The sequence below is a fragment of the Bacillus sp. FSL L8-0152 genome, assembly GCF_038006365.1.
Classification (GTDB): domain Bacteria; phylum Bacillota; class Bacilli; order Bacillales; family Bacillaceae_G; genus Bacillus_A; species Bacillus_A cereus.
In genome coordinates this window covers 1-57,671 of the sequence record NZ_JBBOVB010000003.1, presented here as the reverse complement: position 1 = coordinate 57,671, position 57,671 = coordinate 1, and the positions used below count along the sequence as shown (strand labels likewise).

Genomic DNA, 57,671 nt, shown 5'->3' with positions numbered 1-57,671 from the left:
GTAGCGATTTGTTGATTTAACCATACACACAAAGATAAGAAATGGTGCCCGTGGCACTTGCGTTTTCGTTTCATTCCGCCTGCTTTTATAGCTAATTGATTAAGTGTAGCGGGAGACATATATCGATATAGCTCTTCGGCAAATAAAGATAACTCTTGTTTTTGATGCATATTCATAAAAAGCACGTCACCCTTTCTCATTAACATAAGAAAATAGTAACGTGCTTTTAACTTCAAAAATAGTCTAAATCCTTAAGTTGATGGATGTGGGGGACTTTCACATGCCCATCAAATTAAGGCTTGAAACAAAATGAACTTTTGTTCATTTAAACTAAAATTTCCTTTACTGGGTACAAATGATTAAAAATAAACATACAAAATAAACCCTGTAGGCCAGAGCCATCAATTCTTTCTTAACTTGATGGCTCTATGGGTCCTCAGGGCTAAGTAGAGTACCAGTGGCTGTATGAAGTCTACTACATAATCGTTACTAAGGGATATCGCTTGCCACTCGTTGACCAATCCAAATACAAATCATAGCTAAATCTAATTCGGAAAACTTACGTTTTCGTTTTATAAATTCAATGTTTCTTGCCAGTTCTTCTAAAATGCAGGTGTGATGTATCGTTGTAATTCATCTTGAATTGAGAGAATCATAAAAAACGTCATTTTTTCTCATCTAGCTTGTTAAGAAAGAATAACGTTTTTTTGTAGGGTATGAAAATTCTTGATTTGATGTGCATGTATGGTGCCCCCTAGTTAACTTTTTAGGGTTCTGTTGCAAAGTTTCTTTACAGATAAAAAGTTGGTATGATTGCAGATAGATTTTATGCGATCGTTAGAAATTGTTGTAATTCATTGTACGTCGAAAAAGCGAAGTTTGGTTGTTGCAAACTTCGTTTTCGTTTATATATAGCATGAATTGTTTCGATTCCTTTCAAGGTGCGTGAAGCATGGCGAAGACTTTGAAATCCTGCGGATCTGGAAAAACGTCGCTTGATATGTCTATGATCCTGTTCAATGAGATTATTCAAATGCTTGATTGTACAATGAGTGGTATGCTTATAAAAGCCTTGTTCTCTCAATTTATTGAACGCACAAAGTAGCGCGGGCGCTTTGTCTGTTGTGAGATCCGTTGGTTCTCCAAATGTTTTCACTAGTCTTTTCATAAAGGCATATGCAGCTTGATGATCTCGTTTTTTGCGAAGTTGAATATCCAATGTATGTCCATCTTTATCGATTGCTCGATAGAGATAACACCATTCGCCTTTCACTTTGATATAGGTTTCATCCAGGTGCCAAGATAGCTGTGCGGATTTGTTTTTCTTTTTCCAAATTTGATACATCTGATTTCCATATTCATGTACCCAACGCATAATCGTTGTCGGATGAACAGAGATGCCACGTTCCCTCAAAATTTCAGATACATCACGATAACTTAAAGAAAAACGACAGTAATAGCCAACGGCTACCAAAATAATATCTTTCTTGAATTGTTTTCCTTTAAAATATCTCATGTATCATGCCCCTCGAGTCATTTTCTTTAAATTTTAACTTTGCTTAGACATCTTTGCAACAGAACCGTTTTTCTTCTATGGTAGCGAGCGCATATTTATTTTGAAAACGCAAAAAAATCCACGTGTTTGGCATTCTTTTTTTTAGAGCATCTTTAAATCTGTACTACTAATATCAGTAGCTTCTACAATTGCAACATAATTGTTTTGGTGCTGGTATAAAACGAATGACTATTGAAAATCGTTTGCTTTGAATAAGAAGTCCATTTGGGATTCTATTTGCTCACCATCAGATAGTGTCTGACCGAATTTTTCCAGTGATTTAGAAGATAATTTACTAATAAGGGGTTGTTTCTCACTACTTAGGGGGTGTACTTTCCATGTTAATAATAAACATCGTGGTAATTTGCTACCTGTAAAGTAAGTAGCAAGTATTTTATTTGCCCCAAATTGCAAATCTAAATATCTTTTTCTTGGTGCATATGCTTCTTTAAGCATGTCAGTCACTCGGCCCATGTGTATCTCTCTATCTGTTTTCAAATGTAATTAGTTAATGTGAATGGATTCCCCAAAAGTTTTTGCGATGTGCTCAAGGAACGCAACAATTGGATATTGTATAAGTGTACGATTTTGTCCAAACTCATATCTTTTTTCTCTAACAAAGATATGAGTTGTTCTATGCTTAATTCTTGCTGTTTTATTTTATTATACTGCTGAAACACAATGTTTTTCCACTTGAATGAGGAGTACAGAAAAAAATTTTCTCCTCCGATCGGTTTGTTGAAAATATTTCACATTTTTCCCTACGCTGTTTTTCACGAAAATGTGTCTCCCTATGTTTCAAAATAACCGGCCTCCTTCATTCATAGGTATTCAAAATTAATTTCAATACGATGTACGTTAGGCAGCATTTTTTATATGTTCCATAAAGTGAAATTGGACGTCCATCGACTTCAAATAGAAAAAATATATTTCTTACATGTCTACAATAATAATACTTTCTAGTACAATCACAATATATCCTGTTATTTTTATTGAGTTTTGATTGATTAGGGCTTTATATCAATATAAAATAATGAAAGGGGAAAGAGTGGTCTAATAGAATGGGAAAGAAGCCTTAGATGTATCCGAAATTCATTGATAAAATGGCGTTTTGCCAAATCCGGAGGATTTCAAAGTATTCGCCATGCTTCCCGTACCTTGAAAGGCATTGAAACCGTTCATGCTATATATGAACAAAACCGCAGTTTGCGACCAAACCGCGGTTTTTCAACGTACAATGAATTGCAAAAATTACTTGCAATCGCATAAGATTAAATCCGTTAAGAAACTTTGCAACAGAACCCCCACTTTTATAAAAGGTATTAAAAAACTATATGGAAAGATCGAATTTTGTATAAAAATATGCCTTAAATTGATAGATGTAGGTTCAGACTATCTATGATTCTACAGAAATAATAACGTATTTTTTCATTTTGAAGGGCATTTCTTTTCATTAGGTTGATAGCGATGTGAGATCAGCCCATACACTTCTTGGCACATTTTATTCCAAAATGAGTTAAGGGAGTATCGCTAAATTACCATTTAAAATTCCTGTATTAACTGTCGTTAACAGAGTATCTGTAATACCATCTATGACGTCTATTGAACCACCATTTCTAGTATTTATTATATAAATCTTATTAGTCAATGCATTTACCGCTATTGCAGAAGAATTACTCAATCCAGTCAGAACTAATCTCTTTATAACTGAATTAGTAATCCTATTCCCATCGAATATTAGCAATTCAGATGATCTTGGTACGTAAATTTTATTAGTTGACGAGTTTACCGCTATTTGTCTAATAAAAGAAATAGATGGCCGTATTGTTAAAACTTCATCTGTATGTCCGTCTATAACTACTAATGAATTGTTTGTATTGCTTCCATAAATCTTATTAGTCGAAGGATTTACTGCCAGTTTTGTTATAACTCCTGTGCCTGCAATATTTTTTAATACTGTTTCTGTATTTGTATCAATAACTATTATTCCATTACTAATTTCCCCCTGCGTTGTATATAGCTTACTCGTTGAAGGGTTCATTACTATTTGACCAATATTACGGTCCGTTGCAATATTCGACAAAGATGTATAGATATCATTACTACTAAGTGAAGCTATAGCATTAACAGTACGCCTCCCCGTATAGATTCTATTGGTTAAAGGATTCACTTCAGTTCCCGGACCTAAACTAACCGGACCTAAACCAGCCCCACCTGCCACATATTCTTGTCTTGCTGTATCTGTATTTCCATCTATAATTAAAAACCTTCTAGATGAATTAAGAGCACCTACTAAACCATAAACTTGTTGTGTCATAGGGTTCACTGAAGGAGAATCCACAATATTTCCAGGCCCAAAATCAAGAGTTGTTATTACCTTATCTGTATTTCCATCTATAATTGCTACAGAAGTTCCACCAAATACATATATTTTATTAGACCCTATTACACCTGATGATCCTGGAGGACCTGGTGGGCCTTGAGGTCCTTCGGGGCCTGGTGGGCCCGGATATCCTTGAGGTCCTTCGGGGCCTGGTGGGCCCGGATATCCTTGAGGTCCTTCGGGGCCTGGTGGGCCCGGATATCCTTGGGGTCCTTCAGGGCCTGGTGGGCCCGGATATCCTTGAGGTCCTTCGGGGCCTGGTGGGCCCGGATATCCTTGGGGTCCTTCAGGGCCTGGTGGGCCCGGATATCCTTGAGGTCCTTCGGGGCCTGGTGGGCCCGGATATCCTTGGGGTCCTTCAGGGCCTGGCGGACATTGTGGCGGACATTGTGGTGGACATTGTGGCGGACATTGTGGCGGACATTGTGGCGGACATTGTGGCGGACATTTTCTCTGAGGACTTATTGTGTATTTAGGAGATTCTTCATATCTAGGTTCTTCTCTAAGGCCGTTATGATTTATATTGGCATTATGATTCAAATAAAAAACACCCTTTCATAAAGATTATTTTGAACTTAGTACATACCTATTCTTGACTAGTAAATAATATTCATCAAGGTTCTGTTGCAAAGTTTCTTAACCGATAAAAAGTTGGTAGAATTGCAGATGGATTTTATGCGATTGTTAGTAATTGATGTAATTCATTATACATTGAAAAAACGAAGTTTGATTGTTGCAAACTTCGTTTTCGTTTATATAGAGCATGAACAGTTTCAATACCTTTCAAGGTACGTGAAGCATGGCGAATATTTTGAAATCCTCCGGATTTGGCAAAACGACGTTTTACATGTCTATGGTCCTGTTCTATGAGATTATTCAAATGCTTCATTGTACAATGTGTTGTATGTTTATAAAAGCCTTGTTCCTTTAATTTTTTGAATGCCCAAAGTAATGCTGGTGCTTTGTCTGTTGTTAAAACCGTTGGTTCTCCAAATATTTTCACTAAGTTTTTCATAAAGGCATAGGCAGCCTGATGATCCCGTTTTTTACGAAGTTGAATATCCAATGTGTGTCCATTTTTATCGATTGCTCGATAGAGATAACCTCACTAGCCTTTCACCTTGATATAAGTTTCATTTAGATGCCAAGATAGCTGTGCTGATTTGTTTTTTTCAAATTTGATAAATGAGATTTCCATATTCGTGAACCCAACGCATGATCATTGTTGGATGGACTGAAACACCACGTTCTTTCAAAATTTCAGAGACATCACGATAACTTAAAGAAAAACGACGGTAATAGCCAACGGCTACCAAAATAATATCTTTCTTGAATTGTTTTCCTTTAAAATATCTCATGTAATATGCTCCTCGAGTCATTTTCCTTACATTTTAACTTCGTGTAGAAAACTTTGTAACAGAACCATACACGAACATAACCAATTTTCAATTTGTAATCTCTCCCTGTTCAATAATTTAATTTTAGATATATATCTGAACAAACATAATTGTACACTGTTTATGGACACGATAACGGTAAAAATTGTAGTGTTTTTTACTGAAAAATAAGATGTCCAGAAATATACAATTTTCTGTACACAAAAAAGAACCTAACCTTTTGCTAATTACTCCTTTCATTTTAAAAAGTTTATCAACTAGAGAAGCGATTAAATTTTACATATTTTAATGTTCTCTAGCATAAGGTAAAAACTAGTATTACATTTATTATGTATAAAGGAGAGATAGAATATGGCTTTAAATGCACAAGCACAATTTTTATCTATTTTAGAATTAACAAAAGGCTTATTAGAAAATAGTCCAAAACGCCTGCAACATCTAGAGATATTCCCATTTCATCATGTTGAAGGAGATAGCTTAAGATATGTACGAACACCAGAATTGACCCCAGCATCTATTATTGGATTCGGAGATCCAATTCCAGATAATACAACAATCCCAGATGAACCCATCACATTTCCTATGAGTGAATTAGCTACTAGTTTTTTAGTTGCATATAAAGGACAAGATATCTATTCGTATACGAATGATTTGGTTAAACTCGAAGAGCATTTAGCTACACGTCAGTTATTATATAAATTTAGTGAGCAATTAGAATCTGGAACCAATGGTTTTCTTGGATTTACACAGCTGATTCAACCAAGTAATATCACAGATTTAAATGGGAATACCTTAAAATTAGAAGATTTAGATCGTGCTAAGGGACAAATCCGTGTGAAAGAAGGAGAATCTGGCGTTATTTTCACCAATCAATCAGGTTATGAACAGATTAGAAAAGCTTATTATAATAGAAATCAAATTCCACCAGTAGTAGATGGAAAAGCCTCTTTTGATGGCTGGAAGATTTATATCAATGATTTTCAACCTACACATTGTATAAAAGATAAATCCACTACAAATATTTGGTTGGCATCATTAGGAACAGATGCCTTACATGGAATTATCCCAGAAAATGTAGGAGATAACATGTTTGTTACTAGAAAAACGGTTCGCACAGAAGGATCTGAAATTGTGGTACACAAAACATGGCCAGTAGGACTTGCGTTAGGATCTCAAGCGGCACTTGCTAGTGTGAAAAATGTAGCCATATAATAGAGCTCTTTGTATAAAAGATGAATTTTTAACACTTAATGGATGCATTGAAAATTTTATTGTAGGAGTCTAAAAATGAAAAATACAAAACCCCCAATGTTTATTCATACACATGGGCTCAATAAATTAGATAAGGATGATCAACACCAAGAATCCCTCGTTAAAAAGGGAGAAAATAAAAGAAACATACAAAAGCAGATTCAACACTTTCAAAACTTGTCTTTATGTGCCCTTTTATCTAATGATATTTTTGCAGATAAAACGGTATTAACTGGGGGAAGTGTTTTGAACTTATTTTATAATGTTCATAAGAGAATTTCTGTAGATTTAGATTTATCTTTAGAATCCCCCATATTACCTCATGAATATGTGAGATTAGAAACTGAATTGGAAAAAAATTTTGATGAGGCTTTTTCAAAAGAAAAGTATAAAGTATTAAACGCAAGATTAGAGATTAGGAGTCTAAATCTACATAATAAATTTTCATCTAAAAATTTATTCGACCCTAAAGAAATTCTTTATAAATATACTTTTCAGCTCATGGATTTACATGAATATGAAGAAATATGTACTCACCCTGATAGTACTAAGGAACAAAAAGAGGCTCGATGCAAAGATAGCATTATAATGTTACCAAATAAAAAAAATTTTTTTGAGATTGACTTTAAATGGGAAGGACCAATTATAGAAAAACAGGAATATAAAATCCATAACTATACATTGGAAGCTCCTTCTCCTTTTATTTTATTATGTAAAAAAATGATAGGAATTCTAGCACATTCACCTCATATAGGGGATACACCAGAAAAATTTAAACGAGCAAGATCACAGGATTTTTTTGATATTCACTCACTTATTGATTCTCAAATGATACATCTACAAGACTTAATACAACCTAATCATTTAAGCATATTTCAAACAATGCTTACGGAGAAAAATATAGAAACCTCTTCACTCAAGGATTTAAAAAAACATCGTGAATTTCATCAAAGTAACTTCACTGATTCTGTACGAAATATGAGTTTATTTCCATTGAAAAGTTTTGAGTATTATTTTGATTGTATCATTCATCTCATAGATTATATGTATCCTTTTTTAACTACATTAAAATCTGTACAATCTCCACATAGCTAAATGTCTATAATATTCTAAAATAAACTAATGTTAATTTTTTTCATCCTTAACAAGTAGCGATTTTATACAATTCCTTTTGCCGTTTCTAATTTACAAAAAGTACACCAGCGCTTATTCATGGAGAACAAGCGTTGGTGTATTTTAAAAAGGAGAATGAAATGAAATATATATGGGATAAACCAACTGCATTCATTTTAGATACGAATATTTGGTTGAATTTTTTAAATGGAAGCGAACAAGAAGTTCAGACTTTTCGAAAAATGGAGGAATTAATAGCTGCGAATAAAATTATTTTATTTGCTCCAGAACAAGTCCTACTAGAATGGAATCGTCACTATACAAGTATCATACAGCAAAAGCTCACAACTACAAAAGAGACTTTGGATCAAGCTAAATTGCTTATTAAATATTTTCATGAGCCTACCGATAATTCATATCATCAGTCCTTAGAAAAAATCGAATCTCAAATACATTTAAATACAGGTATTCAAAACGTATCTCTTGTTAAAGATATTGAATACTTAATAAAAAACAAAGTAACGCCAATAAAATTAACAAATACTCAATTAAAGAACATGGTAATTGAGTTTGGATTACAGAAAAAGAAACCTTTTGGACACAAAAATAGTATGGGGGACGCTGTGATTTTCTTTAGTATGTATGAAAATTTCTCAAATAAATTTAGCAATAACAATCAATACGAATACGATCAAATATATTTTGTTACAAATGATGTGCATGATTTTAGTGAGGGAACAGATGATGAAAAACGTCATATCCTTCATCATGATTTAAAAGAATTAGCAGATGAAATCGATTTAAATTATTCAGATGACATACATACAACAATTAATTTATTAAAGAACAAAAAAAAAACATTCAATGTGTAGTATGGGATTTAGATAATACTATATGGAATGGAGATTTAACAAAAGAAGAAACTATAAAATTAAGAGAAAATACCTTGCAAACGATTCAGTCTCTTCATAATTTGGGTATCATACAGTCTATTGCTAGTAAAACTGACTATACTAAGGGATTAGCCAAGCTAAAGCAACTTGGAATAGAAAAATACTTCGTATTACCACAATTAAGTTCTAACAACAAATCAACTTCAATTAAAAAGATTGCTAGGTTGTTTCATATTAAATTACAAAAAATTGTATTCATTGATAATGATATTTTAGAACTAAAAAAAGTCTCTTCTGAACTTCCACAAGTTACTTGCATTAATGCTACAAAATATGGAGGAGATATATACAAACAAGTAAAAAAGATAATAAATTCTGTTGAAAAATTTTAAAGTTTGTATGTTAATTAGAACGATATGTACCTTTTTTGCTAAAAGAGAATGCAATATAAAGTACATTGGAAACTATAGAGTACTTCCATTCTTCATGTAGAATTTTGTAATTGTTTTACATGAAGAATTTTTTTGTAGGGTTAAAATGTGTCTAAACGTACAATTTTCCCGAAATGGTATGGTGAGGCCATGCCCATCAACTTAAGAATTTTCACTACCCCCAAGTACAAAAAAACGTTATTCTTTCTTAACAAGCTAGATAAGAAAGGATGACGTTTTTTATGAATCTCTCGATTCAAGATGAATTACAACCATTTGCGGAAGAATTAAAACGATACATCACACCTGTATTTTTAGAAGAACTGGCAAGAGAAATTGGGTTTATAAAACGAAAACGTAAGCTTTCTGGATCAGATTTAGCTACAATTTGTATTTGGATTAGTCAACGAGTGGCAAGCGATCCTTTAGTCCGATTATGTAGTAGAATTCATGCAGCCACTGGTACTCTTCTTAGCCCTGAGGGCTTAAATAAACGTTTAAATACAAAGGCAGTTTTGTTTTTACAACATATTTTTTCTTTATTGTTACAACAAAAAATATGTGAACAAACTCAAATCTCTAACCAACTTTTCTTTTATTTTAAACGCATTCGTATCCTGGATGCCACTGTATTTCAAGTACCAAATGCTTTAGAGAATGTATATCCCGGCTCTGGAGGATGTGCCCAAAAAGCTGGAATCAAAATTCAATTAGAATATGACCTACATAGCGGACAGTTTTTAAACGGTTCTGTTGCAAAGTTTTCTACGCGAAGTTAAAATGTAAGGAAAATGACTCGAGGAGCATATTACATGAGATATTTTAAAGGAAAACAATTCAAGAAAGATATTATTTTGGTAGCCGTTGGCTATTACTGTCGTTTTTCTTTAAGTTATCGTGATGTCTCTGAAATTTTGAAAGAACGTGGTGTTTCAGTCCATCCAACAACTATTATGCGCTGGGTTCATGAATATGGCCATCTGATTTATCAGATTTGGAAGAAGAAAAATAAAAGAGTACAATTATCTTGGAAATTGGATGAGACCTATATAAAAGTCAAAGGAGAATGGTGTTACCTATATCGTGCAATTGATAAAAAAGGGTACACATTGGATATTCAACTTCGTAAAAAACGGGATCATCAGGCTGCCTATGCCTTTATGAAAAGGTTAGTGAAAATGTTTGGAGAACCAACGGTTTTAACAACAGACAAAGCACCAGCATTACTTTGTGCATTCAAAAAATTAAAGGAACAAGGCTTTTATAAACATACAACACATTGTACAATGAAGCATTTGAATAATCTTATAGAACAGGACCATAGACATGTAAAACGTCGTTTTGCCAAATCCGGAGGATTTCAAAGTATTCGCCATGCTTCACGTACCTTGAAAGGTATTGAAACTGTTCATGCTCTATATAAACGAAAACGAAGTTTGCAACAATCAAACTTCGTTTTTTCAACGTATAATGAATTACATCAATTACTAACAATCGCATAAAATCCATCTGCAATCATACCAACTTTTTATCTGTTAAGAAACTTTGCAGCAGAACCGTATATCGGTTACGCTAATTATAACATAGCTGGATTCATCCGGCCTGAGTTTTCTGAATATTCAATTCATTTTTTCGGTGTTAGTTCTTCAGGTTCAGATGGCCCTAAAGAATCATCTAACCTTGTGAAAAGGTCTGCGGTACACTTTACTTGTCTAAAATATGGCGTATTTCCGACAGTTCCATATTTGTAAACTTCGCAATATCTTCGATATCCATGCCATTTTTATGCATGCCTCGGATAAGTTGCTCTCTTTCGGCTACTTTCCCTTCTTCTATACCAACCTCACGAGCATGTGCCAATTTCGCTTGTTCATCAAATAGCACTTTTTCCCGTGCTTCATATGCGAGACGGAAAGAGCTACTTTGACTCATATTTTCCCATTTGTGGATTGCCTTCTGTAACATTGGATCTTGTTTCATGGCTATACCCTCCAACGTGTGGGTTAAATGTTCATCTTCATGCGCTGGTAGTAAAAGTAACCAACGAGCAAATTCATTTTCCCACGGATTAATTTTTTCTTCTCTCCATTGCTGTAGCAATTTCGGAATTTCAATAAAATGGATTTCCAAATCTTCGAGTAACACTTCCTTGTGTTGTTGACTCCAAAATTGTCCGACTGTATGCATGTCATCATATTGAGGAAAAAGATCAAAATCTAATAGATTAATCGCAATCGTTTTCCGTAAAGAACGATAGGGCATCCCTTGCTCTAATTGAGATGTATACAGTTTGCTCCAATAATACAGGGAACGTTTTACTATCTCTTGTGTATTTCGTAACTGGATTTCCACGTTCACCTTGGTTTCATCTTGAAGTGTAGCTAATATATCTAGTATGGATAATTTATCTTCTTCATATTCTTTATGCAAATGTGGGTCTTCAATTTTTAAGGATACAATCGGTGTAGATAAGGATTCATGCAAAATTGCATTTAAAAAAGAAATCAGTAATTCCTCTTGTCCTTGTACACCAAATAATTGCTTGAAAGCAAAATCGACTCGTAAATTTACTAAAGGTTGATTCATAGAGTGAGTCACCTTTCTTTGTGTGTATTCTATCTCTATTGTAGCGGATATGGAAGAGAAGACGCAACCCTTGATGAATATTTGGTGGTGATAATTAATTGTTATATAGTTCAGTACGTGAAATTATTTACATTACTACTTAAACATGCATATAGCCCTGCATAATCAGCTTGTTTTTTCTTGATTACGTTAAACGCTTTTATTACCTTATTTTTAGCGTTTAACGTTTTTTACATAGAAATGTATTCTCTTGGTTGTCTTCTTTCGTTAAAAATAAATCTGAGCAGTCGTTTTTTTAATTCTTCACAAAAAATAGGCGTTTTATTTGTTTTTCAGAACATAATGCATACATAGTGACCTATCTGGATTAGAGATGAATCACCAAATGAGACGAACAATAGTTTACCGCTCGATTTTTCAACTCTTCATACGTGTATAACTTTTGCTTATCAAATAATTTCGGATGTTTCTTTCTATAATATCCAAACAATTCTTCTCCATTTTTCCGTATACGATACCGACGCGCTTGTCTGATTGTACCTGGTATTTCTTCAGGAGCAAACTGTCCCAGTATTTGTAATGCTTGTGAAGAAGGGATTTCTTCCCCTGTTACATAGGCATGAATAAAGATAAGTTCTTTTATTGTTATATAATTGTAATGTGAATTTCCGCTCATAGAAAAATACCCCTCCTCGGTCATTATTTTTATCCGCACATGACTAGACAAATAAACGAAGCTATCTGTTTAGCCTAGCAGTATCTTCAGCGTTTGTTTCACTTTTTCATCGTCCACTCGATAAAATACTTCTAATCCTTTTCGCTCACATGCTACGACTTTATGTAATTTTAACTTGCCAAGATATTGTGAAACAGTGGGTTGTGGTATGGTGAGATACCGTTGTAATTCAGAAACATTTAATGAATTTTTTTTTATTATTTGAAGTACAATTTGGAGACGGACAGGGTGTGCTAAGGCCCTTACTACTTCTGCAACACGTTCTACTTCCTTTGGATCCGTGTAAAAGGCATTTTTCATCCTTTTTCCTCTCCCATTCCCTTTATACAGAGTATTCCCTCTATATAATACATTTTTCTGTTATAGAATTTACATCTCACAAACTATCTTGCACCATTTCATTTACACCTTTATACTGAAACAAGTATACATAACAATAAGAGGTGTCTTATGAACAAATCAGAATTAATCAAACAAGTTGCAATACAATCCGAACTAACAAAACCACAAGCGAGTCTTGCAGTAGATGCCGTATTAGAGTCCATTCAACATGCACTACAAAATGGGGAACATATACAGCTACTTGGCTTCGGCACATTTGAAGTAAGAGAACGTGCTGCTCGTGAAGGACGCAATCCACATACTGGTGAAGCTCTTACGATCCCTGCGGGAAAAACACCTGCCTTTAAAGCGGGGAAAGCATTAAAAGAAGCTGTAAAAGCTAAATAATATTTCTTTAACAGTAGCATGAATCCTTAATGAATTCATGCTACTGTTTTATTTTAGAATCGAATCGTGGAGATTGCATGTTTATATACAAGCTGTTGTTTCCCCTCATATTCTATTAAAATAGAAAAAGTATCATATCCTCTTATTATTCCTTTTATATGTAGTCCTTTTAACAGAATTAACGTGATATCCTTCTTCTTTTGAAACGCTTCTTGTAATAAGTGTTCCTGTGAAAATAGTATGTTCTTACCTCTATCCTTTTGAAATGATTGTAATTTCGTTTCCAATGAATTCTCCCCCTATTCTTCTCATACCGTTACTTTGTATTGTTCTAGTTCACCTAACAGTTGTTTTACACCCTCTTGACTCAACGTCAGCTTTCCACTTACTAGTTTTATATTCCTTGAAGATATTTCTCCTGTGATAGGGCAAGTACCATGAGGTGTATATTTTTGTAGAACAATCGCATCTTCTTCTACAAAAAATTCTAAAGCATCGCTTGTCTCCACCTGTAAAGTTTTTCTTGTTTCTTTTGGTATTACAATTCGTCCCAAATTATCTACTTTTCGTGCAATACCTGTTGCTTTCATAGAAATGTCCTCCTTTTGTACACATAGAATATCTCACCTCTTATGTGACCGTTTTCATTTTTAAAAAACTGCATATACTATAAAAAAGTTGATTTCAATCTGTAGAAATAGAGAGGTTTTCCATATCTACATCTGATATTCTCCACTTACAAAAACAAATTGAAGAGAAAAAGAAAATGCTACAATAGTTGGTAAAACATACGGATACTCAGACCCAAGTACCTTTGCATATAGCTAAGAATTAGGTCAACTCGTGTTTTTATTTATGCGAGATTAGTCCTATTAAACATGTGAATTAAAAAAATGATTCCAATTCATCAATAGAATTGAAATCTCTCTATACATATGCCCTCTATATTTTACCATAACTGGACTCTATGTGGAATGGACCAACTACCTTCTGTATAAAAATATGACATTTGGTAAATATTAGGATCGAAAATTCCGACCTATATCTTTGATTGCTACTCTAGAATGAATTCTCCTAACATGATTACAAGTGAAATGGTTACCCATTTCTTCAACACCAGAAAAGACGTGCTGACAAGTTCGTCTTTTTTTCTAGGTTCTATTTCCACCACACGCTCTCATTTTTTGTATACATAGGGGATATAGTTCTGTTGCAAAGTTTAAAAAAGCATAAACAGGTTGATAAATGAGGAGAAATATTTAGGAAATAGCTAGTAATTGTTGAAGTTCATTGTATGTTGAGAATGCGGAGTCTCTTTGAAGAATCTACCTTTCCTTATAGAGGGTATGAATGGTTTCAATCCCTTTTATGGTACGTGAAGCATCCCAATATGCAAAATTACATATTAAAATAACTCCCTCGTGGTGTATGATAAAGCAAATTAATAATGAAAATAAGATTCAAATAGGGGGCACACATGGGATGGAAATTGCAATCTCAGTATTAAAATTTATTGGTGGCGTAATTCCGTTAGTAACAGACTTATTAAAAGTATTAATGTAGTCACTGAATTCTAAAAATGGCAAGAAAGAAAAGATGTTTGCTTTTACGCAGGCATCTTTTTTCTTGAGTGAAACATAGAATTCCCCATTTTCTCAATAGTGACTTTTATATTATTAAATTATAATATAATTAATTTTTCTTATTGGTATATGCTTGCTATATTCTATTAATGCTAGTTTAAATATGTACACGGGTGCTTTCCTGTGAATGGAATTTCATAGTTTGTAGAAAGGATTGTGTTTATAGCATGTTATTTACAGATTTAGATCGCCCTTTACAGCGAGGGTTTCTCGCCGATCTTCGAGGAATCGTTCGTAAGCTTCTTCAGGATATGGATTATGTTATTGTAGAGGATAATGTATCTTTTATTACGGATGCGTTTATTCAGCGAGTATTTGTCTATATAGACCAGACACGTTTTTTTCAGAAGTGGATAGATGTGGATGTTTCTGTCGATGATTTGAAGGAGTTATTACAGCAAATAGAACTCTCAATGCGAAAAAGAAAATCTACATGGTTCTGGTGCAAAGTTTCTTAACAGATAAAAAGTTGGTATGATTGCAGATGGATTTTATGCGATTGTTAGTAATTGATGTAATTCATTATACGTTGAAAAAACGACGTTTGATTGTTGCAAACTTCGTTTTCGTTTATATAGAGCATGAACGGTTTCAATGCCTTTCAAGATACGTGAAGCATGGCGAATACTTTGAAATCCTCCGGATTTGGCAAAACGACGTTTTACATGTCTATGGTCCTGTTCAATGATGTTATTTAAATATTTTTTCACACGAAGTAAAGTATCGTGTGGAAGGCGCTTTTCTTCTTTTAATTTCTGTATCGCAACTGGATAAGCTTTATCACCATCGGCCGTAATTATACGGGGTTTTGTGACATGACAAGAAGCCAAGGCTTTCTTTAGAAAAGGTTCTGGTGCAAAAAGCGTGAAGTATATGAAAATAGTTTCTCAAACTTGGACATACTGATAGTATAAATCTAAAAAAGGTGCGTGATCCATATGGAAAAGAAGAATGTATTTAAGTGGAAGCATTATCAACCAAACATCATTTTATTAACTGTACGTTGGTACCTTCGGTATAACTTAAGCTTACGTGATTTAGTGGAAATGATGGAAGAACGAGGAGTATCCTTAGCTCATACAACTATTATGCGTTGGGTACATCAATATGGACCTGAATTAAATGAGCGAATTCGCAAACATTTGAAACCAACTAATGATTCTTGGAGAGTGGATGAAACATATATCAAAATCAAAAGCGAAAAAATGTACTTATATCGTGCCATTGATTCCGAAGGAAACACAATTGATTTTTATTTGAGTAGTAAACGAGATACCAAAGCTGCCAAGCGCTTTTTAAAGAAAGCCTTGGTTTCTTGTCATGCCACAGGACCTCGTTCTATAACTGTCGATGGAGATAAGGCCTATCCTGTTGCGATAAGGGAACTAAAAGACGAACAGTGCATACCACATGGTATGCCACTTCGTGTGAAAAAATATTTAAACAATATCATTGAACAAGACCATTGCCTTATCAAAAAACGAATTCGGAATATGCTTGGATTTAAGTCATTGCATACAGCTACAAAAATGATTGCTGGAATAGAAGCTATGCATATGGTCAAAAAAGGACAAACTCTCCAAGGGGAGAAATCTGTCCAAAGGCAGATATATCTTATCAATGAACTCTTTGGTTTAACAGCATAACGTTCAATTCCGCTAGAAATCTTTTGCTCTTCTTTCATATCCCACTATTTTTGCAACAGAACCTTTTATTCTTTACAGGAATAGTTGTTTTGTTATCAGAATATATATAACATTGAAATTTAAATGAAAATTGGAGGAATATTTATGAATCAAAATAACAATAATAATAAATATGAAATTATTGATTCACATACTTCATCTTATCTTTCAAACAAAAACAGTAATCATTCTAAATACCCTTACACAAATAATCCAAATCAGCCATTACAAAATACAAATTACAAAGATTGGATCAATATGTGTCAAGGGAATCAACAATATGGTAATAATTTTGAAACATTCGCTAGCGCTGATACAATTGCTGCAGTTAGCGCAAGTACTATTGTATCTGGTACTATGTTAGCCGGTATAGGTGGGCTAACTGCTATAGCCGGGCCTATAGGAATAATAGGTGCTATAATAATATCTTTTGGTACCCTATTACCTATCTTTTGGCCACAAGGAGAGCAAGACAAAACAGTCTGGACACAATTTATTAGAATGGGAGAAATTTTTGTTGATCAACCGTTATCAGAAACCATAAAACAGCTAAAGTTACAAAGTTTAGAAGGAATTAGGCAAGTATTAAAAAGCTATGATGATGGATTAAACTATTGGATAAGTTTAAAAAAACAACAAAAAGATCCTAAAAACCCATCACCAGAATTACAACAAGCTGCCCTTACTGTTAAAACACGATTTGATAATGTTCATCATGATTTTATACGAGAAATACCTGGTTTCCAACTTGAAACTTATAAAACACTGTTACTACCTATTTATGCGGAAGTTGCAAATTTCCATTTAAATTTATTACAACAAGGTATCGAATTTGCTGATCAATGGAATGCAGATATATTCCCTTCACAAATTGAACCTAATGCTGGAACATCAGATGACTATTATAAACTTTTAAAAGAAAATATACCTAAATATAGTAACTATTGTGCAAAGACCTATAGGGAAGGACTAAATGCACTTAGAAACGAACCTAATATGAAATGGAGTACATTTAATGACTATCGAAGATATATGACCATTTCTGTATTAGATACCATCTCTATATTTTCTTTATATGATATAAAAAAGTATAGAGATTCAATAGGAGGAATACAAGGCATTAACTATGAACTCACAAGAGAAATTTATACAACTGAAATAAATTTTGACCGTATTACTTCCCCTAAAGTTCAACCCGATCTCTCTGCCATGGAATATAATTTAACACGTTCAGGGCTTAAATTATTTTCATTTTTAGAAGAACTTATATTTTATACAGAAAATGAAACATACGGGAATCGTTTAGTTGGTATTGCGAATCGTAATAGACCTACTTATGCCCAACAAGGAACTGAAATTATATATGGAAAAACAACACTTTCACCCACAACAAAAATTTTAAGACCATTTGAATCCTATAAAGTTTCAATTATAACTGATAGACAAGTACGTCCTACTGTCCCTTCAAATACCATATACTTTATAATTAATCAAATTGAACTTTATTTAAATAATTCACCTAGTAATAGATTAACATATTCAGCTGGGGGGAATTTATCTAATGATAAAAAAACAACTGATTTTCAATTTCCTGTAAAAAAAGACTGTAAACAAATTACTGATCCAAATTGTTTACCAAACTATAATAGTTATAGTCATATTTTATCCCAGTTTTCTTTATATCCTTATTCCTATCCAACTGGATTAGCGCTAACTATATTATATACAGGTGCATTAGGATGGACACACAGTAGTGTTAATAGAAATAATGCAATATCAGATAAAATAATTACAATGATCCCAGCAATCAAAGGTAACAGTCTTGATACAAACTCTAAGGTAATTGAAGGACCTGGTCATACAGGAGGAAACTTGGTTTATTTACAAAGTCAAGGGCGTTTAGAGATTACATGTAGATCTCCTAATTCTACACAGTCTTATTACATTAGACTTCGATATGCTACAAATGGTGCTGGAAATACTCTTCCTAATATATCTCTTACAATACCAGGAGTAACAGGAATACCACCTCAACGACTCAACAACACTTTTTCTAGTGCAAATTACAATAATTTACAATACGAAGATTTTTGGTATTTCCAATTTCCAGGTACAATAACATTACCTTTAAATCAAAACATACAATTTATATTTAATCGTGTAGATGTATCAAACTCAATTTTAATTATTGATAAAATTGAGTTTATACCAATTACTTCCTCTATGCGCCAAGACAGAGAAAAACAAAAATTAGAAATTGTCCAAACAAAAATAAATACATTTTTCACAAATCATATAAAAAACACTTTGAATATAGAAGCTACAGACTATGATATTGATCAAACTGCAATCCAAATACAACCCTTATCAGAAGAACTATATCCTCAAAAAAAATGATATTTCTAGATACAATGAAACAAGCAAAACAACTCAGTCTATCACGGAATTTACTTCAAAATGGTGATTTTCAATCATTTATAGGTTGGACTACTAGCAATAATATTACCACTCAAATAAATAATCAAAATTTCAAAGGAAGTAATCTTCACTTATCAGGAGCCAGAACAACAGAAATTGACAATACAATATTCCCAACCTATGTTTATCAAAAAATCAATGAATCGAAATTAAAACCATATACACGTTATATAATCAGAGGATGTATCCCACATAAATTCTTATACACAAACGAATTCATGTGAACCACAATCCCATGGTTCTGTTGCAAAGTTTCTTAACAGATAAAAAGTTGGTATGATTGCAGATGGATTTTATGCGATTGTTAGTAATTGATGTAATTCATTATACGTTGAAAAAACGAAGTTTGATTGTTGCAAACTTCGTTTTCGTTTATATAGAGCATGAACAGTTTCAATACCTTTCAAGGTACGTGAAGCATGGCGAATACTTTGAAATCCTCCGGATTTGGCAAAACGACGTTTTACATGTCTATGGTCCTGTTCTATGAGATTATTCAAATGCTTCATTGTACAATGTGTTGTATGTTTATAAAAGCCTTGTTCCTTTAATTTTTTGAATGCACAAAGTAATGCTGGTGCTTTGTCTGTTGTTAAAACCGTTGGTTCTCCAAACATTTTCACTAACCTTTTCATAAAGGCATAGGCAGCCTGATGATCCCGTTTTTTACGAAGTTGAATATCCAATGTGTACCCTTTTTTATCAATTGCACGATATAGGTAACACCATTCTCCTTTGACTTTTATATAGGTCTCATCCAATTTCCAAGATAATTGTACTCTTTTATTTTTCTTCTTCCAAATCTGATGATAAATCAGATGGCCATATTCATGAACCCAGCGCATAATAGTTGTTGGATGGACTGAAACACCACGTTCTTTCAAAATTTCAGAGACATCACGATAACTTAAAGAAAAACGACAGTAATAGCCAACGGCTACCAAAATAATATCTTTCTTGAATTGTTTTCCTTTAAAATATCTCATGTAATATGCTCCTCGAGTCATTTTCCTTACATTTTAACTTCGCGTAGAAAACTTTGCAACAGAACCGATATAAGAATTAAGAATATTAAAAAAGAATTTGGCATATATTTGTTAAGCCTGGTTGTAAAAAGAAAAGAAAATAAGGAGTGAGACATATGAATTCAGATCAACAAAAAGATGGACAGAACAATGAATATAGACATCAAAATCATAGTGTATCTTGTAATTGTGGTTGTCAACAAGATAAATATGAATACGAACAAAAGCAAAGTAGGGAAAAATATAACAATAAATATATGTCAAATGAACAAACACAAAACGATGAAGGAATGGGGTATCCTGTAGCAAATGAGGTAATGCGAAATGATATGTATGATTCTGTAAAAAAAGAATTTAGGGCATATAATATGTGTCACGAAAATAAAAATTATTATAGTTTTAGTTCAAGACAGTTTAATACATTTACTTTACCTGAAGAAAGTCAAAGATTCCAAACAATTACCTCTCATCTTTCAAGTGAGAAGCGAGGATTTGATGCTTTACGAACTCGTGTGGGTCAGCAATTAGGTCAGGGTTTATCAAATTATTGTAGGAACGTAACCGTACAAAATCAAGTGACAAACGATTATGTACACGACGATGGAAATCGACAACGATTTCTTTTTTATAGTACTGATAGTGGCCAGTTTATAATAGCTAATCAGCAATTTGGAGAAGTTTTAGAATATGTAGATACCGGCGAATCAATAGTTACTCGGTTATACAATGGGAATCCAAGACAATTTTTCAGAAAAGTTAATGCTTCAACTGATCGTTTTAGATTAATGATTGATAATGATATGGCGATAGCCCCCTGTGGAAATCTTAATAACTTGACTAGAATGACAGGATTTGAATTTGCAAATAATGACACTGAATTATTTTATCATCAGACAGATCAAAATGTATCAATAACTATTCCTGCATTATCAACTCCAACTGAGTTAGGACCACCACCTGTATTAACCAGCTTGAGTGATGCAGGTCCATCTCCAGAACAAGCAACAAGAGCTGTTATAGGAAGTGCATTAATACCATGTATCTTTGTAAATGATGTACTTCCACTAGATAGAAGAATACAAGAAAGTCCTTATTATAAATTAGAATATAGACAGTATTGGCATAGATTATGGACAGATGAGATTTCTTCTGGAGATAGAAGACTATTTGATGAAATAACAGGGATACCTCCAAATGCACAAATAAACATGAGAAATATGATAGATATTACAATAGGTGCTGATTGGGGGTTAAGATTTGGAAATAACTCGACTCCTTTTAAGAGGGGAATTCTAAATGGCTTAAATACTTTGGGGTCTTATGCTAATACGGATTTAGGAGACCGATTTGCGAATGTTACCCAGATAAATTTTAATGCATTTTCAGTTAGATATGCAAGATTTGTAATAGCTCATGAGTATAGATTGACACGTTCGAATGGACAATTAGTAACAACGCCATGGGTAGCATTAGATCATAGACTTCCACAAACAGCTAGATTCCCTCTAAATGCACAATCATTACAAAATTATAAAATAATAAGCAGTTATAATAGTTACGATTTGCCAGTATTAGAAAATACCGATAATAATAATAAGTAGTGAAACAAAGGTTCTGTTGCAAAGTTTTCTACGCGAAGTTAAAATGTAAGGAAAATGACTCGAGGAGCATATTACATGAGATATTTTAAAGGAAAACAATTCCAGAAAAATATTATTTTGGTAGCCGTTGGCTATTACTGTCGTTTTTCTTTAAGTTATCGTGACGTCTCTGAAATTTTGAAAGAACGTGGTGTTTCAGTCCATCCAACAACTATTATGCGCTGGGTTCATGAATATGGCCATCTGATTTATCATCAGATTTGGAAGAAGAAAAATAAAAGAGTACAATTATCTTGGAAATTGGATGAGACCTATATAAAAGTCAAAGGAGAATGGTGTTACCTATATCGTGCAATTGATAAAAAAGGGTACACATTGGATATTCAACTTCGTAAAAAACGGGATCATCAGGCTGCCTATGCCTTTATGAAAAGGTTAGTGAAAATGTTTGGAGAACCAACGGTTTTAACAACAGACAAAGCACCAGCATTACTTTGTGCATTCAAAAAATTAAAGGAACAAGGCTTTTATAAACATACAACACATTGTACAATGAAGCATTTAAATAATCTCATAGAACAGGACCATAGACATGTAAAACGTCGTTTTGCCAAATCCGGAGGATTTCAAAGTATTCGCCATGCTTCACGTACCTTGAAAGGCATTGAAACCGTTCATGCTCTATATAAACGAAAACGAAGTTTGCAACAATCAAACTTCGTTTTTTCAACGTATAATGAATTACATCAATTACTAACAATCGCATAAAATCCATCTGCAATCATACCAACTTTTTATCTGTTAAGAAACTTTGCAACAGAACCCAAATATATATCCAATTACCGTATGTATCATGATTAGAAAAGTCCAAGGAGGTTAATTCATGGGAAATTGTGATAATCAAACAAGGGACAGTATCGTTCCAACCGCACATAATAATTACGTTGATCGTAACGGAATATTAACAATGGATAGAAGTGGGTTTAATGTTAAGCGAACTGTTGATTACACAAATACAAATTGGATGGCTAATATTCCTGATTCTCGTAGGATTGGTGAATTATCAATTCCAGGAACACATGGTTCCATGGCACTTCATGGTGGAGTGGCTGGAACTATAGGAGATATAGCTATAAATCAAACAATGAATCTTGAAACGCAATTAAACTCAGGCATCCGATATATTGATATTCGTTGTAGGCATTATCATAATAATTTTGCTATCCATCATGGACAGATATATCAACACGCATTTTTTAGCTCTCATGTTTTAGAACCCGTGATAAGGTTTTTAAGGCAAAATCCCAGTGAAACAATTTTAATGCGTATAAAAGAAGAATACAATCCAACAGGTAATACAAGAACTTTTAGTGAAACTTTTGAATCTTTCTGGACTCCAAATCAACGGTATTTTTGGAATCCAGCTAGTAATAATCCAACATTAGGAGAGGTCCGAGGGAGAATTGTTGTATTACAAGACTTTCCTGGTTTTAATAGAAATTTTGGTATTGGTTGGGGACAGTTAGCCATACAAGATCGTTGGGAAGTCGCAGGTCTTAATGACATATATAATAAATGGATATCAGTTAGAAATCATTTTTTTAACGCAATGAATAATAGAAATCGAATTCATATTAATCATTTAAGTGGCACCGGCGGTTTTGGTGAACCAAGGCCCTGGTTTTTAGCAAGTGGCTATAATAACCGAAATAACAATAGTCTTTTAAGGCTTGCATCTAGTGGTCCTGCTAATGGATGGCCAGATTTCCCACGTAATCGTCCCACGGCAGGGCCTGTATTTTTTGGAGGAATGAATGTCCTTGCAGCTAAAAGAATTTTAGACCATAGATTTACTCACACAGGAATTATTGCTGCTGATTTCCCTGGAAGAGGATTAATTGAAGGCACAATTGCGTTAAACTTCCCCGATGTTTTTATGGGTACTCATCAAATAGTAAGTTTTTTTGCTGGTGGTCATGTTTTTGATTTAAATGCTGCTAACTCTCGTATTATCTTATATAATAATCATTTTGGTAACAACCAAAGATGGAGATTCGTATATAATTTTAATATGCAGGCATACCAAATATTTAGTGTTAACCATCCAAATCTAGTTCTTACTATCGACACTCCTGTCATTAGAGACAATGTACGTGCTGCACAAAATGTAAATCGACCAGAGCAATTTTGGATTGTGGAAAGAGGTAATTGGGGGGGGGAGAAATTAAGAAGCTGGGCACATCCTCACTTCGTATTAGCTTCAACAGGTGGTAACGGAACGAATATTGCGATAATTCCGGACGGTGGTGCTAGAACTGAAGAATTTACTATTAGACCTATATAGGATTCTGTTGCAAAGTTTCTTAACGGATAAAAATTTAGGTTCGATAAAATTTAATCTCATGCGATTGTAAGTAATTTTTGCAATTCATTGTACGTTGAAAAACCGCAATTTGGTCGCACAAACTGCGGTTTTGTTTATATATAGTATGAACAGTTTCAATACCTTTCAAGGTACGTGAAGCATGGCGAATTTTGAAATCCTCCGGATTTGACAAAACGACGTTTTACATGTCTATGGTCCTGTTCTATGAGATTATTCAAATGCTTCATTGTACAATGCGTTGTATGTTTATAAAATCCTTGTTCCTTTAATTTTTTGAATGCACAAAGTAATGCTGGGGCTTTGTCTGTTGTGAGAACCGTTGGTTCTCCAAATGTTTTCACTATTCTTTTCATAAAGGCATAGGCAGCCTGATGATCCCGTTTTTGCGAAGGTGAATATCCAATGTGTGGCCATCTTTATCGATTGCTCGATAGAGGTAAAGCCATTCGCCTCTCACTTTGATATAGGTTTCATCCAGGTGCCAAGATAGCTGTGCTGATTTGTTTTTTTTCCAAATCTGATAAATGAGATTTCCATATTCATGAACCCAGCGCATGATGGTTATTGGATGCATCGAAACTCCACGTTCTTTCAGAATTCCAGAAAATTTTACGATAACTTCAAGATATCGCATGTCTGATTCTTCTCGTCTCTTTTTTTCTAGACTGTAACTAGGTTTAAGAAACTTTGCAACAGAACCGTTTCAAAAATTTCGTGTGAGGTGTGATTTCTATATTATATTTGTTTTTTGATTGGTGTAACAGGGATTCTAGCAATTTCTTTACTACCTCTTGTTTTATCATTTGTTATATCGTTAATTACAAGTACCATTCTTGTACCATATTCAGCTGAAACTGTCCCACTTCCATTTTTGTATCTCGCTTTACCATCATGATATTCCCATTTTTCCCATTCCTTATCCAACCAAGAGACGCTAGGAGTAGGATTTTTTTCATTTAAAGTTTTCACCATAGTAGCACCACTTTCGTATTTAGGTGTATACGGTGAATTATTGCTATATGCATATTTCGCATTACCAAGAACATCGACGTTAAATTGAACATTAGCCTTTGCTTTCTTAGTTTCAAGAACACATATAACCTCATATTTCTTGTTAGCAGGTACATTAATTGATTGAGAAGGTAATGTGTATTTTACTTTATTGCTTGTTGAGAGAGAACCTGTCTTACTAAAATTATAGTTTACTGTGAACTTGGCTGAACCTTCACCAACAAAGAAATCAAATTTCACACTTTCTTCTAGGCTTGTACCCACAGAATGTGTTGTTGACGATGTGGCTGTTTCTGAAAATTCTTTTTCAAACTGAATCGTTTTAAAAGTTTGATCAGTACCTGTCTTATTGTCAAAAACATCATCATCAACAAACAGAGTTTGCCCCTCTTCATATTCCGTACTCCCAACTTTTGAAACAGATTTATCAATAATTTGATAATTATTGACTTCTCTCATTGGATAGGTGATAGGTAACGTTCCTTGTGGATGTTGTTTAGTTTTATAAAGATAATCTCCATAAAGAAAACCCACGTCCGCTAAAGAATCAGAGACTTCATCCGCAAAAGTATTTACACTACCTCCTGTTAAACTCCCGATTCCAATTGTTAAACCACACATCCATTTAAGCAACATTCTTTTTCTTTTCATACATTTCTCTCCTCTTTATATATTTATTACATTAGTTCTAGTTTAATTAGTGTCATAGAATCCCTCAATATAAGTGCTTAATTATATATTTTTAATAAATATACATATGATTCTTATTCATTTTTTCTTTTTTTTCGTGAAAATCGTATGGAAGTTCCCCTTAAATAGTACATTTAAAGGGGATTTCCGTATAAAAAATAAGAAATCTAGCTATTATTGTCATAATTTTCCCGTTATTTAAAAGACCTATTTGTGGTACAGCCGCATGCCCATCAACTTAAGGATTTTTACTACCCCTAAGTACAAAAAAACGTTATTCTTTCTAAACAATCTAAGAAAAAAGCAACCTTTCTTTTTTCTTATTCCCTCTCGTATATTAATATTTAAGCCCTACCTTAGGCTTAGCTTTTTCTGTAATAAGAGTCCTGCAATAAATAAAAATACTTGGACGTCTCAAGATATTTCTAGATAATGGTCTTAGGATCATTTAGGACAATTCTGCATTCCCCTGTGGATTTACCACACGAAAAGAGTGTTTCTCAGTGAACGCGCGGGACTCCCTACTCGCAGGCTGACCCTCGAACCTAGATGTTAGTAGCTCTGGGGCGGTTTTCGATTCAGGACTAGCTCTTATACACGAGGTTGTTGGTCGGCGTACATATCAGTCTGGTCGGTTCACCGCTGAAAATACTTCATTATCTCGTAATGGGAATCATTACTTGCGGTATTACTTAGTTGAAGCCGCCAAATCTGTAAGGAAGCATGTATTGGAATATCAAGAATATTACGCAAAAAAGTATACTGAAGTACCAAAACATCAACACAAACGTGCACTCGTTCTAACCGCAAGAAAATTTGTGCGATTGGTGGATGCGCTACTACGTAATCACCAATTCTTTATGCCTGAAAGGTGTGTGAACGTGTGACATAAAACTTGTCATCGCTACCTTTCAATTAATTCCAATATTTCACATATGTTGCTGGTCTAGTTTCGTGATGTCTTTTTTAAGCAATTTGTCCTTTGATAACTTCAAAAGATATTATTTTTCAGTTGACATACTACCGCAGGTCTCGTAGTAAACGACTTAGTGGTATCAATGTATATATGACAAACACCCCTACAGATATTGTCCCGATGGGACAGGTACATGACTGGTATTCTTTGCGTTGGCAAATCGAAATTTTATTTAAAACGTGGAAGTCATTCTTTCAAATTCATCATTGTAAAAAGATAAAACCAGAACGATTGGAGTGCCATTTATATGGCCAATTGATTGCCATTCTACTCTGTTCTTCTATCATATTTCAAATGCGCCAATTGCTCCTTATAAAGAAAAAACGAGAGCTTAGTGAGTATAAAGCCATATATATGATTAAAGACTATTTTCTTCTTCTATTCCAAACTATACAAAAAAACACCCAAGGGCTATCAAAGGTGTTACTTCGCCTGTTCAATCTTCTACAGCAAAACGGGCGGAAATCTCATCGATATGAGAAAAAAACGGTCTTTGATATATTAGGTGTCGTTTACAATTGTACCCTGTCTGATAATCAAGCCGCTTAATTCAAAAAAATGAAACCCGCTAGGGTTTATTTCGTATGCAAATCTTTCAATCAACTACACTTGCCCTTTAGAAAAAAGAAACAATCTCGTCTAAAATTGACTTTGCATAAGCTTAGCTTGATGGATGTGGGGTCGCACCACACATCCATCAACTTAAGGTATCTTTTTATACAAAATGTGTGTTTTTCACGTAGTCTTTTATTATCTTTTATAGATAACATAAAAGTAGGCACATCAAATAAACCCTAACGGGTTTCAAATTTTTCGCTATGCTACCTGATAGGCAGAGGTGGTATACTCATACACAACACCTAAAATATCAAAGACTGTTTTTTTCTCATATCTGTGAGATTTTCGTCCGTTTCGCTGTAGGAGGTTAAACAGACGAAGGAGAATCTTTGATAATTCTTGGGTGTTTTTATGTAGTGCTTGATGAAAAAGTAAGAAATAATCTTTAATTATGTACATTGCTTTATATTCACTTAGCTCTTTCTGTTTCTTACGTAACAGGAGTTCTCTCATTTTAAACATAGTAGAAGAACATAATAGGATACTAATGAGTTGTCCATAAAGGTGGCATTCTAATCGCTCTTGTTTAATAGATTTACAACGATGAATTCGAAACCAAGATTTCCATATTTTAAATAACAGCTCAATTTGCCAACGCAGTGAATATAAATCATAGATTTTCTCTTTTGGTACCCATTCCATAGGAATATTTGTCATATATACCGTAATTCCTTGTAAAAGTTTCGTACGCTCTGTATATGTAATCCCTTTTTTCTTTTCACGAATAGCTCGATCATGTAGACGTTTCTGTTTTTGCTCCTCTGTACATCTATAAACCACAATGCGAGTGGGTAGTTTGTCTTTGCTCCCTACATATACATCATGTAATTCATACACTTGGCCAGGTTGTAATTGGTTCATGATGTCTTCCAAATGAATTTGCATATATACCGGTCTCAATTGAGCAGGCTTTGTTTTAAATACCACTGTTTCGAATTCTTTTCTATATATTTTAGTTGGTAATTTAAGACGTGATAAATAATACCCTTCCTTATCTTGGATCGATTTAAAGTCTTGTAAACGAAAATACCCTAAGTCACGAATATATAGTTCATTCTTTTGTGTCATGTCCATTCGAGTCGCCCCATATGCCTGATCACTTCGTTTTCCTGGCTCAATTTTCACATCAGAAAACTCTCCACTCAACAAGTCATACTCTAATTGAATTTTTACACCAGCCGTATGACTACAGCCTCCGGCACCAGGATAAGTAGCTGCGAATCGATTTGGAACTTGAAAGGTTGTAGAATCAAGGATGCGAATTCGCTCAAAGTAAGCAGAAAGAGAATGAGAAATTGTAGATGACCCTCCAATTTTAGCTTGTAGAAGTATAGTAAATACAGTTCGAAAGAAGGCTACAGAAGCCGAGTTAAATCGTCGATTAAGTCCCTCAGGACTTAATAAAATTCCTGTTGAAGTTTCTAATTGACTACAAAGTTGAGTAAGAGAGGTTGTAGCGATTTGTTGATTTAACCATACACACAAAGATAAAAAATGGTGCCCATGGCACTTACGTTTTCGTTTCATTCCACCTGATTCTATAGCTAATTGATTAAGTGTAGCGGGAGACATATATCGATATAACTCTTCGGCAAATAAAGACAGCTCTTGTTTTTGATGCATACTCATAAAAAACACGTCACCCTTTCTCATTAACATAAGAGAATAGTAACGTGCTTTTAAGTTTAAGAATAGTCTAAATCCTTAAGTTGATGGATGTGTGGTGCGACCCCACATCCATCAACTTAAGGTATATTTTTATACAAAATGCGGTCTTTCTATATAGTTTTTTATTATCTTTTATAGATTTTATAAAAGTAGGCATATCAAATAAACCCTGACGGGCTTCAATTTTTTTACTATGCTACCTGATGAGTAGAAGTGGTATACTCATAAACAACACCCAAAATATCAAAGACTGTCTTTTTCTCATATCGATGAGATTTTCGTCCGTTGTGCTGTAGGAGGTTAAACAGACGAAGGAGAACCTTTGATAATTCTTGGGTGTTTTTGTGTAATGCTTGGTAAAAAAGTAAAAAATAATCCTTAATTATGTACATCGCTTTATATTCACTTAGCTCTTTCTGTTTCTTACGTAACAGGAGTTCTCGCATTTTAAACATAGTAGAAGAACATAATAGGATACTAATGAGTTGTCCATAAAGGTGACATTCTAATCGTTCTTGTTTAATAGATTTACAACGATGAATTTGAAACCAAGATTTCCATATTTTAAATAACAGCTCAATTTGCCAACGCAGTGAATATAGATCATAAATTTTCTCTTTTGGTACCCATTCCGTAGGAATGTTTGTCATATATACCGTAATACCTTGTAAAAGTTTTGTACGCTCTGTATATGTAATTCCTTTTTTCTTTTCGCGAATAGCTCGATCACGTAGACGTTTCTGTTTTTGCTCCTCGGTACATCTATAAACTACAATTCGAGTAGGCAGTTTGTCTTTACTCCCTACATATACATCATGTAATTCATACACTTGGCCAGGCTGCAATTGTTTCATGATGTCTTCCAAATGAATTTGTATATATACGGGTTTTAATTGAGCGGGTTTTGTTTTAAATACTACTGTTTCAAATTCTTTTCTATATATTTTAGTGGGTAACTTTAGACGTGATAAATAATATCCTTGCTTATCTTGAATAGACTTAAAGTCTTGTAGACGAAAATATCCTAAGTCACGAATATATAGTTCATTCTTTTGTGCCATGCCTGTTCGAGTCGCACTATATGCCTGATCACTTCGTTTTCCTGGTTCAATTTCCACATCAGAAAATTTTCCACTCAACAAGTCATACTCTAGTTGGATTTTCACACCAGCTGTATGACTACACCCTCCGGCACCAGGATAAGTAGTTGCGAATCGATCTGGAACTTGGAAGGTTGTAGAATCAAGGACGAGAATCCGCTCAAAATAAGAAGAAAGAGAATGAGAAATCTTAGATACTCCTCCAATTTTAGCTTGTAGAAGTGTAGTAAATACAGTGCGAAAGAAGGCTACAGAATCCGAATTAAATCGTCGATTAAGTCCCTCCGGACTTAATAAAATTCCTGTTGAAGTTTCTAATTGACTACAAAGTTGAGTAAGAGAGGTAGTAGCGATTTGTTGATTTAACCATACACACAAAGATAAGAAATGGTGCCCGTGGCACTTGCGTTTTCGTTTCATTCCGCCTGCTTCTATAGCTAATTGATTAAGTGTAGCGGGAGACATATATCGATATAGCTCTTCGGCAAATAAAGATAACTCTTGTTTTTGATGCATATTCATAAAAAGCACGTCACCCTTTCTCATTAACATAAGAAAATAGTAACGTGCTTTTAACTTCAAAAATAGTCTAAATCCTTAAGTTGATGGATGTGTGGTGCGACCCCATGCCCATCAACTTAAGAACGGAAATAAAATGAATTTTTTTCATATAAACTAAGAAGCTCTTAAAATATTTGATTTCCTTAAAAATAGGCATATTCAATAAACCCTAACGGGTTTCATTTTTTCACTATGCAGCTTTCTTTTGTTTTCTCAATCCATTATACTCATAGACAACACCCATAATATCAAAGACTGTCTTTTTCTCGTATCGATGAGATTTCCGTCCATTTTTCTGTAGTAGGGTAAACAGACGGATTAGAACCTTTGTTATCTCTTGGGTGTCTTTCTGCATGGCTTGATATAACAGAGATAGATGATCTTGGATCATTCCAACTGCTTTGTATTCACTTAATTCTTTTTTCTTTTTCTGTAGAAGTAATTGCCGCATTTTAAACATAGTAGAGGAACATAGGAAAATGGTAATGAGTTTCCCATATAATTGGCACTCTAATCGTTCTTGCTTTACCGTAGAATAATGATCTACCTTGAATAATGATTTCCACGTTTTAAAAATAATCTCTATTTGCCAACGCAATGTATATAATTCATGTACTTGTTCCATCGGAACCCATTCCCAAGGTGTATTCGTCACGTACACGTTTAACCCCGCTATCAATTTACTTTTTTCTGAGTACGTTCTATTTTTTGATTTTTCTTTTTCAGCTATCTTATCTCGTCGTTTTTGAAGTTGTTTTTCTGTTAATCGATTAAAAATGACGCGTGCAAACAGTTGTTGTTTATCACCGACATAAGCATTTTTTAATTCAAATGTTTCTCCAGGTTGTAATTGCTTCAAAATCTGTTTTACATCGATTTGTATGTATTTCGATTGTTTCTTAATTGCACCATTTTTAAAGTATTCTGGGTTTGGATTTTTCACATATACATTCGTGTTTAATTTCAATCGAGAAATATAATAGGTGCCACGTTGATCCATTTGAGCTAAATCTGAGCTAGAAAACTTACGTTGTCGCTTTATAAATCCGATTTCTCTTGCAAGTTCTTCTAAAAATACAGGTTTAACATATCGCTGTAATTCTTTCGCAAATGCTTGTAGCTCATCTTGAATCGAGAGATTCATAAGAAAACGTCATCCTTTCTAATCTAGCTTGTTTAGAAAGAATAACGTTTTTTGGTACTTAAGAGTATTAAAATTTTTTAAGTTTATGGGCATGGAACTAAAAAAAGATTAATCAAAATGGATTCCTCACTTTTGGGATGAACTTTCCCCCTTTTATAAAAAAGTTGGATTAAAAATCCCTTGGAATTCTTTAATTGAAAGAAGCAAAGTAACAAACATCGTATCTTTATTTTAAAGCCACAAATAGTGATTTTATAAGTGTTAAAATGCCGTCACAAAACACCGTTAAAATGGTATAATTGGTTTATAATAACATTTTATAGAGGTGATTAAAATGATATACAGTCTTGTGAATATAGGAGTAAGTCTGTTAATTGGGATTATCTTTATATCAACTTCATTACTATTGAAAAAAAGACCACCAACAGATATTAATGCAATATATGGCTATCGAACAACTAGGTCTATGAAAAACATGAAACTTTGGGAAGCTGGAAATAGGTATAGCGCTGAAATCATGACACAAAATGGATTTATAATTATTATACTAGGAAGTATTATCAGCCTATTTTTAAATAACCCTTCCACTGCAATACTTTTAATTATGGGATCTATGCTATTACTAATAATCAGTATGATTATTAGAGTGGAGAATAAGCTAAAAAAACTGGAAGAACCATGTAGCTAAAATTTTTGTATGGAGTATTTGTGAATCGTTATAAAAAAGTTCGATTAAAAATACTTTGCAAACTTATATTGTACGATAAAAAAACGAATCTATTTTGAAATATGATTCGTTTTTTTGAATAGGCATTAGAAAGAAATATATTTTTTTGTACTTAGGGGTAGTGAAAATTCTTAAGTTGATGGGCATGGCCTCACCATACCATTTCGGAAAAATTGTACGTTTAGAAACAAAATAACCAATTCCTTGTAAGTCAAGGAACTGGCTATTGATTTTACTGCTTTATGGTTGTAATTTAGTTTTTCCTACTCCCAATTACTATCTCCAGTAGTTATGGGGTACGGAAAAATCACCATCAAGCCAAGAAAAACAAAATACAGAAATATATTAAAATTTCTTTCTAGCAATTCAATAAAAAGCGCTGTACAGAAAGAATGGCATATTAAATAGCCATTACGGGTTAAAAATATTTCATTTTTTATTTTGATAGATGTTGTTCGTATGCAATACCTGAGATATCAAATACAATTTTCTTATGATAACGATGTTGATTCTTATTTAGAATCGTTAACGTTTATACCCTTGGTTACATGTGCAACCGGAATGCTGGTCATCATTGTTAGTATAATTTTGATTATACATACTACTAGAGTCATTTTTATAGTTGTTTGTATATCCTTGGTGATACACATCGCTAGCATTCTGATTCTGGTTATAATTCCCATTATAATTTTGCTCATACATAGTACCTGTATTTTGATTGTAATTATACCCTTTCATACAAATCAACTCAATGCTATCTATATAAAATGTACCTTCGGTTTCTCCTATTTCAATTCGTACACGATCACTTTCTGGGAATACCTCTACTGTTTTTGTCATGTATCCTTCTTCACAAGAAGTGAACTTCAGTGTTTCCTGCTTTCCATTACAATCCATCATCGTTACATACCCTTTTCCAGGACCTTCTTTTTTTGCAATCACACGTAACATATATCCATGATGATCTTGGGCATGCAGATTCTGAGATACCCCGGCACTCCAGTTTGATAGAACTAATACTGAAGATCCATCCATTTGTTGTACCGCTGCCTTTCCTGTTGCATGCCATCCCTGTAATCCTTGTGTAAAGTCACCATTTGTTATGACATTTCGTGCAGCATATAAATTATAAGCTTGCATGATACGTGCGTTTAACCCTTGATATAAATCATAGTTCATACCTGGAGCATCCGGTAACCAGGCATGGTGTACATAAGGAATCGACTGTACCAACTGATTGGCGTTCTGAATATGATCTAAAGTAATATGATAGTGTAACTCTTCACCTTGTGCATTTGTGAATAATGCATCTACAGCCTGTTTTGCTGGATCATAGGCTTGTTGTGTTTCCATTTGTTTTTTCTCCATGTGTTGATGCCATTTCTTTTCCTTATGTTTCACATGCGCCAATGCTTCACCTGTTAGTGGTCCTTCTTCAATGACTTCTAGATTCCCTAATGTAGCGTATCCATCTGGATTAGAAATTTTAAATAAGACATCAATACCTACGTTTGTATTTGTATCTACTTCTCCGGTGTCAATATGAAAATCAAATGGATGACGATCGTGACACTTCACATGCTTTTTACCTAGGTTTGACGGGCATGCATACATATCAGAAGCATATCCATCTGGTACTGGTGTAGGATACCCTTGGCTCATTACAGACTGGGACGATACTTCACAGCGATAATCTCCACATGAAGGGGTAGGCTGCATATAGGCCAAATCATTGGGAACATCCATAATGGCATCAATTTCTTTCCCGTAACGTGTTACCACTAATTTCAGATCTTTACTACTCCCCACAAACCCTCTTACTCGATACCGTGTATATGGTTTTAATTTGGATTCATCTATTTTTTGATAGATATAGGTTGGGAATAGAGTTCCATATATGTCTCGTGCTCCACGCATCTGAAGAAAGTTTCCTTTAAAAATAGAATTATTGGATCCTATGATAATATCATTACCGAATGTCCAATCATTCCTAGGAAAGTCTCCAAAGTCTCCATTTTGGAGTAAATTTCGAGACTGACTAAATTGTTTTGCCCGTTTTACTTCATCCCATAACATCATTTTTTCTTGTGGATTTTGTTCGTCTGACATACATTCTATAAAAATGGCCGCTTGATCTATTTCATAATCTGTCGTTTCTATTTTTAACGTATTATTCGTATCACTTGTAAGCATAGGACTCACAACCTTTTTCGCGTATTTGTTAAACAGCGATACCTCTACTTCAGTACATACTTTGGTTTAATTGATAAACAAATCGTTCACCGCGTTTTTTGTTTTTTCTAGGCCCTGTTCTCCCTCATATTCTAAAGTTGTTAGATCAATTGGGATAAATTCAATTTTGTCAATGATAAGTTGTGGAGAAGTTTGATTTTGTATAATTATTTCAACACCTGATTGATTAAATGTAGTAACTAAGGTCTCCACATATCCAAATGTATTATTAGAACCCGTAGATGAATAAGGAAAATCACCAGTTGCAGACCCACTCAGCGACCATCTTTGTACCATTAAACGACCTGAGTACAAACCTGCATAGCGAACTCTAACACGGTAATTTTTATTCGTGGGCGCAGAAGTTAAACGTATTTTTAAACGCCCTAAATATGGTAACCATACTACATTTCCTCCTGTATGACCAGGTCCAGCGCTAACATAAGCGCCTGATTCTAAAGCAAAAGCTTTCACAGCCGGTATTTGTGAAATTTTATCTGGATAAATAGTATTACTTTTTTTCATACTTATATGTGTCCAACCATATACGTTAACTCTGGAGTCGTTAAATTGAACACATGCCGCATTTGATAATCTATGAGAATAATTTGTATAACTAGGTTCTAGATTCTCAATACCTGGTAACGTAGATTCAATTGTCATTCGGCCTTGTCCATTATTATTTTCATCATACAGGTATTTATATGGTGTTGACGTACTAAATTCTGCACGTGAAACACAAAACCGTTGCCGTGTGTATCCAAGCTCTGCTCTTGTTTCATAGATACCTAATGAAACAATTTTAAATATATCGGAAGGGCTAAAAAGCAAATTACGTGGATCATTACTCGTAGTAGTTCCAGATAAACGATAGAAAGTACCGTTACCCCTTGTGTAATCTTCAGCATGAAGAGTTCCTACCCAACCGCTAAAATAAACCGTAAAATACTGACTATATATACTTATACTGCTAAGCCAAGTAACTAAACCCGGTCCCCGTGTTCCATTAGCTTCTAGCGTATTAAAAGCATTGGGAAAAGTCCGTTCCCAACGAATACTGCTTCCTGAATACCCCACTGGATCTGTATAAATTTCCCTAGTCAACTCTACATTTGTTGCTAAGGGATATTTTTCAAAATCATAAGTTGGAAATATAGCAATAACATCCAATACCGCCAAAGTCATTTCTCTACGAAATTTATTAAATTTCAACCAGGTTTCAGTACTTGTACCTGCCTGTTTTATCTGATCTAAACCCTTGTTATACCACTCTACACAATAATTGGTATACTGTTCTATCGCATCTTTTAATCGCTTGTTATAATCCATAGTAGGTGATATTAATTCCTCTCCTACTTTCTCCGCCCCCAATAATTCTCCCCATTTTTCTTTATATTGAACTGCATCTCTTAATAGTAATAAATGCACATTTGCAGCTTGTGCATAAATAGGCAATAATAATATTTGAGCTTTACTTTCTGATAGCCCCCCTTCTATAAGTGCAATGAAAGCTTTGTCCGCATCTATGAAATCCCTAACTACATTCTTAAGTTTCTGATTTGCTGGATCCTTTGGTTGGCCTGCATCAAGCCACTCCTGAAGAGAAGCAAGATAATATTTTCTATGGACAGCCAATGCACCGTTAAAATCTGCAGCTCTACGATTTAAAGTATTCACATCTATCTCTTTACGAATTATAGATAATAAATCACATATAGAAAGTGTTGCCACAGATTGACCAGAAGATGGAATGAGTTTGTTTATTATTGACAATATTACAGGAATTCCACCTATACCAGGTTCTCGCAAGAATTGTATAAGGTATGTCCCAATAGTTACTATATCCGAGACTGATTTCCACGTATCTTGCCATGGCCTTCCCTGACAAGCGTCCAGGTTAATAGGGAATATATTTGGATCATTTGCAAAAGGATATCTGTTTGGCATATTTGTGTTATTCGATGAAGATTCCAATATTTCATATTGATTTTGATATGAATTCATCTTCTTCACTCCTTATGTGGTTCCTATTTTTAAGACACTTAACAAATATATGCCAGGTGTCTCTTTACATATTCGTAATGCTCCTATGTATTCCTGTAATAAAGTTTCTACAAATATATCCATTATTTTTGGTAAAATATTAATTTTTTGGACCTTCTCTTTGTGTATTGCATGTATTTTTCTAAACTTTTAATTGTTTGTAGAACGATTTTTTTATTTTTAGGAGTGAGGGAGGTTCTGGTGCAAAGAATGAACAGGGATTACATAAGACATGGATTCCAAATGGCATCAATGGTTCTGTTGCAAAGATGTCTAAGCAAAGTTAAAATTTAAAGAAAATGACTCGAGGAGCATGATACATGAGATATTTTAAAGGAAAACAATTCAAGAAAGATATTATTTTGGTAGCCGTTGGCTATTACTGTCGTTTTTCTTTAAGTTATCGTGATGTATCTGAAATTTTGAGGGAACGTGGCATCTCTGTTCATCCGACAACGATTATGCGTTGGGTACATGAATATGGAAATCAGATGTATCAAATTTGGAAAAAGAAAAACAAATCCGCACAGCTATCTTGGCACCTGGATGAAACCTATATCAAAGTGAAAGGCGAATGGTGTTATCTCTATCGAGCAATCGATAAAGATGGACATACATTGGATATTCAACTTCGCAAAAAACGAGATCATCAAGCTGCATATGCCTTTATGAAAAGACTAGTGAAAACATTTGGAGAACCAACGGATCTCACAACAGACAAAGCGCCCGCGCTACTTTGTGCGTTCAATAAATTGAGAGAACAAGGCTTTTATAAGCATACCACTCATTGTACAATCAAGCATTTGAATAATCTCATTGAACAGGATCATAGACATATCAAGCGACGTTTTTCCAGATCCGCAGGATTTCAAAGTCTTCGCCATGCTTCACGCACCTTGAAAGGAATCGAAACAATTCATGCTATATATAAACGAAAACGAAGTTTGCAACAACCAAACTTCGCTTTTTCGACGTACAATGAATTACAACAATTTCTAACGATCGCATAAAATCTATCTGCAATCATACCAACTTTTTATCTGTTAAGAAACTTTGCAACAGAACCTGATGGAAGAACGAAGATTATCTTTGTCCCATACAACCATTATGCGCTGGGTTCACCAATATGGACCAGAATTAAATGAGCGGATTCGCAAACATTTGAAACCAACGAATGATTCTTGGAGAATGGATGAAACATACCTTAAAATTAAAGGAAAAAACATGTATTCAAAGGAAACACGATTGATTTTTACTTGAGTAGGAAACGAGATGCAAAGGCTGCTAAGCACTTTCTAAAGAAGGCTTTGGCTTCTTGTCATGTCGCAAACTGTGAATGATGATAAAGCGCATCACGTTGCGATACGGGAATTAAAAGATGAAAAGTACATACCACATGGTATGCCACTTCGAGTAAAAAATATTTAAACAACATAATTGAACAAGGCCACCGGTTTATTAAAAAACGGATTCGGAATATGCTTGGAGTGAAATCATGGCAAACAGCTAAAAAAATGATTGCTGGAATAGAAGCCATGCATATGATTAAAAAAGACAAATCAACTTAAGGGAACAGTCTGTCCAAAATCAAAATAGATGTATTCATCAGTTATTTGGGGTAACTGCTTAAGAGTAGATTCCATTCGGAATCTATGTCTTTTGTAGTCTTTGTTCATTCTTTGCACCAGAACCCTTGTATTCCTTTATTAGTTGTTTTTCAATCAAATTCGTATGATCGCTTGTATATTTTCCTATCTCAAAATAAATCAATACAAAATTAATTAATCCTCTGTTGGCATAATATCTTGTTCTAGGCTCATACCCCTTTAAATGATAGAGTAATCTATCCCTAACTTTTGATGATTTACCTATATAAAGTGGTGTATTAGGGTAATGAGCTTTTAACTCAAATAATACATATACTGCGTTACAATTCATCTGTAAATTATCTTTGATATCATTAGCCTCAATAAATAAATGCGGGTACATGAATTCTTCTTTTTTCTCAAAAGCAAAAAGAATATCTTCGGGATTCCTATACAATATAAATTTGGCTTTCATCACAATACCCTCCTTTTTCTAAAAGAGTTTTCCATTTATCCAAAACTGAACTAATTTCAAGAAAAAATTTATACAAACTTTCTTTCACTTGGCTATTACCTTTGTAAATACCCGTATTTATTTCCCTTTTATGTACAACAATCCCTTGATTATTATAAAAGGACACCTCAACTAGATACATTTCCCACTTTAATTTTACTAATGAAGTAACATATGATGAATCTTGCAGTGGAATTAAAAACACCTCATCTTCGGTATATTGATTGTATATTTGAATTAAATTAACACTTAACATGTTCTTTTGTAGTCCAATAAAAAGTGTTCCTTCTATAGGATTCCAAAAGTGGTTTTCAAAATCCCTTACTAACCTTTCATTAGCGATATTTCCAGACAAAATAATTTCGGTTTTCCAAGCTTTATATGTGTCATTTTCAACATCTGTAATAGAAAATGCAAAGAAAAAATTATTTAACTTATTCTGCTGAATTAATAAAACACAACGATTCAAGTTATTATCCATCAAAATAGTTCCTCCTTACCTTTTCAGTCACAATTCTATCCAATCTAACTTATTAAAACACCATTTTGCTTCATGTCTTATCCAAACAAAAGGAGTGATACTCCATCTTTTAAAACTACTCGCCATCTGCCACATAATAAGAACTACATACCTTTAAGCACACATACCTAGATATATGTGCTTAAGTCTATTTTAGGGTGCATAACTTAAGTACATATACCTGAATTATGAAAAAGGCTTATCATTTCAACATTTTTCAACACTCTTCTCCTAAAAAACAAAAGATTATACAGCTTTCAAAACCGCAACTTAATACCCTTTTACAATAAGGAATTTCATGTGAAAACAGGGACCCACAAAATAACAAAAAAGTCTTGCTTTAGAAACAAGACTTTTCCCTTTTTATTTTTTCTCTATTGCATACCGACTATCCTCTGAACCACATAAACTTGCCGCGTTAACTTTTATACTACATTTTCCTAATTGTCGCTTTACTTCCGACTGTAATTTTTCATTTGCTTCCTCCAAAGAACTTGCTGAAATAATCGTAGATTGTGAGTCTGTTACCTTGCCACTATACATCACTGAAAAGTTCAATTCATATTGATATATCAAGATTCCTCCACGGTTCTGGTGCAAAAAACGTGAAGTATATGAAAATGTTATCTCAAACTTGGACATACTGATAGTATGAATCTAAAAAAGGTGCGTGATCCATACGGAAAAGAAGGATGTATTTAAGTGGAAGCATTATCAACCACATCATTTTATTAACTGTGCGTTGGATACATCAATATGGGCCTGAATTAAATGAGTGAATTCGCAAACATTTGAAACCAACGAATGACTCTTGGAGAGTGGATGAAACATACCTCAAAATTAAAGGTGAGGACATGTATTTATATCTCGCAATTGATTCCAAAGGAAACACGATTGATTTTTACTTGAGTAGGAAACGAGATGCAAAGGCTGCCAAGCACTTTCTAAAGAAGGACTTGGCTTCTTGTCATGTCGCAAAACCTTGTATCATAACTGTGGATGGTGATAAAGCGTATTCCGTTGCGATACGGGAATTAAAAGATGAAAGGGTTTATTGGCTTTGTTTACTGCGGTCGTTTAGAAATTTCTTTTTGGATTTTGTACGGTGTCCCCTAATGAAGTAGTTGGCGCTATTTCATTAGGGGTGATGAACCTTTTTTGGTTTATCATATGGATATTTCATTATAAATAAATCTATATCTATAAAATATAAATCGATCAACCACTCAACTACTCGATTGCCACTCAATTAACAAGATATTACTATCAAAGCGCGCAAATGATACCACCTCATTATTATCACGCATAATTACTCAACCAACCACCGGTCGCTTATAAAAGAAGGTCGGTGTGATCTTTCGTAGGTTGAGTAGTGATTGGTTGGTTTTGTTAGATCAAACGAAGTTGCAATCGCTTTATTATTTCAAAGTGACTGATCAGTGAGTGCTTGTTTCCATATACAAGTTTTAGAGAAAAACAAAGTATGCATTTCTAATAAAGCTGATTGGTTGGTAAATTATTTTTTTAAAGGATTAATGTAAAAAGTTCACATAATAATAATTTGATTCTACTAATTAAATTATTATATAGGGAGGATATAAATAGAGGAAATCGATTTGATACCAAAACCTTTTTTCGAAACTTTAGGAGAACATGGTACAACTTATTTCGTATATGGGTACAAAGTTGCGAAGCCTAAATTATATTTAGGTGAATTTAATTCATTAAAAGAAGCTATACAATTCATCTATAAATATGATTATAATAAGCCTCAATGGCTAAATGCAGACAGAGACATTAGTGAATATAACAATAAACCATCTAGACCTGAAAGTGATAATAAATGGTATAAGGGCGTAATTGAAAAAGAATATAAAAAGTATGCCGATTTTAAAGATTGGAAGAAATAATATTAGCAAACTCTTTATATTGTAAATATAATAAAGTAAATTATACTTGAGTGCCCTGATTATTACAGTTTAAAACAATAGTTATGAATGAATCATATTTTTTATCAATGAACTAAGCTTTATAAATGATATTAAGGATAATCAAATAAAAAAGACTACCAAAATGAAGTGCACCTCCAATTGTTAGACACATAATTAACAATTGGAGGTGCATTTTTTATGGCTAAATTTTCTTCAAAAGATAAAATACAAGCAGTAAAACGATATCTAAAAGGTACGGAAGGCGGAAAAAATCATTGCTAATTCTATAGGGGTTCATCCTAGAGAACTTTATCAATGGATTAAACGGTTTGAATTTTCAGGGGAAAAGGCGTTTGAAAAACGCTATACAACTTACTCTCTCGAGTATAAACTAGATGTAATTCATTGTATGAATGAAAATGGGACATCTCTGAGAAAAACAGCTGCTTTTTTTAATATTCCTTCTTGCGAAACACTCCGAAAACGGAAAGTAGCTTATGAGACAGAAGGATTAGATGCCCTAAAATCAAAGAAAAAGCTAAACTAACAATATTTAAAACAAAACGAAGTATCTCTTGAAGGTTCTATAGAAGTGCTACAAGCAGAGAATGAACGTCTGTGTATGGAAAATGACTATTTAAAAAAGTTGAATCCCTTAGTTCAAAAAAAGAAAACTTCACAGACCAAGACAAAGTGCAATTGATCTATGAATTAAGGCATAAATACAAGGTCGTTGACCTTGTGAAAGTCGCTAGTATCGCTCGTAGTACGTATTATTACTGGATGAAACAAGCGAAACGTCCAGATAAATATAAGAAAGTTAAAGAATTAATTAAATCTTTAGTGAGAATTTTGGGAGGTATGGTTATCGTCGTATTACATTGGAATTACATAATCGAGGCCATGTATTAAATCATAAAATTGTTCGACGTTTAATGAATATCCTGGGAGTAAAATGTCTCGTTCGATTAAAAAAATATCGTTCATATAAAGGGACTGTCGGGAAATTCGCTCCGAATATTTTAAAACGTAATTTTCACGCATCAAAACCAAATGAAAAATGGGTAACAGATGTGACGGAGTTTCACTTACATGGTAAAAAAGTATATCTATCACCCATTTTAGGCTTATATAACGGAGAAATTATAGCTTACAATATAGAACATAGACCTGCCTATTCCCTTGTTTCTAAAAAGTTAAATAAGGCGTTTCAACGTTTGAATGATAAGGAAACTCCTATTTTACACTCGGATCAAGGTTAGCATTATCAAATGCGACAATATCATCAGTCGCTAAAAAAACATAACGTTATCCAAAGTATGTCCCGTAAGGGAAATTTCTTAAATAATGCAGTAATGGAAAATTTCTTTTGCTTATTAAAGTCTGAATTACTTTATCTTAAAGAGTTTGAAAGTATGGAACAATTTAAGCAAGAACTAGAAACTTATATTCATTACTATAATTACAAAAGAATTAAAACCAAACTAAAAGGATTGTCCCCTGTGCAATAACAGAGTTCAATCCTTAGTAGCTGTTTAACATATTTATCTAATTTTTTGGGTTCAGTTCAAAAGATAGTCTTTTTATTTTTTTCCAAAAAGCTTTGAGAAAAAGCCACCTTTTTGTTCAGTATTTTCTTGTCTCTGAGCATTGGCGCTTTTTTGTTCTTGAATTAATCGTATAGTACGCATTAACTTTTCGTCACGTTCCTCTAAGCGCTTATTGATTCTATCGAAATTATCCTGACTTTGTTTAGCCACCGCAGTAAAGAATTCCATATTTTGTTTTGTTAATTCTTCAGTCACTTTAGCTGTAACTTCCTTAGTAATTTTTTCAGTCAAAACTTCTATAAAGTCTAGATTGACCTGCTGTGCTTTAACTAATGAAGTTTCTTTTGGTTCACCATCACTGTCAACATCTTCAGCATAAACATTTCGAATAACCGTCGGATCCATATCTAAAAACCCAACAATTTCGTGCTTTTTCTTTGACTCAGAATAATAATGTTTAATCTTTTTTACTGTATCAATACTATCCTCATGAACATATTTAAGTTGGCGTTCTTTTTTTATGTTCAAGTACTCATCAAAATCGTTCAACCATCTACGAAGAGTACTTTCAGGAATGTCAAGCATGGTTGCTACTTCAGATACGCGATAATAAGCATCGCTTAACTGTTTATCAATCATTTGCTCACCACCTAACTATATGATGCTTGTCCTATATACATTATATAAAAAATCTATAGAAACTAAAAGAATACCTTTATAGATTGCATAAAATATCATGTTTTTAACGTTTGATCACTCAACCATTCATTGGTTTTCATATCAAAATTCCTATGTCATTGAGCAGTGATTGATCGGGTGAGCTTATTTTATTACTCAATATTTACAAAATCAGCACATCATCGAAGTAATTAATCTACTCTTATGCCAATTAATTTTTACATATTTTTAATTACAAATAAGAGTTATTAGGTAAAAATAAAGGGATTTATTATCGTAAATATTACGTTAATTTAACCCTTTATTATTTCAGTTTATATTACGGCTAATATTTCGGAAGTATTTAGAGTCTTGATATTAAAAGGTTATTGATAAAAACGTAGATATATATTATAGTTAATACATAAGATACTTCGGAAGTATATTCCGAAGTATCTACGGTGATTATATCGGGACTAAATCCCTTAATATTTTTATTGCTTTTTGTATCTATACATAAATTTTTCTTTTTATTAAAGGTGGTATGAAATTAGTGTCTAATATATCAATGAGCAGCAATGAAATTATTGATGTACTCTGTGAGAATTTAAATGACGGTATTTGGGCTCTACGTGTCCTATATGCTGAGGGAGCAATGCACAAGGAAAGACTTTGGGATTGTATCAATCAGTATCATAAAGAATATCAAATTGAGAATGAAAAAGATTATGAAGGAAAAAAGATACTTCCATCGCGATATTCTTTGGATATTATGACTGCACGACTTGAAGGGGCAGGGTTGATATCTTTTAAACTATTTGGACGCGTTCGAGTTTACGAAGTAACAGATCTAGGTAATGTTTTGATCAAAAAACTAGAAAAAAGAAAAAAGAGTTGAGAAAAACAACTAAAATATATACTTGAGGGAGGATATACATATGGCAGGCAATTTTTCAGAAATCGAAAGCCAAGGAAATATTAGTTTGAAATTTGGATTCTTAGGACTAGGTATGGGTGGATGCGCAATCGCAGCGGAGTGTGCAAATAAAGAAACTCAAATTAAAAATAACAAATACCCATATCGTGCGATTCTCGTTAATACAAATAGTCAAGATTTTAACAAAATTGAGATTAAAAACGCGGGAAATGTACGTAAAATACAGTTAGAAGGATATGAGCAGGGTGCAGCTCGTAATCCACAGATTGGTGAGGAAGCATTTGTAAAGCATAAAACAAAGATTTTCGAAGCGGTTAAGCAGGAATTTGAAGATCGTGATTTCATTTGGATTACTTGTGGTCTTGGTGGAGGAACAGGAACTGGAGCTCTATTAAAGGCAATTGAAATGCTATATGAACATGATTACAATTTTGGTTTATTACTGACTTTACCACGTGATGCAGAGGCTTTAAAAGTATTAGAAAACGCAACTTCACGCATTCGTAGTATTGCTATGAACCAAGAAGCTTTTGGTTCAATTGTATTAATAGATAACGCTAAACTATATAGAAAATTTGAAGCGGAAAATCCAAGTACTTTAGCAAACGAATATACTAGCTATAGTAACAAATATATTGCTGATGCATTACATGAGATTAATCTAGTTACTTCATCATTTACACCGTTTTCAGATACACATTTTGATGCGAGTGAATTTGCTCAAGTAATTAATACACCAGGCGTTTTATCATTAGCAAAACTAGAACTAAAATCAAATCAATTAGACACTGAAAACCCACTAGGTTACTTAACTCAATTAGGGAACGCACTAGAAAAAGGTGTTTTATACGATACAGAAAGAGAAGAGTTAGAAAGTGCTAAAAAGAGCGCACTTTCTATTGTTACATCACCGCTACGAGCAGGTCGATTATATAACTTCTCTTTCCTTAACCAAATGGAAAACTTCTTAAAAGAACGAACTCCATATGTAGATGAACGTCCTATAGCTCCATATGTTAATAAACATACAGCGAAAAAAGAAGAGGATATAGTAAAATTCTATTCAGTTGTTGCAGGACTACCACTGCCAAAACGTGTGAGTGATATTATTGATGAGATTACGAGAATTAAAGAAGAACGTGAGCAAGCTAATTCTAAGAAATCAAATGCTGTTCTAAATAAACTTTTTACATTTGATGATTCAGTACAACAAGAAAAACCTATAAAGAAAAAATTGAATTTTGGTGCTGAACCTGAAGTGAAAGTTGCTGACGATTCACAACCAGCAAAGAAGAAATTATCATTCTAAACAAAAGACCGACAAATATAATTTTTGTCGGTCTTTTTCTATTCCAATAGCAATAAAAAACTAAAATGAACAAATAAGATATCTATTATATTCTTTGCATGTTTAACACGGCTTTATATATTAAATAAATTGTTCGGTTAACACGGTTCTGGTGCAAAGAATGAACAGAGATTACATAAGACATGGATTCCTAACAGAATCAGTTCTTATGCTGTCAATCCAAACAAATGCTGGATACATGTATTCTGATTTTTGACAGACTGCACCCTTAATTTGAGTTGTTCTTTTTTGACCATATGCATGGCCTCTATTCCAGCGATCATTTTTGTAGCAACTCGTAATGATTTTAATCCAAGCATATTCCGAATACGTTTTTTAATAAACCGGTGGTCTTGTTCAATGATGTTGTTTACATATTTTTTTACTCGAAGTGGCATACCATGTGGTATGTACTTTTCACCTTTTAATTCCCGTATTCCAACAGGATAGCTTTATCACCATCCACAGTTATGATACAAGGTTTTGCGACATGACAAAAAGCCAAAGCCTTCTTTAGAAAGCGCTTGGCAGCCTTTGCATCTCGTTTCCTACTCAAGTAAAAATCAATCGTGTTTCCTTTGGAATCAATTGCACGATATAAATACATGTTCTCACCTTTAATTTTGAGGTATGTTTTATCCACTCTCCAAGAGTCATCCGTTGGTTTCAAATGTTTGCGAATTCGCCCATTTAATTCAGGCCCATATTGATGTACCCAACGCATAATCGTTGTATGAGCAATGGATAAACCACGCTCTTCCATCATTTCCACTAAATCCGCAAGCTTATGTTGTACCGTAGGTACTAACGTACAGTTAATAAAATGATGTCTGGTTGATAATCCTCCCACTTAAATACATTCTTTTTTTCTATATGGATCACGTACCTTTTTTAGATTCATACTATCAGCATGTCCAAGTTTGAGAAACCATTTTCATATACTTCACATTTTTTGCACCAGAACCTTTATAATTGAAGGATGAAAACAGAAGACTACAAGGAAAACTGTATGAACAAATATAATGAAACAAGACTCTTACCTCGTGGATATGACTACAAAGTAAGAGCCTTGTTTTTTCAATTCATTTTAGTCTTGATTTGTCGAAAGGGAGCAATAAGAAAAACACATCGTGAAAAATCCTTATAAATAAGATTGTTCGGTTATCTTCAAAAATACATTTCAAAATATATACAATTACATTGACATGTTTCAAATATTATTGAGCTGTATTTTGAAACAGAAAATTCTAGTTTTTCAGCCGTTTCATAAAGTTGTACTTTTTAATAAATTAAGCCAAATCCACCATTTCTGATATTTGAGAAAAATATCTAAATTATGAAATGTTGTGATAACGAATAGCTATTTTCATAATTTTTATGGTGTGAAATCATAGTGCATGAGTTCTGTGTCACTTTCTTGAACTGTGATATATTTACAGATATCTAACAATACACTTTAATTTATTAGTATAAATAGATTTCTAAAAATGAGCACACTTATCTATGTTAAAGGACCTAGTCTTGTTAACCTTACTTGAACATTATTATAATTAGCTTGAATATTTAATTCTGCAGATGTTGTTACCGTTGCTGAAGAATAAGTTCCAAAATTAATAAATTTCACTATATCTCCAACATTTAAAGAAACTTGACCATTACAGATTGTTTGTTCTCCAGGATTTGCACGCATAGTAGTCGCGACGGAATTTACATTATTTACAATAACCCTAGCGTTACCGACACCACTTGTTCTTGCTAAAACTACATATCCATCTACTAGATAAATTCCCGCAACATTAATTGTAATTTCATTAGCAGCTAATGAAAATGATCCAGGTACTGTTTCTCTGAAAGATTTTAAAGGATAATTATGACCACCTGGAACAACCACAGATCCTGCGCCATTTTCCGTTGAGGAAAAAAACACGCCACTTATTGGAACCTCCAATGGTCCTGGAGGTCCTTCTGGTCCTGGAGGGCCTGGATATCCTTGCTTACCTTTAGGCCCTGGAGGGCCTGGATATCCTTGTTTACCTTTAGGTCCTGGAGGTCCTGGAGGTCCTTCTGGCCCTGGAGGACATACTGGAGGACATTGACATCCACATTGTTGATTATATTGTCCACCACAATGTGTGCATTGCCTTGGATGCCTTGTTATATACTCAAAATGATCATCCTCATACCTTGGGTATTCTTCATATCTAGGTTCTTCTTTATCGCCGTTATAATTCACATTATTGTAATTATTCATCAAAAAGCACCCTTTCACAATTCTTATTTTGAATCTAATACCAAGATATTAGTGAATAATTGATAATATTCATCAATAAGTTCTGCTGTAAAATTAAAAAAATGACTCGATAAGCATAATACAAGAGATATTTTAAAATAAGACAATTCAAAAAAGATATCATTAAATATTGATAGCAAAAATTTAATCATAAGTAGTATAAAAGTAGGTTTTGATCTTCTTCTATATCGTGTATTTTTTTCAATTTCAAGTTTTAATTTATGTACATTTCCTAGATGTTTAGCGCGAATTTCAATAAGCTAATCATTCAATATTTGTGTAATTTGTTTTTTTCTGTGTTTGGACTTCCACAGTATGTTCCCCTTTTCAGAATATATATTATTTCTATATAGATTTTTTATCCATCCTCCGAAAAGGGTTATTAATACAAAATATTCCATATCAATTGTAGACGAATTTAAGTTTCAGCCTTAATTGTTCGATTTATAACATAAACGACCATTTTTATTACACGGATTAGTATCCAGACATGACATCAAGTAAACTAGCAATCTTAACGTAACAAAAATATGTAACAAAATTATTTTGTAACATTTTTGATACAATAAAAATGAAAAAAGGAGGAATTGTATGAAATTTGGATATATGCGAGCGTCCACAATTGATCAAAATTTAGATCGTCAAGAACAGCAATTAAAAGAGGCTGGTTGCGAACGAATCTTTTTTGAAAAAGTAACCGGAGTCAGACGAGACCGTCCTGAGTTAAATCATATGTTAGAGTTTCTACGTCAAGGAGCAAACTTAAAAAGTCTAAAAGAGGCTGGGATTCGTCAAATCGCTATGATTCGTGAATATCGTCAAGCTAAAATATTTAATGACCAAGCGCGTCAAATTATGTTGAATATTACGAAAAGATCTGTGTTGGAAAAGGACGATATCATTAATATTGCAATTGATGAATCAGTCAAGCATAGCTATGAACTCCCTTCTTTTAGCACACTTACAAAAACTGTAGATCATGTACGTGCTGAATTGTATCGTACTATAGCAGATGCTTTAACGATTGAAGAAAGGCAAAAGATAGATCAATTGTTTCAGAGTAGGGACGGTTCTACTTATTCTGATTGGAATGTAGTGAAACAAGATCCTGGACGTCCCACTTTATATCAATTAAGACGCTGGATATATCGAAAAAACTGGCTTAACGAACGGCATGTAGGGTCTAAATTTTTTCAACGTCTCCATATTCCGCCTGCCTCATTATTATCTGTTCAATTTGCAAGTTCGCACAAAAAATCTGAAGGTTCCCTTCAGGAATTGAAAAAAAAAAAGAAAAACAAACTGATAGCTTAATTACGATCCTACATAATACAGTGCTTGTTTTTCAATTCGAAGGATCGATAGAGGAGAAGGTACAAGAATTAGAGAATATAATTGGAGGAGGCTCTGGGCAACGTATATTAGATGACTGTGAAAATCATTTACCTTATGCAGGAAACAATTACTTTTCGTTTGTATGGAAGCATTTAAAACGCAGTCGAGCAGAGTTGATGAAAATATTAGAAACATTAGAACTTAAATCAACAAACCAAAGCAAGGAGTTAGAACAAGCCATTTTATTTTTAGTGAAAAATAAAATGAAGAAATCTGAATGGATTCCTATTATTAACTTGACTCATCAAAGAAACAATGAAAGTGATTCATATGTAACGTCTGCAATTGACCTTTCTTGGATACCTGAATAGTGGTGGCAGTGGATTCGTCCCCATCAGAAACGATTCATCGCCGCCATTTTGAAGCATGTGTTTTTTCTCAAATTTGATTGGAATTAAAGTCTAGAGATTTATATATATAAGGAAGCGATAAATATGCAGATTATCGAAAATAATTATTTTTTTGGAATGAGTATCAAGAAAATATTGCTACTTTTTGCAACCAAGCTGGACTTCCTACAAACGCTCAGGATTTTAAAGCACCAGTTTACAACAAACTAGAAAAAATGGCTAGAAGTGTAGATGTCTCTTTCCAAAAAAACAAAGCTGTTACACTACGTAATGGTGAGCCAGTTATCATAAAACCTAAAAAGAAAAGAGTATCTCCTTTATTAAAAGCCGTGCGAAAACGTATTGATGAAAAAATGGTTCCAATTAATTTATTAGGAGACACAGAATATTGGTTAAATTGGCCCCGTTTTTTCGGCCCGATTTCTGGTCATGATACAAAGTTAGAAAAAACAGCTGAGCGCTATTTAACAACAGCTTTTTGGTACTGATCAATTTCATCTTTTATATTTTTAACAAATTCTACACGTGTTTTTACATATTCAAAAGGGTAAATATATATATTTACCCTTTTGAATGAATCCTCATCTTTATTTGTATAAACCACCGCATAAATATCACAAACATCATCGTCACTTATTAATTCATTATTTTACATTACATATAGACTGCACTCAAATTTATTATCTTGATACCTTTTATGTCTACTTGTTTTTATAGGATGAACTGAGTACAAAGAACGTATATATTCAAAATATCTTTCATCCGTACCTTTCTCGTCCTTATCTAGTTGATTAAAAATGTTTGTTGATTGTTTTATTTTTTCATCCGGCACATCAAAAAGTTTTGCCAATTGTTTTATGCAAACCACAGATGCATTATTTAAAAAATTGTAGAAATCAAATGCACTTCTAGAATATATACCTGTATATAATTTAATTTAATTTGATTCCATTTAAATAATCAACAGTGTCATCAAGTCTATCCATAATAGCACATATTTTATCCCATGCACGTTGCTCACCATCTTTTTTATTTATGGTTATGTATTGCTGCTCGTTTACTTTATTTCTTAGTATTTCAATAATTGTAGGATCAAGACATATTTGAAATACTTCTTTTGTCATCTTAATCTCCTTTCTTTAATTAAATTTTAAGATGCTAATTATTCTTGTTTAGGATTTACGATTTTGTTTCTAAATATTAATAAAATCTTTTTAGGGATATCTTATTTTTAAAACCCATTCTATTTATCAATTCATCATCAGTTAAGCCCTGCTTAATGAGACGTAGAATAAATGTATTCCTCATCTACTGTACAGAAATATGCCTATTTAGCTCCGCTCGTTTCACTTCAAGTCGTATAATACTTGTAAAGCTGCTGCGTATCTTCCATAGTTAAAGAGACAAACCTAGTTGCTCCATTTTCCCTAGGTACCATTAAGATATTTCTAGCAAACTGTATATGGCTCATATTAAGCGATACAAGCTTTTGCAAGGACAAACCATAGTTTACTACTAAATTTATAATACAAACGTTTCTATCCATAATAAGAGGGCGATATTTAGCTTGTCTTTCTGTTAACCCTTTGTTGATAGAACAGTTTGTTTTAAAAGCTTTTTTTCCATTTCGGTAATAAAATCATTATCATTTAGTGATTGATCCGGAATTAAAGAGAGATTAATACCATTCAATTGACTAATTATACTTAAAAATATGTGTAACTTTTTTAAAACACCCCATATTCTATGTCTTATTTTCTGAGAATATTTACGCTTGTTTTTTAACCCAGAGAAATGCGTCTGATAGTCTGCTTCAGAAAGTGCATTCCATCATTTGATATGAAAAAGTATTTCATTTACGTCTAACCACTTAAAAAAATCCAATCTCATTATAGGTATTCATTTTTATGTAAGTCGAATCTTTTAGTACAGTTATGTTTAATTACCATTATCACAACTAATTTTACATATATTTCTAGTTAGGTCTGGCATTTTATTAACAATCATACTAGTAATAATAAAATCTATTATAAATATATATCTTATATATTAAAAAGAAATAAAGATAAAACTATTATAGGTTATAAAAATAGGGGAAAGATCTACTCCCACAAGGGAAAATTTGATTTTAAAGCATAAAAAATCATAAATGGTAGAAAATGTATCCGTAGATTCAAGGATTATTAGACTTTTAATTCTACAAAAAAGCAGAAAGGAATTATTATATTTCTACATGAAATCGGAAATAATTTGATACTAGTTGTAGTATATATATTCAACCACGTAAATAGAACTTGTTTTACTTATTTTGGTGATTAAGTTGGTTTCAATCGTCTAATTATCCACATTTTATTCAGATAAGGCTACTATTTGTTAACATTACTCACTATTTACACATAGCTCACATTATTATTGATGATTTTTATTAGATAAATACAACAACATTAGTAATTACAATGGTTTTAGAAAGATTATATTCACATTGAACCATATTTGTCCGCATATCCACTATTTATATAATTTTCCTTTTGATTTTTTGTAGGTATTATAAGATAGGTTTTAATAGATTAGAAGAATACTCCCTGATATTATGTGGAGAGTTATATATTGCTAGAATTGAATTTGTATAGAATTGCATAAAAAAAACTCCATTTTATATGAAGTTCTTTCGATTTGGTATTTATAAGTAGAGTAGCAGAAATGGATTACTAATCATAGAAACACGAATAGCCCTCTATTTTCGATTTTTTCAAAAATAGAGAGCTTATTACTATTATTTTATTTCCATTGCGTTTAGCACCTGATCTGGAGCTGTTATTGTTATTCCAGCACGTACTAAACGTTCGAAGGTACGCATAAACTCTAGTAAATTAAACTGCTTTGGCAGTTCAATAACACGAAGTTTTTCTTGTGGCAGCTTATCAATTGCCTCGATAAACCATTCACGAACATCACTTGGAATCGTGCGTTCTTTATGCCCACGAACTTTTAGTTTTTCACGTATTTCAATTTCTAAAGCGATATATGCATGGAGATTAACACCCTGATCATATGCATATTTTCTAAATAACGTTTCTTCCTGGTATTTTAGATAATTACGGTGATAAGACTCTTCCGTCACTGGTACCGCAAACTTCTGCTTCAGTAGTGCATGCACATTTTTAAACATCTTCTTAATGCTATGAAGAGAGTACATAGCATAATGTATACCAAAATTAAAGACAGCTTGCTCACGGCCACTATTGCTCTCTTTTGGTATATGCTGCGCAATAAGAGGATAGATACCTTCTTTTGCTGCTGTATCAAGAATTTGATATTGAGATGTTTGATGCAATAGTTTCTTCAATGTATATACAATTTTCGTTGGATATCCTTCTTTTCGATCAACCATGTCACGTAGTCCTCGAATTACACTGCGAATTTGACGATGACAAGTATGCTTTAATACATGAATGAATTTATTCATGTCTGCAGACAGTTCGCCGATATTCATCTCTTGTAGGACTGCTTCGATAAATTTAGCTTTTCGAGCATAGGTAGCTTTTGGTGTAAATGGATCCCTATGTAGTTCTTCTCCAGCTTCTTTCGAACATAAGAAGTCTGAATGGATAGACAGATATAATGTCGTATATCGTTTTGTATGCTTTACACCTTTTTGCATTTTACAAATTTCGAATAGGGGATTCCCTGTACATGGTAATGCAGTTGTTAATTCTTCGATAACCGCACGGATTTGATGCGGGTATTTTTTATGTAAGAAACGATACATTCCGCCAAAGTGAGTTTTGTTTCCTCTTTCGTCCTGCTTGTCCAAAGAACGCTTTAATGTTGTTTCTGTATGTTGTTGCATTGCGATATCTAAGAATAGCTTCTTAGCCGCTACAGATAGCTTAAAGAAATCCTTTGTAAATACAACAGGACTAATATATACGTAAGGATTTGCTTTTTCTGTTTTCTCATTCATAAAATGAGTCAGTTTAATTGTATATCGGCCATCTACGCCGTTTTCAATAGAGATTATGTTATGTAAGCTTAATTTTTTCAAAGCGATATAGAATTGAGAATGCTGAATGTATGCAAGCTCTTCTTTATATTGCTTGTAATCTTCCCACATCATATGTATTGTTACATTTGGAATGACACCATTTGTATAGCATTTTTTATGTAGGTACAAGAATACTTCAAGATCTGCATTCGTAATACCGTATAATTTATGTTTTCGTCCGGTTTTTTCTGCAAGTGCAGATATTGCACGACGTGAAAAAGATGGCTTGGCTTTTTCAACAAATCCTTCTACGTCAGCAATACGTTTTTCGTATGTCATGTGCTGCAGAATATCTTCTAAATATGTATCTTTATAGCTGTAGTACTTCTCTTCAAATGTTTCCACAAATTTTTGCCAAGATTTTATGGTTACTAGCACAGCATTGGTTGTTTCCCCATTTAAGCTACGTTGATTTCGTATTACAAATGATTTCCCCATTTTTTCACCTCCGTTCTACAAATTCAGAAATACATGCCAAAAGACTATAAAATATTCCAATTTTGATTATAGCAAAATGAAAAATGTTGAAAGGTGCCCCTTTAAGAGGAATTTTTAAAACATGAAACACGTTATAAACTCAATGATTATAAGGGATCGGGGAATCTATGAAAAAAAAATTGTGTTAAGGATATGGTAAAAAACGTTTCATGTCTTAATTGTATAAACACATTAATGAAACACGAGAAGATTGTTGATATATATAGGGTTAAGGAGAATTATTTATAATTTTAGGTCAAGGATATGGCAAAAGTGTTTCATGTTTTTATCATAGGTCGTTCATTAGGGAAAGATACTGTAAATCCCTTGATATAAAGGGTTATAGGAGAAAATGTAATAACTTTAAGGTCAAGGATATGGTAAAATGCGTTTCGTGTTTTGATTTTTATAAGGTCAAGGATATGGCAAAAGTGTTTCATATTTAATATATAATGAAATTATCGGGGGTATAAGATAAAATGTTGGTACATAAGGGTTTATGTCTGTTTCATATATGTATTCAGGTCAAGGATATGGCAAAAAAAATTTGTTAAAATTCGAAGGTTTTATGTATTAAAATAAAGATGAACTGTTGATATCTATGGGTTTATAAGGTATTGGAAAAATTTTTGTATTACGTATTTAAATTAATTGATGTCTTATGTTTTCAGGTTTAGGTTAAGGGTATGGCTAATTTCTTTCAAATAAATAGTAAAGAATTTAGTGTATATGCGGTATAAATTCTATTCAAATGAACATTTTATGAGAATATGGGAACGATTAGATAAAAATGTTTCATATTTATAGTGAAGGTTCACTATATGGTAAAAAGTGTTTCATCTCTTAATTTATTAGATTGATTGAAGACCTATTGAAAACTAATGTATAATTAATGTTATTTTCTGTTGTAAATAAAGAAAAATCGTGTTAGTACTGCTTGAATATAACTAAAGCTGGAAAAAATAATTGTTTACATATATGTATTAGATTAAATGTTTGTTTGAAAGAAAATACGGAAGGAGTGAAAATGTGGAGAGATTAACACAACTGTTTACAGATGCATTATTAATATCTGAGCCCTTATATGGAAATAATAAAGTAGTTTGGAACAAATGGACTGCCTATAGTTCAGATGTAGAAAAAGATAATACTAAGGTTGTGACTTCTCAATATGTTTCCCCATCTTTTTCGGCATTAGTATTATGGTTGAGTAAAAAGAATGAAGAAGGAATTACTTCGTTACAAATCGGTATTAAGTTAAAAGAGTATAAAGATGAAATTCATGCAACTATTGAAAAGGTATTAGAAGACGAGTTTAAAAATGCTAATAAGTTTAATGATGGAACAATCATCCAGGAAGACGTAAATGAAGATGAACCAGTTGATAAAGAATATTTTGAAGTTAATAATTCTGCAGTTTATTTTAAATTACGTGATGGAATCTCTAAAAATTACTTTGAAGAAGACGCAGGTATGGGTGTAAAATCTTACCCTATTGAAACAAAGGAAAGTAATGCAATAGCTCAGCTCTCTTCTCACAGAGATGAAGATTTAAAGCTTATTAAAGATGATGAAGCATCTCGTTGGAATACTTTGGTGAATGATGTAATGAGCAATATGGATGATCTGACAGCTGATGTATTGGACTCCATTACCATCCAGTGGCTAGCACAAGCAAAATCCCCAGATGAATTCATAGAATTTTCATATGAGCAAGTATTGGATATGTGCAATGTACCAAAAAAGAAAGTAAGTAAAGGAGAGTACTACAGACCTGAAGATAAAATTAAGGTTGCTAAGCGTATTGCAGCACTAGCAAGTATCTTCATTTATTTAAATGATGATAATGAAGTAGTAGTCTTAAATGAAGAAAATGAACATGATGAAAAATATAAAGTAAAGAGAGAAGTTGTCAAACGGTTATTTGTCTTGGATTCAGTTGTATTATGGAGACACAATACAACAAATGAATATATGGGCATTGAATCTTGCCGTATCAAACCAGGGAGTTTTTTAACAAGTTATTTATATGGTTCAAATAATACCACAGCATTATTATCTAAAAAGGCACTTGAGTATAATAGTTATCGACATAAATATCATAAACGTTTAATTCGTTATCTAACATGGCAGTGGAAAATACGACAAATATATTCAACTTTGAAGCGACCATACTCCATTGGGGGAGATAAAGGCTTATTAGCTGTTATGGCAATCCCGCTCACATGGAAACCGAGTCGGATTAGAGAACACATAGAGAATGTTCTTACTGACTTAGAAAAAGAGAACGTAATTTCTAAGTGGGAGTATACAATATCATTAGATGAAGAACGTTTTAATAAGAAGAATTGGTTTAAAGATTATTGGGTGAATTTAAATATTACTATACTTCCACCGGAAGAATTAATTAAGTCAATGTATAATTTACCTAAGAAAAAAACACTAGAGTTAGAAAATAATACTGAAGCATCTGTAGAGTATTTTGAAAGGGCTAAGGATGTTCTTAATATGTCCCCCAAAAAAAATAGTGAAGAGCTTAATAGATTTGATGAAGAGGCTGTTCGAGAGAAAATACTTAAACAACGCAAAGTTGATAATAAATCTATACGAGAATTAGCAAAAGAAATAAGAATATCGGCACCTACATTATCTAGATTTTGTAACAGAGAAACCAAGCGGCTATCTGCAAATGCAGTTGAAAAAATGTCTAAGTGGTATGAGAGACAAGGAATATTAGAAAAAATGTAGTGATCAACCAGATTATTAAAGAGGAAAAAACATTTTGTAGGATGTTTTTTCTCTTTTTTATTATGCCTGTTTCTGAATAATGATTTATATATGGTTTTTATGCGGTTCTGGTGTAAATAATGAACAAAGACTACAAAAGACATAGATTCCGAATGGAATCCACTCTTAAGCAGTCTGTCCAAAATCAAAATTGATGAATACATCTATTTTGATTTTGGACAGACTGCTCCCTTAAGTTGCTTTGTCTTTTTTTGATCATATGCATGGCTTCTATTCCAGCAATCATTTTTTTAGTTGTTTGCCATGATTTCACTCCAAGTATATTCCGAATACGTTTTTTAATAAACCGGTGGTCTTGTTCAATTATGTTGTTTACATATTTTTTTACTCGAAGTGGCATACCATGTGGTATGCACTTTTCATCTTTTAATTCCCGTATCGCAACGGGATACGCTTTATCACCATCCACAGTTATGATACAAGGTTTTGCGACATGACAAAAAGCCAAAGCCTTCTTTAGATAGCCTTTGCATCTCGCTTCCTACTCAAGTAAAAATCAATCGTGTTTCCTTTGGAATCAATTGCAAGATATAAATACATGTTCTCACCTTTAATTTTGAGGTATGTTTCATCCACTCTCCAAGAATCATTCGTGGGTTTT

General features: G+C 33.3%; 44 protein-coding genes and 19 pseudogenes (1 of these 63 running past the window's edge). 31 read left to right on the top strand and 32 right to left on the bottom strand.

The window, feature by feature from the left end; genetic code table 11:
- The 5 genes and pseudogenes from MHH27_RS30055 to MHH27_RS30035 all read right to left on the bottom strand — a co-directional run.
- Positions 1 to 176 carry the 5' end (the start) of an IS4 family transposase gene (locus tag MHH27_RS30055; protein ID WP_340945578.1) on the bottom strand. The gene continues 1,267 nt to the left of window position 1, outside the view, so the window shows 176 of its 1,443 coding nt (coding positions 1–176); it begins with the start codon at positions 174 to 176; its stop codon lies off the left edge, out of view.
- 259 nt (positions 177 to 435) lie between these two features.
- Positions 436 to 656 (bottom strand): annotated as a pseudogene (locus MHH27_RS30050) (IS4 family transposase); the annotation flags it as partial.
- A gap of 170 nt (positions 657 to 826) precedes the next feature.
- A complete protein-coding gene (locus tag MHH27_RS30045; protein ID WP_340945357.1) occupies positions 827 to 1,516 on the bottom strand; it encodes an IS6 family transposase in 690 nt (229 codons plus the stop codon).
- Between the two features lie 228 nt (positions 1,517 to 1,744).
- Positions 1,745 to 2,020 carry a hypothetical protein gene (locus MHH27_RS30040; RefSeq protein ID WP_340945418.1) on the bottom strand — a complete coding sequence of 92 codons (276 nt, stop codon included), beginning with the start codon at positions 2,018 to 2,020 and terminating at the stop codon, positions 1,745 to 1,747.
- A gap of 39 nt (positions 2,021 to 2,059) precedes the next feature.
- Positions 2,060 to 2,357, bottom strand: a pseudogene (locus MHH27_RS30035) (hypothetical protein).
- Positions 2,358 to 2,653: 296 nt separating this feature from the next.
- Between MHH27_RS30035 and MHH27_RS30030 the strand changes: the two are divergent.
- Positions 2,654 to 2,824: pseudogene (locus MHH27_RS30030) on the top strand (IS6 family transposase); the annotation flags it as partial.
- A 247-nt stretch (positions 2,825 to 3,071) separates the two neighbouring features.
- Here MHH27_RS30030 and MHH27_RS30025 read toward each other — a convergent pair.
- Together MHH27_RS30025 and MHH27_RS30020 are read right to left on the bottom strand one after the other, a co-directional pair.
- Positions 3,072 to 4,478, bottom strand: coding sequence for a YncE family protein (locus MHH27_RS30025; RefSeq protein WP_340945415.1), 1,407 nt, complete (start codon positions 4,476 to 4,478; stop codon positions 3,072 to 3,074).
- A gap of 133 nt (positions 4,479 to 4,611) precedes the next feature.
- Positions 4,612 to 5,296 (bottom strand): annotated as a pseudogene (locus MHH27_RS30020) (IS6 family transposase).
- Between the two features lie 390 nt (positions 5,297 to 5,686).
- On the opposite strand from MHH27_RS30020, the gene MHH27_RS30015 reads away from it, so the two are divergent.
- The 6 genes and pseudogenes from MHH27_RS30015 to MHH27_RS29990 all read left to right on the top strand — a co-directional run bounded on the left by MHH27_RS30015 (position 5,687) and on the right by MHH27_RS29990 (position 10,525).
- The gene (locus MHH27_RS30015) at positions 5,687 to 6,547 is read left to right on the top strand and encodes a hypothetical protein (protein WP_325834530.1); all 861 of its coding nucleotides are present in this window, start codon (positions 5,687 to 5,689) and stop codon (positions 6,545 to 6,547) included.
- A gap of 75 nt (positions 6,548 to 6,622) precedes the next feature.
- Entirely contained in the window at positions 6,623 to 7,681 is a 1,059-nt protein-coding gene (locus MHH27_RS30010) for a nucleotidyl transferase AbiEii/AbiGii toxin family protein (protein ID WP_340945411.1), read from the top strand.
- A 158-nt stretch (positions 7,682 to 7,839) separates the two neighbouring features.
- Complete coding sequence (locus MHH27_RS30005) at positions 7,840 to 8,571, top strand: PIN domain-containing protein (protein WP_340945409.1); 732 nt, start codon at positions 7,840 to 7,842, stop codon at positions 8,569 to 8,571.
- A complete protein-coding gene (locus MHH27_RS30000; protein WP_340945576.1) occupies positions 8,538 to 8,984 on the top strand; it encodes an HAD-IIIC family phosphatase in 447 nt (148 codons plus the stop codon). Before MHH27_RS30005 ends, MHH27_RS30000 begins: the two co-directional genes overlap by 34 nt.
- Positions 8,985 to 9,265: 281 nt before the next feature.
- A pseudogene (locus MHH27_RS29995) lies at positions 9,266 to 9,778 on the top strand (IS4 family transposase); the annotation flags it as partial.
- A gap of 57 nt (positions 9,779 to 9,835) precedes the next feature.
- Positions 9,836 to 10,525 carry an IS6 family transposase gene (locus MHH27_RS29990; protein WP_340945405.1) on the top strand — a complete coding sequence of 230 codons (690 nt, stop codon included), beginning with the start codon at positions 9,836 to 9,838 and terminating at the stop codon, positions 10,523 to 10,525.
- Between the two features lie 202 nt (positions 10,526 to 10,727).
- Here the strand turns inward: MHH27_RS29990 and MHH27_RS29985 are convergent, their stop codons facing one another.
- The 3 genes from MHH27_RS29985 to MHH27_RS29975 all read right to left on the bottom strand — a co-directional run bounded on the left by MHH27_RS29985 (position 10,728) and on the right by MHH27_RS29975 (position 12,645).
- Positions 10,728 to 11,609, bottom strand: coding sequence for an Rpn family recombination-promoting nuclease/putative transposase (locus tag MHH27_RS29985; RefSeq protein WP_340945403.1), 882 nt, complete (start codon positions 11,607 to 11,609; stop codon positions 10,728 to 10,730).
- Positions 11,610 to 11,976: 367 nt separating this feature from the next.
- Positions 11,977 to 12,285 (bottom strand): hypothetical protein, encoded by a 309-nt coding sequence (locus tag MHH27_RS29980; protein ID WP_340945401.1) that lies wholly within the window; start codon positions 12,283 to 12,285, stop codon positions 11,977 to 11,979.
- 69 nt (positions 12,286 to 12,354) lie between these two features.
- Complete coding sequence (locus MHH27_RS29975; protein ID WP_340945399.1) at positions 12,355 to 12,645, bottom strand: ArsR/SmtB family transcription factor; 291 nt, start codon at positions 12,643 to 12,645, stop codon at positions 12,355 to 12,357.
- Between the two features lie 150 nt (positions 12,646 to 12,795).
- Between MHH27_RS29975 and MHH27_RS29970 the strand changes: the two genes are divergently transcribed.
- Positions 12,796 to 13,074 (top strand): HU family DNA-binding protein, encoded by a 279-nt coding sequence (locus MHH27_RS29970; protein WP_340945397.1) that lies wholly within the window; start codon positions 12,796 to 12,798, stop codon positions 13,072 to 13,074.
- Between the two features lie 53 nt (positions 13,075 to 13,127).
- On the opposite strand, the gene hfq is transcribed toward MHH27_RS29970, so the two are convergent.
- From hfq to MHH27_RS29955, 3 genes and pseudogenes are all read right to left on the bottom strand, one after another.
- Complete coding sequence (hfq, locus tag MHH27_RS29965; RefSeq protein ID WP_000448532.1) at positions 13,128 to 13,361, bottom strand: RNA chaperone Hfq; 234 nt, start codon at positions 13,359 to 13,361, stop codon at positions 13,128 to 13,130.
- Positions 13,362 to 13,382: 21 nt separating this feature from the next.
- Positions 13,383 to 13,664, bottom strand: a complete 282-nt coding sequence (locus MHH27_RS29960; protein WP_340945394.1) for an AbrB/MazE/SpoVT family DNA-binding domain-containing protein — start codon at positions 13,662 to 13,664, stop codon at positions 13,383 to 13,385.
- A 669-nt stretch (positions 13,665 to 14,333) separates the two neighbouring features.
- A pseudogene (locus MHH27_RS29955) lies at positions 14,334 to 14,456 on the bottom strand (IS6 family transposase); the annotation flags it as partial.
- Here MHH27_RS29955 and MHH27_RS29950 point away from each other — a divergent pair.
- Entirely contained in the window at positions 14,443 to 14,637 is a 195-nt protein-coding gene (locus MHH27_RS29950; protein WP_340945391.1) for a hypothetical protein, read from the top strand. The pseudogene MHH27_RS29955 and the gene MHH27_RS29950 overlap by 14 nt on opposite strands.
- 247 nt (positions 14,638 to 14,884) lie before the next feature.
- Positions 14,885 to 15,151 (top strand): annotated as a pseudogene (locus MHH27_RS29945) (hypothetical protein); the annotation flags it as partial.
- Positions 15,152 to 15,208: 57 nt separating this feature from the next.
- Here MHH27_RS29945 and MHH27_RS29940 read toward each other — a convergent pair.
- Positions 15,209 to 15,526: pseudogene (locus MHH27_RS29940) on the bottom strand (DDE-type integrase/transposase/recombinase); the annotation flags it as partial.
- A gap of 129 nt (positions 15,527 to 15,655) precedes the next feature.
- On the opposite strand from MHH27_RS29940, the gene MHH27_RS29935 reads away from it, so the two are divergent.
- The 3 genes from MHH27_RS29935 to MHH27_RS29925 all read left to right on the top strand — a co-directional run bounded on the left by MHH27_RS29935 (position 15,656) and on the right by MHH27_RS29925 (position 19,104).
- On the top strand, positions 15,656 to 16,363 hold the full coding sequence (locus MHH27_RS29935; protein WP_340945389.1) for an IS6 family transposase: 708 nt from the start codon (positions 15,656 to 15,658) through the stop codon (positions 16,361 to 16,363).
- Positions 16,364 to 16,507: 144 nt separating this feature from the next.
- Positions 16,508 to 18,799 carry an insecticidal delta-endotoxin Cry8Ea1 family protein gene (locus MHH27_RS29930; RefSeq protein WP_340945386.1) on the top strand — a complete coding sequence of 764 codons (2,292 nt, stop codon included), beginning with the start codon at positions 16,508 to 16,510 and terminating at the stop codon, positions 18,797 to 18,799.
- Positions 18,800 to 18,813: 14 nt separating this feature from the next.
- The gene (locus tag MHH27_RS29925; RefSeq protein ID WP_340945384.1) at positions 18,814 to 19,104 is read left to right on the top strand and encodes a hypothetical protein; all 291 of its coding nucleotides are present in this window, start codon (positions 18,814 to 18,816) and stop codon (positions 19,102 to 19,104) included.
- 69 nt (positions 19,105 to 19,173) lie between these two features.
- Here MHH27_RS29925 and MHH27_RS29920 read toward each other — a convergent pair whose 3' ends face one another.
- Entirely contained in the window at positions 19,174 to 19,866 is a 693-nt protein-coding gene (locus tag MHH27_RS29920) for an IS6 family transposase (protein ID WP_340945383.1), read from the bottom strand.
- A gap of 155 nt (positions 19,867 to 20,021) precedes the next feature.
- Here MHH27_RS29920 and MHH27_RS29915 point away from each other — a divergent pair, with 155 nt between their 5' ends.
- The 3 genes from MHH27_RS29915 (at position 20,022) to MHH27_RS29905 (ending at position 23,850) form a co-directional block, all read left to right on the top strand.
- The gene (locus MHH27_RS29915) at positions 20,022 to 21,506 is read left to right on the top strand and encodes a hypothetical protein (protein WP_340945379.1); all 1,485 of its coding nucleotides are present in this window, start codon (positions 20,022 to 20,024) and stop codon (positions 21,504 to 21,506) included.
- A gap of 75 nt (positions 21,507 to 21,581) precedes the next feature.
- Positions 21,582 to 22,274, top strand: coding sequence for an IS6 family transposase (locus MHH27_RS29910; protein ID WP_340945377.1), 693 nt, complete (start codon positions 21,582 to 21,584; stop codon positions 22,272 to 22,274).
- A gap of 115 nt (positions 22,275 to 22,389) precedes the next feature.
- On the top strand, positions 22,390 to 23,850 hold the full coding sequence (locus MHH27_RS29905) for a phosphatidylinositol-specific phospholipase C domain-containing protein (protein WP_340945372.1): 1,461 nt from the start codon (positions 22,390 to 22,392) through the stop codon (positions 23,848 to 23,850).
- 56 nt (positions 23,851 to 23,906) lie between these two features.
- On the opposite strand, the pseudogene MHH27_RS29900 reads toward MHH27_RS29905, so the two are convergent.
- A pseudogene (locus MHH27_RS29900) lies at positions 23,907 to 24,490 on the bottom strand (IS6 family transposase); the annotation flags it as partial.
- Positions 24,491 to 24,627: 137 nt separating this feature from the next.
- Positions 24,628 to 25,554 carry an ETX/MTX2 family pore-forming toxin gene (locus MHH27_RS29895; protein ID WP_340945369.1) on the bottom strand — a complete coding sequence of 309 codons (927 nt, stop codon included), beginning with the start codon at positions 25,552 to 25,554 and terminating at the stop codon, positions 24,628 to 24,630.
- Positions 25,555 to 26,207: 653 nt separating this feature from the next.
- Here MHH27_RS29895 and MHH27_RS29890 point away from each other — a divergent pair.
- Together MHH27_RS29890 and MHH27_RS29885 are read left to right on the top strand one after the other, a co-directional pair.
- A pseudogene (locus tag MHH27_RS29890) lies at positions 26,208 to 26,480 on the top strand (transposase); the annotation flags it as partial.
- 98 nt (positions 26,481 to 26,578) lie between these two features.
- Positions 26,579 to 27,118: pseudogene (locus MHH27_RS29885) on the top strand (transposase); the annotation flags it as partial.
- Positions 27,119 to 27,385: 267 nt separating this feature from the next.
- On the opposite strand, the gene MHH27_RS29880 reads toward MHH27_RS29885, so the two are convergent.
- The 3 genes and pseudogenes from MHH27_RS29880 to MHH27_RS29870 form a co-directional block, all read right to left on the bottom strand.
- Positions 27,386 to 28,816, bottom strand: a complete 1,431-nt coding sequence (locus MHH27_RS29880) for an IS4-like element ISBce2 family transposase (protein WP_340944859.1) — start codon at positions 28,814 to 28,816, stop codon at positions 27,386 to 27,388.
- A gap of 230 nt (positions 28,817 to 29,046) precedes the next feature.
- On the bottom strand, positions 29,047 to 30,477 hold the full coding sequence (locus MHH27_RS29875; RefSeq protein ID WP_097833444.1) for an IS4 family transposase: 1,431 nt from the start codon (positions 30,475 to 30,477) through the stop codon (positions 29,047 to 29,049).
- Between the two features lie 229 nt (positions 30,478 to 30,706).
- Positions 30,707 to 31,540: pseudogene (locus tag MHH27_RS29870) on the bottom strand (IS4 family transposase); the annotation flags it as partial.
- Between the two features lie 454 nt (positions 31,541 to 31,994).
- Between MHH27_RS29870 and MHH27_RS29865 the strand changes: the two are divergent.
- Entirely contained in the window at positions 31,995 to 32,348 is a 354-nt protein-coding gene (locus tag MHH27_RS29865) for an SdpI family protein (protein ID WP_061530306.1), read from the top strand.
- 564 nt (positions 32,349 to 32,912) lie between these two features.
- Here MHH27_RS29865 and MHH27_RS29860 read toward each other — a convergent pair.
- Together MHH27_RS29860 and MHH27_RS29855 are read right to left on the bottom strand one after the other, a co-directional pair.
- The gene (locus MHH27_RS29860; RefSeq protein ID WP_340945363.1) at positions 32,913 to 34,580 is read right to left on the bottom strand and encodes a pesticidial crystal protein; all 1,668 of its coding nucleotides are present in this window, start codon (positions 34,578 to 34,580) and stop codon (positions 32,913 to 32,915) included.
- A gap of 66 nt (positions 34,581 to 34,646) precedes the next feature.
- Positions 34,647 to 36,623, bottom strand: a complete 1,977-nt coding sequence (locus MHH27_RS29855; RefSeq protein WP_340945360.1) for an insecticidal delta-endotoxin Cry8Ea1 family protein — start codon at positions 36,621 to 36,623, stop codon at positions 34,647 to 34,649.
- 359 nt (positions 36,624 to 36,982) lie between these two features.
- Here MHH27_RS29855 and MHH27_RS29850 point away from each other — a divergent pair, with 359 nt between their 5' ends.
- From MHH27_RS29850 to MHH27_RS32115, 3 genes and pseudogenes are all read left to right on the top strand, one after another.
- Positions 36,983 to 37,672 carry an IS6 family transposase gene (locus MHH27_RS29850; RefSeq protein ID WP_340945357.1) on the top strand — a complete coding sequence of 230 codons (690 nt, stop codon included), beginning with the start codon at positions 36,983 to 36,985 and terminating at the stop codon, positions 37,670 to 37,672.
- 79 nt (positions 37,673 to 37,751) lie between these two features.
- Positions 37,752 to 37,922: a hypothetical protein gene (locus MHH27_RS32120; protein ID WP_445688830.1), complete on the top strand. Its 171-nt coding sequence runs from the start codon at positions 37,752 to 37,754 to the stop codon at positions 37,920 to 37,922.
- Positions 37,919 to 38,230 (top strand): annotated as a pseudogene (locus tag MHH27_RS32115) (DDE-type integrase/transposase/recombinase). Before MHH27_RS32120 ends, MHH27_RS32115 begins: the two are co-directional and overlap by 4 nt.
- An 82-nt stretch (positions 38,231 to 38,312) precedes the next feature.
- Here the strand turns inward: MHH27_RS32115 and MHH27_RS29840 are convergent.
- The 3 genes from MHH27_RS29840 to MHH27_RS29830 all read right to left on the bottom strand — a co-directional run bounded on the left by MHH27_RS29840 (position 38,313) and on the right by MHH27_RS29830 (position 39,858).
- A complete protein-coding gene (locus tag MHH27_RS29840; protein WP_340945356.1) occupies positions 38,313 to 38,723 on the bottom strand; it encodes a GIY-YIG nuclease family protein in 411 nt (136 codons plus the stop codon).
- A complete protein-coding gene (locus MHH27_RS29835) occupies positions 38,698 to 39,246 on the bottom strand; it encodes a hypothetical protein (RefSeq protein ID WP_340945353.1) in 549 nt (182 codons plus the stop codon). Before MHH27_RS29835 ends, MHH27_RS29840 begins: the two co-directional genes overlap by 26 nt.
- A gap of 399 nt (positions 39,247 to 39,645) precedes the next feature.
- Positions 39,646 to 39,858: a hypothetical protein gene (locus tag MHH27_RS29830; protein WP_340945350.1), complete on the bottom strand. Its 213-nt coding sequence runs from the start codon at positions 39,856 to 39,858 to the stop codon at positions 39,646 to 39,648.
- Between the two features lie 94 nt (positions 39,859 to 39,952).
- On the opposite strand from MHH27_RS29830, the pseudogene MHH27_RS29825 reads away from it, so the two are divergent.
- The 3 genes and pseudogenes from MHH27_RS29825 to MHH27_RS29815 form a co-directional block, all read left to right on the top strand.
- Positions 39,953 to 40,331: pseudogene (locus MHH27_RS29825) on the top strand (DDE-type integrase/transposase/recombinase); the annotation flags it as partial.
- A gap of 552 nt (positions 40,332 to 40,883) precedes the next feature.
- Positions 40,884 to 41,192 carry a hypothetical protein gene (locus MHH27_RS29820; protein ID WP_340945574.1) on the top strand — a complete coding sequence of 103 codons (309 nt, stop codon included), beginning with the start codon at positions 40,884 to 40,886 and terminating at the stop codon, positions 41,190 to 41,192.
- A 219-nt stretch (positions 41,193 to 41,411) separates the two neighbouring features.
- Positions 41,412 to 42,752 (top strand): annotated as a pseudogene (locus tag MHH27_RS29815) (IS3 family transposase).
- Positions 42,753 to 42,796: 44 nt separating this feature from the next.
- Here the strand turns inward: MHH27_RS29815 and MHH27_RS29810 are convergent.
- On the bottom strand, positions 42,797 to 43,402 hold the full coding sequence (locus MHH27_RS29810; protein WP_340945348.1) for a MerR family transcriptional regulator: 606 nt from the start codon (positions 43,400 to 43,402) through the stop codon (positions 42,797 to 42,799).
- Positions 43,403 to 43,988: 586 nt separating this feature from the next.
- Here MHH27_RS29810 and MHH27_RS29805 point away from each other — a divergent pair.
- Together MHH27_RS29805 and repX are read left to right on the top strand one after the other, a co-directional pair.
- Positions 43,989 to 44,318 carry a cell division protein FtsZ gene (locus MHH27_RS29805; RefSeq protein ID WP_340945571.1) on the top strand — a complete coding sequence of 110 codons (330 nt, stop codon included), beginning with the start codon at positions 43,989 to 43,991 and terminating at the stop codon, positions 44,316 to 44,318.
- 40 nt (positions 44,319 to 44,358) lie between these two features.
- Positions 44,359 to 45,666, top strand: a complete 1,308-nt coding sequence (gene repX / locus MHH27_RS29800; RefSeq protein WP_340945345.1) for a plasmid replication protein RepX — start codon at positions 44,359 to 44,361, stop codon at positions 45,664 to 45,666.
- Positions 45,667 to 45,872: 206 nt separating this feature from the next.
- On the opposite strand, the pseudogene MHH27_RS29795 reads toward repX, so the two are convergent.
- Positions 45,873 to 46,578: pseudogene (locus MHH27_RS29795) on the bottom strand (IS6 family transposase).
- A 628-nt stretch (positions 46,579 to 47,206) separates the two neighbouring features.
- Positions 47,207 to 47,956: a hypothetical protein gene (locus MHH27_RS29790; RefSeq protein WP_340945343.1), complete on the bottom strand. Its 750-nt coding sequence runs from the start codon at positions 47,954 to 47,956 to the stop codon at positions 47,207 to 47,209.
- Between the two features lie 630 nt (positions 47,957 to 48,586).
- Between MHH27_RS29790 and MHH27_RS29785 the strand changes: the two are divergent.
- The 3 genes and pseudogenes from MHH27_RS29785 to MHH27_RS29775 form a co-directional block, all read left to right on the top strand.
- Positions 48,587 to 48,751 (top strand): annotated as a pseudogene (locus tag MHH27_RS29785) (recombinase family protein); the annotation flags it as partial.
- A 578-nt stretch (positions 48,752 to 49,329) separates the two neighbouring features.
- On the top strand, positions 49,330 to 49,701 hold the full coding sequence (locus MHH27_RS29780; RefSeq protein WP_340945339.1) for a hypothetical protein: 372 nt from the start codon (positions 49,330 to 49,332) through the stop codon (positions 49,699 to 49,701).
- A gap of 254 nt (positions 49,702 to 49,955) precedes the next feature.
- Entirely contained in the window at positions 49,956 to 50,228 is a 273-nt protein-coding gene (locus MHH27_RS29775) for a hypothetical protein (protein WP_340945336.1), read from the top strand.
- Between the two features lie 444 nt (positions 50,229 to 50,672).
- On the opposite strand, the gene MHH27_RS29770 is transcribed toward MHH27_RS29775, so the two are convergent.
- The 3 genes and pseudogenes from MHH27_RS29770 to MHH27_RS29760 form a co-directional block, all read right to left on the bottom strand.
- Positions 50,673 to 50,864, bottom strand: coding sequence for a hypothetical protein (locus tag MHH27_RS29770; RefSeq protein WP_340945333.1), 192 nt, complete (start codon positions 50,862 to 50,864; stop codon positions 50,673 to 50,675).
- 76 nt (positions 50,865 to 50,940) lie between these two features.
- Positions 50,941 to 51,621, bottom strand: a pseudogene (locus tag MHH27_RS29765) (integrase); the annotation flags it as partial.
- Between the two features lie 892 nt (positions 51,622 to 52,513).
- Entirely contained in the window at positions 52,514 to 54,223 is a 1,710-nt protein-coding gene (locus tag MHH27_RS29760; RefSeq protein WP_340945330.1) for a hypothetical protein, read from the bottom strand.
- Positions 54,224 to 55,291: 1,068 nt separating this feature from the next.
- Between MHH27_RS29760 and MHH27_RS29755 the strand changes: the two genes are divergently transcribed.
- Positions 55,292 to 57,010, top strand: a complete 1,719-nt coding sequence (locus MHH27_RS29755) for a helix-turn-helix domain-containing protein (protein ID WP_340945327.1) — start codon at positions 55,292 to 55,294, stop codon at positions 57,008 to 57,010.
- 184 nt (positions 57,011 to 57,194) lie between these two features.
- Here the strand turns inward: MHH27_RS29755 and MHH27_RS29750 are convergent.
- Positions 57,195 to 57,671, bottom strand: a pseudogene (locus tag MHH27_RS29750) (IS6 family transposase); the annotation flags it as partial.

Coding starts and splice junctions, on each gene's coding strand:
- MHH27_RS29760 (WP_340945330.1), bottom strand. CDS start 54,223: ATGGGGAAATCATTTGTAATACGAAATCAACGTAGCTTAAATGGGGAA.
- MHH27_RS29840 (WP_340945356.1), bottom strand. CDS start 38,723: ATGAAAGCCAAATTTATATTGTATAGGAATCCCGAAGATATTCTTTTT.
- MHH27_RS29805 (WP_340945571.1), top strand. CDS start 43,989: ATGAGCAGCAATGAAATTATTGATGTACTCTGTGAGAATTTAAATGAC.
- MHH27_RS29910 (WP_340945377.1), top strand. CDS start 21,582: ATGAGATATTTTAAAGGAAAACAATTCCAGAAAAATATTATTTTGGTA.
- MHH27_RS29925 (WP_340945384.1), top strand. CDS start 18,814: ATGAAACAAGCAAAACAACTCAGTCTATCACGGAATTTACTTCAAAAT.
- MHH27_RS29810 (WP_340945348.1), bottom strand. CDS start 43,402: ATGATTGATAAACAGTTAAGCGATGCTTATTATCGCGTATCTGAAGTA.
- MHH27_RS30045 (WP_340945357.1), bottom strand. CDS start 1,516: ATGAGATATTTTAAAGGAAAACAATTCAAGAAAGATATTATTTTGGTA.
- MHH27_RS30010 (WP_340945411.1), top strand. CDS start 6,623: ATGAAAAATACAAAACCCCCAATGTTTATTCATACACATGGGCTCAAT.
- MHH27_RS29970 (WP_340945397.1), top strand. CDS start 12,796: ATGAACAAATCAGAATTAATCAAACAAGTTGCAATACAATCCGAACTA.
- MHH27_RS29980 (WP_340945401.1), bottom strand. CDS start 12,285: ATGAGCGGAAATTCACATTACAATTATATAACAATAAAAGAACTTATC.
- MHH27_RS29985 (WP_340945403.1), bottom strand. CDS start 11,609: ATGAATCAACCTTTAGTAAATTTACGAGTCGATTTTGCTTTCAAGCAA.
- MHH27_RS29915 (WP_340945379.1), top strand. CDS start 20,022: ATGAATTCAGATCAACAAAAAGATGGACAGAACAATGAATATAGACAT.
- MHH27_RS29850 (WP_340945357.1), top strand. CDS start 36,983: ATGAGATATTTTAAAGGAAAACAATTCAAGAAAGATATTATTTTGGTA.
- MHH27_RS29975 (WP_340945399.1), bottom strand. CDS start 12,645: ATGAAAAATGCCTTTTACACGGATCCAAAGGAAGTAGAACGTGTTGCA.
- MHH27_RS29790 (WP_340945343.1), bottom strand. CDS start 47,956: ATGAATAATTACAATAATGTGAATTATAACGGCGATAAAGAAGAACCT.
- MHH27_RS29775 (WP_340945336.1), top strand. CDS start 49,956: ATGGCTAGAAGTGTAGATGTCTCTTTCCAAAAAAACAAAGCTGTTACA.
- MHH27_RS29880 (WP_340944859.1), bottom strand. CDS start 28,816: ATGAGTATGCATCAAAAACAAGAGCTGTCTTTATTTGCCGAAGAGTTA.
- MHH27_RS29960 (WP_340945394.1), bottom strand. CDS start 13,664: ATGAAAGCAACAGGTATTGCACGAAAAGTAGATAATTTGGGACGAATT.
- MHH27_RS29990 (WP_340945405.1), top strand. CDS start 9,836: ATGAGATATTTTAAAGGAAAACAATTCAAGAAAGATATTATTTTGGTA.
- MHH27_RS29875 (WP_097833444.1), bottom strand. CDS start 30,477: ATGAATATGCATCAAAAACAAGAGTTATCTTTATTTGCCGAAGAGCTA.
- MHH27_RS29950 (WP_340945391.1), top strand. CDS start 14,443: ATGGTACGTGAAGCATCCCAATATGCAAAATTACATATTAAAATAACT.
- MHH27_RS29905 (WP_340945372.1), top strand. CDS start 22,390: ATGGGAAATTGTGATAATCAAACAAGGGACAGTATCGTTCCAACCGCA.
- MHH27_RS29895 (WP_340945369.1), bottom strand. CDS start 25,554: ATGAAAAGAAAAAGAATGTTGCTTAAATGGATGTGTGGTTTAACAATT.
- MHH27_RS29865 (WP_061530306.1), top strand. CDS start 31,995: ATGATATACAGTCTTGTGAATATAGGAGTAAGTCTGTTAATTGGGATT.
- repX (WP_340945345.1), top strand. CDS start 44,359: ATGGCAGGCAATTTTTCAGAAATCGAAAGCCAAGGAAATATTAGTTTG.
- MHH27_RS29860 (WP_340945363.1), bottom strand. CDS start 34,580: ATGCTTACAAGTGATACGAATAATACGTTAAAAATAGAAACGACAGAT.
- MHH27_RS29770 (WP_340945333.1), bottom strand. CDS start 50,864: ATGACAAAAGAAGTATTTCAAATATGTCTTGATCCTACAATTATTGAA.
- MHH27_RS29920 (WP_340945383.1), bottom strand. CDS start 19,866: ATGAGATATTTTAAAGGAAAACAATTCAAGAAAGATATTATTTTGGTA.
- MHH27_RS30015 (WP_325834530.1), top strand. CDS start 5,687: ATGGCTTTAAATGCACAAGCACAATTTTTATCTATTTTAGAATTAACA.
- MHH27_RS29930 (WP_340945386.1), top strand. CDS start 16,508: ATGAATCAAAATAACAATAATAATAAATATGAAATTATTGATTCACAT.
- MHH27_RS30005 (WP_340945409.1), top strand. CDS start 7,840: ATGAAATATATATGGGATAAACCAACTGCATTCATTTTAGATACGAAT.
- MHH27_RS29855 (WP_340945360.1), bottom strand. CDS start 36,623: ATGAATTCATATCAAAATCAATATGAAATATTGGAATCTTCATCGAAT.
- MHH27_RS29935 (WP_340945389.1), top strand. CDS start 15,656: ATGGAAAAGAAGAATGTATTTAAGTGGAAGCATTATCAACCAAACATC.